Genomic DNA, 57,085 nt, shown 5'->3' with positions numbered 1-57,085 from the left:
TAAGGTTTTCACCAGAGCAAACCGGCCTCATTGTGAGACCGACTTAAACCCTAATCAAAGAGGGGATAAATGAAGCAGACACACTTTGAAAAGGTTACAGGCAGGCTGAGCGGCGTTTCCCGCCGTGATTTTATGAAATTCTGTACGGTGATGGCTGCAAGTATGGGGCTGCCTCTCGAGGTTGCGCCACAGATTGCCGAAGCCATCACTTCGGCCAGAAGACCAACGGTCATCTGGTTGTCCGGCCAGGGGTGTACCGGCTGCACCGAAACGCTCCTCAGGCCTTCCCACCCCACCCTCGAAAGTCTGATTCTGGACCTCATTTCCCTTGATTATAACGAAACATTGAATGTCGGAGCCGGTCATCAGGCCGAGGACTTTATGCACCGCTCCATCGAGGAGAACCACGGCAAGTTCATTCTGGTGGTCGAAGGCGCAATTCCGTTAAAGGATGGCGGAGTCTACTGCCAGATCGCCGGCCGGCCATTTGTGGACATCGTGAAGGAAACCGCTGCCAAGGCGGCGGCGCTGGTTGCCATCGGGTCCTGTGCTTCCTGGGGTGGCATTCCTTCCTCCGGGCCGAATCCCACCGGGGCCACCGGGTTGCCCCAGGTACTGAAAGGCCATACGGTTGTTACCATTCCGGGTTGCCCCCCGAATCCGTATAACTTCCTTTCCACTGTTTTGCACTTCCTGACTTTCAAAAAGCTGCCGGCCCTCGATGAAAAAGGGCGGCCGAAATTTGCCTACGGCCGGCTGATCCATGAAAACTGTGAGCGGCGTCCCCATTTTGATGCCGGACGTTTTGCCGAGAAGTTCGGTGACGACGGACATCGTCAGGGATACTGCCTCTATAAGCTCGGCTGCAAGGGCCCCATGACCTATGCTAACTGCCCGGCGGTCCCTTTCTGCGATGTCGGCTCCGGGGCCTGGCCGGTCGGAACGGGGCATCCCTGCTTCGGCTGTACCGAACAGGGGGTCGGGTTCACCATCCCGCTTCACACCCAGGCGGAGGTCAAACAGATCACCCCTTCGGCGATTCATGCTCCAATAACTGCTGACCGAGGGTCATCAATATCAGCCGGTGCTGCAGCTCTCGCCGCCGGTGTTGCCGGAGCGGCGATTGGCGCGGCCGCTGTGGCAACCAAGAAACTTGGTGAGAAAGAATCCGACCGCGACCACTCATAACAGGAGCGAGGCCATGAAAATCAGGCGAAGAGACTTTCTGAAAGGGATCGCCTCGGGAGGTGTCCTGGCGGTGATCGGGAAGCCGGACCTGGCTCTTGCCACGGAACGGCAGTACCAGCCGGGTGCATTGGGGATCCTGTATGATGCGACATTGTGTGTCGGCTGCCAGTCCTGCATGGTTGCCTGTAAAAAGGCGAACAATATGCCCATGGAGCGGACCAGGGCTCCGGGCGTCTGGGACGATCCCGTCGACCTTTCATCATCCACGCTGAACATTATCAAGAAATATCAGCATGGCGAAGGGCAGGTTAAAGACAGTGTGGACGGGTACTCCTTTGTAAAAAGGCACTGTATGCACTGTGTGGAGCCGTCCTGTGTGTCAGCCTGCCCGGTTTCGGCGCTGACCAAGGATAAAGAGAACGGCATCGTCGGCTACAACAAGGAAAGGTGCATCGGCTGCCGCTACTGCCAGATCGCCTGCCCTTTCAATATTCCGAAATTCCAGTGGGACGATCCCACTCCGGAAATAGTCAAATGCCAGCTCTGCAGCCATCTCGTTGAGAAGGGCGGAATTTCCGCCTGCTGCGAGGCGTGCCCCACCGGGGCGTCATTGTTCGGACCGGTCGAATCCCTGATCAACGAAGCCAAAAGGCGGCAGCAGATGGTGCCGGGAAAGTACTATGATTTCCCGATTTCCGATCTTTCCGGGAGAACCTCCCCTGAATTCAAGTCCCGGATGGCGGCCAAGTACGTGCCGGAAATCTACGGCGAGTATGAAGTCGGGGGAACCCAGGTTCTCCATATGGCCGGGGTGCCTTTTAACAAACTTGGTTTTCCCGACCTGCCCCACGAGTCTTACGCAAGCATCTCGGATGGAATCCAGTATGCCATCTACAAAGGGATGGTCTACCCGATTGTTGTCCTAGGCGGGCTGATTTATATGGTCAACAAACGTGAAGGCGGAGATAAAGAGGAATAGTCCGGCAGGGTTCCTGCAGGGCTTTAATCTGAGGAGTACTGATCATGAGTGAAGCAAAACCAATTGGCGGAAAGGTCTGGTCTTTACCGGTGCTGTTTTTTCTTGCGGTTGTGGTCCTGGCTTTATTCTTTCTGGCCCAGCGATTTTTTTACGGGCTCGGAGCCGTTACCAACATGAATGACGGCTATCCCTGGGGGATCTGGATTGCCTACGATGTGGTGATCGGCACCGCTTTTGCCTGTGGTGGGTACTGTATGGCACTGTTGGTCTATATCTTTAACAAGGGCGAATACCATCCTTTAGTCCGACCGGCGCTGATGGCCAGCATGTTCGGCTACACCCTGGCCGGGGTTTCGGTCATCTTTGATATCGGCAGATACTGGCAGGCATACAACATCATGATCCCTGCCTATATGAACTTCAAATCGGTCCTGCTGGAGGTGGCCTTGTGTATCGGCACCTACGTTCTTGTGCTGTGGATCGAGTTTGCCCCGACCTTTCTGGAAAAGCTCAAGGCGGACCGGCTAGCCGCGAAACTGAACAAGGTGATCTTTGTTTTCATCGCGCTGGGGGTGTTGTTGCCGACCATGCACCAGTCATCCCTCGGCACCATGATGCTTGCCGCCGGGTACAAACTTTCTCCCTTCTGGTGGACGAGTTTTCTGCCGCTTCTTTTTCTGCTTTCAGCCCTGATCATGGGCTATGCGGTCGTGATTTTTGAATCGACCGTGGCGGCCCTGGCATTTAACCGGCCACTGGAAACCAGAATTCTCGGCAAATTGTCCGAAGTGATGGTCTGGATTCTCGGTTTTGTGCTGGTTGTCCGTTTTCAGGATCTGAATGCCAGAGACTTGTTACCTATGGTTTTTGGTGGAGGATTCAAGGCCAATATGCTGGTGCTTGAAAACCTGTGCCTTCTCGCCGCAATGATGACCCTGATTTATCCGGCCAACCGGAAGAACCCGAAGCTTCTCTTTCTCTCGGCAATTGCGATCATGCTGGGCGGCGGTCTTTACCGGATGAATACCTACCTGGTCGGCTTTGATCCCGGAAACGGCTTCACCTATTTCCCGTCGGTACCCGAGATGGTTATTACCTTTGCCATTATCTCGGTTGAAATAGTTGCCTATGTCTGGTTTGTGAAGCGTCTGCCGGTGCTCCATGAGATAAAACAGGCCTGAGAATGCAGGTTCAAGATAAGGAGAAATAAAGATGGCTAAAAGAATTGTTATTGATCCGATCACCAGGATTGAAGGTCATTTACGGATAGAGTGCGAAGTGGACAAGGGCAAGATCGTGAACGCCTGGTCGGCCGGGACCATGTGGCGGGGAATCGAGAAGATTCTTGAGGGGAGGGACCCTCGCGAGGCCTGGATCTTCACCCAGAGAATTTGCGGGGTCTGCACCACTGTTCATGCCATCACCTCGGTGCGGGCCGTTGAGAATGCCCTCAAACTTGAAGTGCCGATGAACGCCCAGTACATCAGGAACATGATCATTGCCGCCCATGGCATTTTTGATCATATCGTTCATTTTTATCACCTGTCGGCCTTGGACTGGGTGGATATTGTGTCGGCCACCAAGGCTGATGCCAAGGCCACCGCCAAACTTGCCCAGAGTCTTTCCCCCTGGCCGCACAACAGTCATGGCAACATCAAGGGTATTCAGGACAAGCTGAAATCATTTATTGCCACCGGGCAGCTCGGGGTTTTCGGCAGCGGTTACTGGGGGCACCCGGCAATGAAGCTCTCTCCGGAAGTGAACCTTCTGGCCGCCACCCATTATTTCCAGGCGCTGGATTATCAGCGGCGGATCAACAAGGTTGTTGCCATTCTCGGCAGCAAGAGCCCTCATATCCAGAATCTGGCGGTGGGCGGGGTGTCCAATCCGATCAATCCCGACAGCCAGTCGACCCTGACTCTGGAACGTCTTTTCTATATCAAGGAGCTCATTGATGAGATCGGCGCCTTTATCAACGATGTCTATATGGTTGATGTGAGTGCGGTTGGTGCATTTTATGCGGATTGGACCCAGTACGGCGCAGGCGTCACCAATTATCTGAGTGTGCCCGACATGCCGCAGGACACCACCGGGACCCTCTTTGATCTGCCCGGCGGTTATATCCCGAATGGTGATGTGGGTAAATTTGAGAACATCGACAGCTTCGGCGCCGATCTGTTCAAAAACAATGTGAAAGAATCGGTCAAGCACTCCTGGTATGAAGGTGAATGGGACAGGCATCCCTGGGAAGAGGAAACGGTTCCCAAGTATGCCGAGCGCCAGGATGACGGCAAGTATTCCTGGGTCAAATCTCCGACCTTCAAGGGGAAACCGGCCCAGGTTGGCCCGCTGGCCAATGTTCTGGCGATGTTTGCCGCCGGGCATGGACCCACCAAGAAACACGCGACCAGGGTTCTTGATCTGGTCAGCCAGCTTGCGGGGACCAAAGTAGGACTGGGGGCCCTCCATTCAACCATCGGCCGCCACGCGGCAAGGGCCATCAGGTGTGCGGTGCTGAACGATGTTCTGCAGAAACAGTGGCAGGGGCTGGTCGATAATATCGGTGCCGGAGATTACACAACTTTCAACGAGCCGGTCTTCCCCAAAGGGGAAATCAGAGGTGTTGGTTTTCATGAGGCGCCGCGCGGTGTTCTGTCTCACTGGGTGGTCATTGAAGACGGCAGGATCAAAAACTACCAGTGTGTTGTCCCCTCGACCTGGAATGCAGGGCCGAGAAATCAGAATGACGAGCTTGGTCCCTACGAGGCCTCTCTGATCGGGAACCCGGTGGCGGATCCGGAAAAGCCCCTGGAGGTTTTGCGGACAATCCACTCCTTTGATCCTTGTCTCGCCTGCGCCATCCATATGCTCGATTCCGACCGGAATGAAATCGTCAAGGTCAGAACGGTCATTTGAGAGAAGATCGGTTGAACAGCGGAGAATCCGGAGAGGAGAAAACCTTAAATATCCTCGTGCTTGGAGTGGGAAATGTCCTGCTGTCCGATGAAGGAGTCGGCCCCCGGGTGGTTGAGGGGTTGAGCAACGGATATCAGGCTCCTCACGGGGTGGAGTTGGTTGATGGCGGCACCATGGGTTTTGACCTGCTTCCCTATCTGGATGAACGAACCCATCTGCTGGTCGTCGATGCAGTAAATACAGGGAAAGAGCCGGGCCATACAGTCAGGATCAAGCTGGATGACCCGGCTTCTTTTTTCAGAACCATGGTCTCTCCCCATCAGCTCGGGCTGGGTGAGGTGCTTGGGGTTGCCGCCATGACCGGCAATCTGCCCCCGTCGATTGTTGTGATCGGTATTGAGCCCGCCAGCCTGGAAACCAGTATTGATCTTTCGCCGGTAGTTGAAAAGAAACTGCCGGTTCTGATCAAGATGGTGGTTGATGAATTGAAATCTCTCGGTATCATTCTAAAGCCGACTTCCGATGCATGAAATGTCTCTCGCTCTAAATATTGTCGACCTTGCGGTTGAGGCGGCAGAAAAGGAGAACGGCGGGAGATTGAGCGGGATCGAAATAGAGGTGGGGGCCCTGTCGGGGGTTATGGTCGATTCCCTTGAATTCTGTCTTGAGGCGGCGGCACGAACCACGAAGGCCGAGGGCGCCACTTTTTCGATTGTTTCCAAAGCGGCCTGCGGGAAATGCACTGATTGCGGGATTGATTTTGCAGCCACCTCATTCTACCAGCATTGTCCGGGGTGCAACGGGATCGGGGTGCAGATAACCGGAGGCCGTGACCTGAAAGTAACCGCCATTACCATTGAGGAAGAAAGTCCAGATGTGTGATTCATGTGGTTGTGACTCCAGTTCGGATCCGGTAACCATCAGCAAACCGGGATCCCATTTCCATGGTCATGGTCATCCGCACGACCATTCGCACGACCATGACCACGTTCACGTCCAGTCGAGAACCGTCCGGGTGGAACAGGATGTGCTGGCCCACAATCAGGCCATCTCCGAGAAAAACCGTGCGTATTTTGCGGAGCATGGAATCTTTGCCATGAACCTTGTCAGTTCTCCCGGTTCGGGAAAGACGACGCTGCTTGAAAAGACGATCACTGACCTGAAGCATGAAGTATTGATGTCGGTGATCGAGGGTGACCAGCAGACGGCTAGGGATGCGGACAGAATAGATGCCACCGGAGTGCCCGTCGTTCAGGTCAACACCGGCAGTGGCTGTCACCTGGACGGGACGATGATTGCCAACGCCATTGCCAAGCTTGAGCCGGAGGACCGCTCGGTTCTTTTTATCGAGAACGTCGGCAATCTGGTCTGTCCGGCCCTGTTCGATCTTGGTGAATCGGCCAAGGTCGTGATCATCAGCGTCACCGAGGGTGAGGACAAGCCCGAGAAATATCCGTATATGTTCAGGGCCGCCAGGCTCTGTCTGATCAACAAGATTGATCTTCTCCCCCATCTCGATTTTGATGTCGCCGCCTGCCGTGAGTTTGCTGCCAGGGTGAATCCCGAGCTGGAATTTATTGAGGTTTCAGCCAGGACCGGCGAGGGGATGGGGCAATGGTATGCCTGGCTTAAAAGCAGATTGCCCGTTGACGGTCATGCCGGATAACGCATCATCCTTACGCCGGGGTATTTTTAATACAGCCTGGTAAACGATTCTCTGTTCTCCGGCAGGCTTGACAACAGGATGTTCCTGAGAGTGCCCGAGCTAATCATTTGAACTTTTTCTGGTTTATTCATGATGGCGACTGTTTTCCATGACTGCTGAGATCCATCGCAACAAGATAACGGTCAAAGGGCTTGTTCAGGGGGTTGGGTTCCGGCCTTTTGTTTATAATCTTGCCGGGAGTTTAGGTCTCTCCGGTTTTATCATCAATACTTCACAGGGCGTTTTGGTCGAGGTTGAAGGGGTGTGGGCGGCTCTTGAAACTTTTGGCGAGAAACTCCAATCTGAGTTGCCTCCCCAGGCCTCGATATCTTCCTGTCAATCGCTGGAAGTTCTGCCGAAAAATGAAACCGGCTTTAGAATTCTTTTATCAGATTGTTCCGGGGATGTGGCAACCCTTGTTTCCCCTGATCTGGCAACGTGCCCGGATTGTCTGGCCGAGCTTTTTGATCCTTCTGATCGGCGGTTCCTCTACCCCTTTATAAACTGCACCAATTGCGGGCCTCGTCATACCATCATAAGCGCCATCCCTTACGACAGACCTTCGACAACCATGCGCAGTTTCACGATGTGCGGGAAGTGCCGGGAAGAGTATGACGATCCGGCCAACCGGCGTTTTCATGCCCAGCCCAATGCGTGTCCGCAGTGCGGCCCAACCGTTTATTTACTGGATCGTGACGGCGGAAAGAGAGTGGAAGGGGATGCGGCGATTTCCGCCTTCTGCAGCATACTCGATGAAGGCGGGATACTGGCGGTCAAGGGGGTGGGCGGGTTTCATCTGGCGGTGGACGCCACAAACGATACCGCCGTCAAATTGCTGCGGGAAAGGAAGGGCAGGCAAGAAAAACCCCTGGCCGTGATGTTTCCGGATTTTGCGGAGGCGGAAAAGGCGGCGGTTGTTTCCGATGAGATGGCAAAGTTTTTGCGCGTCCCGGCCGCTCCGATCATGCTGGCCAGGAAAAAGTCGGGATTTCACATCTCATCCCAGGTTTCCCCTCACACCGGGCTCCTGGGGATCATGCTGCCCTATACTCCCCTGCACCATATCATTTTCAGCCGGTTCAAACGGCCTCTGGTGATGACCAGCGGGAACCTGAGCGAGGAGCCGATCTGCATCGATAACGATGAGGCATTGGCCAGACTGGGAGGGATTGTCGATGGATTTCTGCTCCATAATCGCGATATCCTGATCAGAAGTGATGATTCGGTGCTGATGGAAGCGGCGGGTGCGGTCCGGTTTATCCGGCGCAGTCGCGGATTTGTGCCCCGGCCGATATTGCTCGCTTCAGACGGCCCGCAGGTTCTCGGGGTGGGTGGTGAACTGAAGAACACCGTCTGTTTCCTGAAAGAGGAGAATGGTTTTGTCGGGCAGCATCACGGCGACCTGCAGAATCTTGAGGCCTACGGTTTTTTCCAGGAAACCGTGACGCATCTGCAGAACATTTTTGATGCTGAACCAGAACTGGTGGTCCATGATCTCCATCCCGGATATCTCTCAACCCGCTGGGCAAAAGAAGAGCAGAGCCTGCCGACCTTGGCCGTCCAGCATCATCACGCCCATCTTGCTTCATGTCTCGCGGAAAACAGGGAGGCCGGTCCGGCGATCGGGATTATCCTGGATGGGACCGGCTATGGTCCGGACGGGGCCATCTGGGGTGGCGAAATACTGACCGGTGATTGCACAAGTTTTGCGAGGAAGTGCTGTTTCGAGCCCATGCTTCTGCCCGGCGGCGATGCGGCGATCAAGGCGCCCTGGCGAACTGCCTTGTCGTATCTGCGGGCGGCGTATGACGGGAATCTTCCCGATCTGGATTTTCTGGCCGGGGAGCCGGTTGCGCCGATTCTTGCGATGCTCGAAAAAAAAATCAATTGCCCGGTCACAACCAGTTGCGGCAGGTTTTTCGATGCTGTAGCGGCAATAAGCGGCGGCAGGAAGGTGATCGCCTATGAGGGACAGGCGGCCATAGAATTCATGGAGCAGGCTTCGGGAAAAGATGGCGCCACATATGGTTGGGCGATTGAGGAAAAAGGTGATATCTTTCACCTGTCGGTCAGGGCAATTGTAAGGCAGGTGGCTGAAGATGTTCTGGCAGGGGTCAGCCGGGCTGAAATCAGCGGTCGTTTTCACCGGACCCTTGCGGTACTGCTGGCCGAGGCGGCAGAGCTGGTGAGTTCGCTCTCCGGATTGAAGAAGGTGGTTTTGAGCGGCGGGGTGTTTAATAACCACCTGCTGCTCGAGCTGCTTGCCGCCCATCTCACCGAAAAAGGTTTTCAGGTGCTGACCCATCTGCAGCTGCCCCCGGGGGATGGTTGCATTTCGCTGGGGCAGGCGGTTATCGGCCGGCAATATCTGATTGGCGGAAGGGTTTAATCAAGCAAGAGGTTTGATCATGTGTCTCGCGGTACCCGGCAGGCTGGTGGAAATCTATGAAGAGGCAGGAATGAGAATGGGCCGGATCGACTATAACGGCACCGTGAATGTAGCCTGTCTTGAGTATGTGCCCGAGATCGAGATCGGTCAGTACACGGTGGTCCATGCGGGCTTTGCGATATCGATCATTGATGAAGAGGAGGCGGCGCGAAGTTTTGACGTCTGGCGGGAATATAAGGAGTCCGCTGCGAGTGCTGGAGTTGATCTCTTTGGGAATAAACTGGCTGATGAACCAGTGTCGAACGATGAGGGATGAGATGGATTATCGCGGGAGAATGGGGTGAAATATCTTTCCGAATATCGCGATCCTGAAACTGCCGGGAAGATGCTCTTTGAGCTGCGGCGAATCGTCACGAAGCCATGGACGATCATGGAGGTCTGCGGCGGCCAGACCCATGCCATCGTGCGGAGCGGTCTCGATCAGGTCCTTCCGGGCGAGATCAGTCTGGTTCACGGTCCCGGCTGCCCGGTGTGTGTGACGCCGCTTGAAACCATCGACCGGGCGATTGCCATCGCCCTGCATCCCGGAGTAATATTCTGCAGTTTCGGTGACATGCTGCGGGTTCCCGGGAGCCGGGCGGATCTTCTTACCGCCAGATCGCAGGGGGCTGATGTGAGGATTGTCTACTCAGCCCTGGAGGCAATCAAAATTGCCGGAGAAAATCCGGACCGCCAGGTGGTTTTCTTTGCCATCGGTTTTGAGACTACGGCGCCGGGGAACGCCATGGGTATCCTTCAGGCCGAAAAACTCGGGCTCAATAATTTCAGCGAACTGGTCTGTCATGTGCTGGTGCCTCCCGCCATCACCGCCTTGTTGCAATCTCCGGATAATCTGGTTCAGGGGTATCTCGCTGCAGGGCACGTCTGCACGGTTCAGGGGCTCTCCGAGTATGAGGAGATTGCCGAAAAGTTCGGGGTGCCGATTGTGGCCACCGGGCTTGAGCCGAATGACATTCTCGAAGGGGTCCTGATGCTGGTGAAGCTTCTTGAAGCAGGGCGGGTTGAGGTGCAAAACCAGTACACAAGGCTTGTCCGGCATGAGGGCAATGTCCATGCCCGGAAAGCAGTCGCCGAAGTTTTTACGGTCTGCAATCAGAAGTGGAGAGGGATTGGCGAAATTCCCGGCAGCGGTCTGATGATCAGAGAGAAATTTTCGAGGTATGATGCCGCCCGGAAATTCGGTGTGGGGGATATCAATGTCAGGGAGCCGGAAGAATGTATCAGCGGGCTGGTTCTGCAGGGTCTCCGAAAACCGGCAGAGTGCGCGGCATTCGGTGTGAATTGCACTCCGGAAAAACCACTTGGGGCGACCATGGTCTCCAGCGAGGGGGCGTGCTCCGCTTATTACAAGTACAAGGCGATTTGACAGGAGGAACCTTGTTGTTCCTGGTATTAAAATGATTAAGGAGATGAGTTTTGAAGGACACCGAAAATCATCAGAATTATAGAAGTTCACAGGAGATCGAAGATGCGCGGAAGAGTCCTGAGAGCAATAGCCGGCTATGCTCACAGGCCGATGACAAAGCAGGTTCGGTCTCCTGTGAACTTCTATCGGGATTCAGTTGTCCTCTGCCGTTGATGAACCATGATACGGTCCAGCTGGCCCACGGCAGCGGCGGGAAGCTGTCTGCCGAGCTCGTCGAGAAACTGTTTCTACCCCGCTTTGCCAACAGGGCCTTGAACCGGCTTGAAGATCAGGCGGTGCTCGACAATCCCGGCGGCAGGCTTGCCTTCAGTACCGACACCTTTGTCGTTGATCCGCTGTTCTTTCCCGGCGGAAATATCGGTGATCTTGCAATAAACGGTACGGTGAACGATATCTGCATGTGCGGTGCCCAGCCTATCGCCTTGAGCGCCGGGTTTATTCTCGAGGAAGGGCTTCCCTTTGATATCCTGCACCGGATTCTCCTGGCCATGGAGAAGGCTGCCGCGGAGGCCGGGGTAAAAATAGTAACCGGTGACACCAAGGTTGTCCCTAGAGGCGGGTGTGACAAGATCTTCATCAATACCTCGGGGATCGGGGTTCTGCCGGAAGATGTTGCGATGTCCGCAACAGGGATATTGCCCGGCGACCGGATTATTCTCTCGGGGACGGTAGCTGATCACGGGATGGCGGTCATGACCTGCCGCGAGGGACTGTCTTTTCAGTCGGAGATCGAAAGCGACACCGCCCCGCTGAACGGCCTGGTCGAACAGATGCTCAAGGTCAGCCGCAAGATCAGAGCGATGCGGGACCCGACCCGTGGAGGACTTGCCACCACATTAAACGAATTTGCCGCTTCATCCGGAAGGGGCATAGTCATTCAGCAGTCGCTGGTCCCGGTTCGGGGGAGTGTCCAGGGGGCCTGTGAAATACTGGGGATTGATCCCTTCAACGTTGCCAACGAAGGCAAACTGGTTGCCGTTGTTCCTCCTGAAATTGCAGGTGAAATGGTTGATGCGATGAAAAAACATCCTTTGGGAAAGGACGCAGTCATCATCGGCGAAGTGACCGCCGATCATCCGGGAGTGGTGGCTCTGAAAACGGGCCTTGGGGTGAAACAGGTCCTTGATATGCCGGTTGGGGAACAACTGCCGAGAATCTGTTGACAGTCGATGGTTTCTGTTTGAATTTATTCATAAAATTGTTGACAAATCAGCTCTTTAATGTGAGAAATATAGGAAATATTCAGTAATATTGGGTAATTAGCATATGTGGAGTTGTAGACAAGAGTGGCTGTGTGCAAAAAAAATTTAGCAATAACAGTAATTTAATCAATCAATTAATTAATATTTTAGTGCAATATTAATCATTTTGCAGAGGGGGTTGGGTTTTGAAAAAAATCTCTTTCATTATCACGGCGTTATGCTCGCTGGTTATAACATCCCTGGCCTGGGCCGGGAGTGGCGACGCCCTGTTCAAGCAGAAATGCGGCTCATGTCATGTGAGGGGCGGTGAGGCTGCCCCGGTAAACCCGGGCGACAAGGCGGGCAGGGTCTGGAAGAAGTACTTCCTGAGGGGAAGGCATCCGGTGGAACTGAGCGTTACCGATGCGGATATGGACGAAATCCTCTCTTACCTTGAAGAGCATGCGGCTGACAGCGACAAGCCGGCAATGGCGGTGATTCCCAAATGAAAAAGAATATTCAAAGACATGGAATATATTCAGGAGGCAATAAAGTGAAGAGAACTTTGATCGCAACAGCGGTGTTATTGGCCTGGACCGCCACCGCCTATGCCGGAGATTTGGTTGTCAAGGTGCCGGCCGAAGAATACGAACAGACCAAACAGCAGCTTCTGGAACTCCAGAAACGTTTTGATGCCATGGAAAAGAAGGCGGTTGCCCCTCAGGGTGAAGATGTCGGTTCTTCTCATCTCCGGAAGGTGAATCGTGATATCGATGAGATTTACGATACCCTGGACAAGGTGGAAACCAGGGCCATTCTCGACCGGATCAACCTGGGCGCCGAGATCAGGATCCGGGCTGATAATTATCAGCTGAAAGAGTATCAGCCGACCTATTACGGTTTTAATGCCGCCAATAATCAATTTGAGTGGTACGGCGGCGCGGCCTTCTCCGGTGGAATGGGTGTGTATTTTCCTGCCGCTCCTCCCAATGTTGTCTCTTATATTGCGGACGAGAGGAATGACTCCAACTGGAGCAGCCGTTTCAGGATCAATATGGGATCGGAAGTTTCCAATACGGTCCAGTTTCATGCCCGTCTTGCCCTGCAGAAAAACTGGGCGGACTCGATGGGCGCATTCAACCATGACAACAATCGGGCCCACGTCGCAAATGGAGACACGACCCTGAAGGTCGACCGGTTCTATGTTGACTGGACCCCGAAGACCTTTATCCCCATCGGTCTCAACTTCGGGCGTCTGCCGACATCCGATGGCCCGCCGAATGAATTCAAGGAAGACCGCAAACGGCAGTCAATCTATCCGTCCCTGATCTTCGACGGTGAGCCGGACGGGATCGTCGCCACTCTCGGTCTTGAGCGATATACCGGGTTGAAGAATGCCGGTCTCCGTTATTTTTATGCCATGGCCGTTCAGTACGATGCCGACCATACTTCAATGACTTATCTGGACAGTGTTGTGAATGATATGTACAAGGACAACCGGGTGCAGGCGGTGTTCTTTGAGACGGAGTTGCCTAAACTCCGCGACAGCCTCCTGGTTCTTTCTTATGTTCCGGCAGTTGACCTTCTGATGTCAAATCCGACCGGGACCAGCATGGCCAACGTGGGTGATGTTACTTTGTATGGTGCACATTTACAGCTCGTCGATATTTTTGGGATCGGGCTTGACCTCTTTGCTTCATACGGGATGAACCGGAATGAGCCGAGCGGAAGTACCATAACTCTTGCCGATCAAAGAGCAGGTGGGGCAAGTTTGGACTACGGTCTGATGACCAGCAATGTAACCGGGGGTGGGGTTTCCAGTGAAGTCACTAACGGTGAGGCCTGGTACGCTGGTTTCAGGTATGAAATTCCGGCCGCTTTCCTGAACCGGCCGAAAATCGGATTCGAGTATAATCACGGTAGCCGCTACTGGTTCAGTTACACTCCTGGCTCGTCAGAAATCTTCAACAAAATGGCTACCCGCGGCGAGGTGTTTGACGTGTATTATCTGCAACCGTTCAACAAGGAGATCTTCCTGAGGGTTGGATACACCAAGATCATTTACCATTATGCCGGTTCAGGAATGCCGATCGGCAATCCGGTCGAGTATGATGACACGACCGATCCTTTCAGCCAGATGATGTCACCAAACGCCCAGAATCCTGAGTTCTACAATTATTACCTTACACTGGATACCAGGTTCTAAGGCACTCAAGATCTTCAGGCAGCAATCCGTTTGAAAAAATCCACGTCCATCCGGGCGTGGATTTTTTTTTATGCTGTTCATGACGAATCCAGAGAAAATGGTTTAAAGTGCAAAAAATGAGTTGAGCGGGTATAATCGCGCCGGGTTTTGCGGGTGGCTTTACCAACCGAGAACAGGCTGATTGTGGAAATGGTCGAGAGGAAGGTTACAAAACAGATATCCGTTGGCGATGTCCCCATTGGCGGAAATGCGCCGGTGGTGGTGCAGTCGATGACCAATACCGACACCCGGGATATTGAGGCAACGGTTGCCCAGGTTGACCGGCTGGCAAAGGTGGGTTGCGAGATCATCCGGGTGGCGGTCCTCGATCTGGAGGCGGCCGGGGCTATCCGCGCCATCCGGGAAAAGATTACCATGCCCCTGATCGCGGATATCCATTTTGATTCCCGGCTGGCCGTTGCCGCCATGGAGAACGGCGCCCAGGGGATCCGGATCAATCCCGGGAATATCGGCGGGCACGACAAACTGGCCAGGGTCGTTGCGGCGGCAAAAGAGCATCAGGTGCCGATCAGGGTCGGGGTGAATTCCGGTTCGGTTGAGAAGGATATTCTGAAAAAATATGGTCATCCGGTTCCCGATGCCCTGGTGGAAAGTGCCCTGCGGAATATCCGCCTTCTGGAGGAGCTGGGATTTCACGAGATCAAGGTCTCGATCAAGTCCTCGGATGTGCTCACGACAATTGCTGCTTACCGGAAACTTTCACAACATACCGATTATCCCCTGCATCTCGGGGTGACCGAAGCGGGCGGACTCATTGCCGGTACGGTCAAGTCAAGCGTTGCTTTGGGCATGCTTCTTTCCGAAGGAATCGGCGACACCTTAAGGATTTCCCTGACCCGTGACCCGGTAGAGGAGATCAGGGTGGCCTATGAGTTGCTGCGGGCGCTGAAGATCAGGGAGCGCGGCCCGGAACTGATCTCCTGCCCCACCTGCGGCCGGTGCCAGGTCGATCTGTTTTCTCTGGCGGAGAAGGTCGAGGCCCATGTGCAGACCCTTGAGGTTCCGCTCAAGGTGGCGGTGATGGGTTGCGTGGTCAACGGCCCTGGCGAGGCGAAAGAGGCCGATCTCGGAGTCGCCGGCGGACATGGGGTCGGGATCATCTTCAAGAAAGGCGAGCTGTTCCGGAAAGTCCCGGAAAGTGAGCTGCTTGAGGTCTTTCTCGCCGAGATCGACAAAATGGCTGCGGAAAAAAGTGGAGAGTGAGGAGTGAAGAGTTAAAAGTGGGGAGTGGGGATGGCACGGTTGATTTTTCCACTTGGTTTTCTTCTTCTCAATAACAACACCTCAATAATGAACAGGAATCAAAATGCGCTATTCACAATTGTTGTTGCCGACACTGAAAGAGGATCCGGCCGAGGCCGAGGTCGTCAGTCATCGCCTCCTGCTCAGGGCTGGTTTTATCCGTAAACTGACTTCAGGGGTGTATTCCTACCTGCCCCTTGGGCTTGCCACGATCAGAAAGGTCGAGACGATCGTCAGGGAGGAAATGATCCGGGCGGGAGCCCAGGAGCTTCTGTTGCCCATCGTTCAACCCGCCGATCTCTGGATCGAATCCGGGCGGTGGATCAAGTATGGCCCGGAACTGCTCCGTTTTAAAGACCGGCATGACCGTGAAAGCTGTCTCGGTCCCACCCATGAGGAAGTGATCACCGATCTGGTGCGGATGAATGTCCATTCCTATCGCAATCTCCCTCTGAACCTGTTTCAGATCCAGACCAAGTTCCGCGATGAGATTCGTCCCCGTTTCGGCCTGATGCGCGGGCGGGAATTCATTATGAAAGACGGCTACAGTTTTGATCAGGACGAAGAAGGGGCGAACCTGACCTACCAGAAGATGTATGACGCCTATCATCGTATCTTTGCCCGGTGCGGTCTGTCATTCAGAGCTGTTGAAGCGGATACCGGGACCATTGGCGGCAGTTATTCCCACGAGTTCATGGTGCTCGCGGAAACCGGGGAGGACACCCTGGCGATCTGCAGTTCCGGCGGCTGCGGGTATGCCGCCAATCTTGAAAAGGCCTCCGGCAGCGCTCCGCTGAAACCAGAGCCGGAACCCGAGCTGCTTGCGATGGAAAAAGTTGAGACCCCCGGCAAGCGGAAGGTCGCGGCGGTTACCGAGTTTCTTGGCATCTCTCCTAAAGAGCTGGTGAAGACTCTGGTTTATATGGCCGATGGCAAACCGGTGGCGGTGCTGCTGCGCGGGGATCACGAGGTTCAGGAGGTGAAACTGAAAAATATGCTGGGCGCCCTTGAGGTTGAACTGGCCGATGATCAGCAGCTTTTCGATGCGACCGGTGTTCCCAGCGGGTATCTCGGGCCGGTCGGGATCAGGATTCCGATGGTTGGTGATCGGGAGATTGAGGTGATGCGGAATGTTGTGATCGGTGGCGGGGAGAAGAACTTTCATTTGCGCAACGCCAACCTCGGGCGTGATTTCACGGTGGACAAGATCGGCGACCTCCGCGAGGTGACCCCGGAAGATCGCTGCCCGGTATGCGGAAGCGAACTTGAATTTACCAAAGGGATTGAAGTCGGGCACATCTTCAAACTGGGGACAAGCTACAGCGAAGCGTTGAAAGCAACCTGCCTCAACAGTGACGGACAGGAGAAGCCTTTTGTGATGGGCTGTTACGGGATAGGGGTCAGCAGAACAGTAGCTGCCGCTATCGAACAGAATCATGATGCTGACGGGATACAATTTCCGCTGCCGATCGCGCCTTTCCAGGTTTCAGTTCTGAACCTCTTGCCACAGGACAGGAACATTACCGAAGCTGCGGAAAAGGTGTATGCCGGATTGCAGAAAGCAGGGGTCGACGTCCTCCTTGATGATCGGGACGAGAGGCCGGGGGTCAAATTCAAAGATGGAGATCTTGTCGGCATCCCTTACCGGGTCACAATCGGCAAGAGTTTCACTAATGAAGGGCTGGTCGAATTAAAAGACAGGCGCAACGGCGAAACCCTGAATCTGCCTCTGGTTGAAGCTGTCCCCCATCTGGTGAAGGTGGTTACCGACGAACTGGCGGGTCTTGCCGGATAAAGCTTAACTCAACTTTCTGAGTTATGTTAATCTCACGATCATAAAGGGATTTTGGCGATTTTTTCGTGCCTGTATCCCGCAAGAAGTCAGAAGCCAGGAGTCAGAAGCCAGGAGAAAAGCTTAAATAATCAGTCATTCTGGCTCCTGACTTCTGGATTCTGGATTCCAAATCATGGAATGAAGCCATGACTTGGGATCATTTGATGACAGCAAACCAACATCTTAAGGCAAGTCAGAAAGTAGAGAGTGTAATATGGCTGTTCCTGATACCAATAAAGCAGGAGGGCTGGAGCTTGCTGCCCCTGTTTTTGCAGAGATTCTGGTCATGGTCCGGGAGTATATTTCCGCTGCCGATCTTGTCGAGCTGCAGAAGGCCTATGAGTACGCCACTGAGATCTATTCGGGACACCACCGGATTTCCGGCCGCCCCTATCTGTATCACGCCCTGTCGGTCACGAAGATCCTGGCCCGGCTCAAGCTGGATCTTCACACTTTAATCGCCGGGATTCTGCATGGCGCAATCAAGGAGCCTGCCTCGGTTCCGGAAAAGGAGCTGGAAAAGAGGTTCGGCCCGGAAGTGCTGTCGATCGTCAAAGGGGTTACCAAGATCACCAGCGTCCATTTTGACAGCCGTCTTGCATTCCAGGCCGAGAACATTCGGCGGATGCTCCTCGCCATGTCGGATGATATCAGAATCCTGATCCTCAAACTGGCCGACCAGCTCCATGATATGCAGTCACTTGACAATGTCTCCCGGGAAAAGCAGCTGGAATACGCCCAGGAAACCATGGATCTTTACGCCCCGCTGGCGAGCCGCCTGGGGATCGACTGGCTGAAAAGGGAGCTTGAGGACCTTTCGTTTTCCTATCTCAATCCTGAAGAATATCTCGATCTGGTCAGCAGAATCACTACTTCATTGAGTGATCGTGAAGCGTATGTTGAAGAGGTCAAGGCCCTTCTCTCCAAGAAGATCAAGGAACAGGATATCGGCGATTTCAGAATTCTCGGCCGGCCGAAACATCTCTACAGTATTTACAAGAAGCTGATTGTCCAGAATATCCCTCTGGAGAAGGTCTACGACAAGGTGGCATTCCGGATCATTCTCGGTTCGGTCCGTGAATGTTATGAAGTTCTCGGCTTGCTGCATGATCTCTGGCAGCCGGTTTCCGGCCGGTTCAAGGACTTTATCAGCAGTCCCAAGTCAAACATGTATCAGTCGCTGCACACCACGGTGGTCGGGCCGCGCGGAGAGTTCATGGAGGTCCAGATCAGGACCGAGGAAATGGATGAGATCGCCAATGGGGGGATTGCCGCCCACTGGGCCTATAAGGAGGGGAAGGCTATATCCAGCAAGGATGCCAGGCTTTTCCAGTGGCTGAAACAGCTGGTCCAGTCTCTCCAGGAACTCAACGACCTCCAGGACCCGGGAGAATTTCTGGAGGCGGTCAGGGGGGAATTGCGGGAAGCGGACATCTATGCTCTGACCCCGAACGGTGAAGTGAAAGAACTGCCGATGGGCAGCACTCCCCTTGATTTTGCCTATTCGATCCACACCGAAGTCGGTGACCACTGTGCCGGCGCTCGCGTCAATGACCGGATTGTCCCCCTCAAGCACGAGCTGCAGAGCGGCGACAAGGTTGAGATCATCACCTCCTCGGCACAATGTCCGAACCGGGGATGGCTGACCCTGGTGAAAACCAGCCGTGCGCGCAGTCGGATACGACACTGGCTGAAAAAAGAGGAACAGGAGAGAAGCCTCAAGGTTGGGCGGGAAATCTGTGAGCGAGAGCTGAAGAAACGGGGCTTGAGTCTCAAGAAGGTGACCAGGAGCGGCCACCTTAAAGAGACGCTGAAGTCCTTCTCCTGCAACACTCTCGACGAGCTGGTGCGCCAGGTCGGTTCCGGCAGGATTACGGTCAAGGACATTGCCAACCGGATGCAGCCCGAGGAGATGAGAGCGGAAGATTCACCGGTTGAGCAGCAGCTGCTGGAGACTGAGAAGGGGAAGGTTCAGAAAAAGAAGAAGCATGCGGGGCGGGAGAATGCGCTGGTTATAGACGGGGTCGACAATATGTTGACCAAGATCAGCAAATGCTGTATGCCGGTGCCGGGTGATCCCATCGCAGGTTTCATCACTGCCGGCCGGGGGATCTCCGTGCACCGGGCCGATTGTCGTAATTTCCTGGTTACCGATCCCGACCGGCATGTCGATGTCAGCTGGGCGGCTGAATCCGCTGCCGGTCATCAGGTGCAGATCAGGGTTATCGCCCAGGATCAGCGTGGACTCATCGCGTCAGTCAGCAACACGATCAATATCAGCGAAGCGGATATTGTCAGCATGGAAGCCCATACCTCTGCCGACAATCTGGCGGTGGTCAATCTGGTGCTGGAGGTGGCGGGTACTGATCACCTGGCAAAGGTGCTTCAGCAGATCAGGAAAATAAGCGGGGTGCTTGAGGCGGGACGAAAATAGCCGGGAGCAGTACAATCGAAGTGTAAAGATTGCTCAATAACAAACGGGTTACCGTATGATACGGTAACCCGTTTCCGTTGCTGTGATCATCGGTGCAACCGAATCAGGCAGTGGCGGTAGCCGAGCGTTTTACAGGTTTGGTGATAGCGCCTGAGCGGATGCAACGGGTGCAGACTCTCATCTGCCGGCTGCTGCTTTCACTGGTCGCAACCTTGACGTTCTGCAGATTGGGAAGCCAGCGACGCCTGGTCTTGTTGTGGGCGTGACTGACATTGTTTCCGGTGGTGGGACCTTTGCCGCATATATCACATTTCTTGGCCATTGCTGGTAGCTCCTTAACTGATTTTAAAAACGGACATTTATAACGTGACAATCATGATAAGGCAAGTGTTTTCCGAATCAATTTTTAAAAATGGGGCTAATTAAGCAATGCAATATCTCCGGATTGTGATTCAAGGATCCGGTCATAATTGATTGACGGGAGTGATGGTAAAATGTTAAGTTTGCGGGATTGCGCCGGCGGAAAGGCTCTCCCTCCGGCTAGTGGTTATTTTAACTCTTAATCAAACACAGAGATTCATGATGAGTGAGAACAAGAATGAGGTTTGGGCTTTTTTTGCTTCAGTAAAACTGGCCCTCTTTACGTTTTTCATCCTGGCAACGACTTCCATCATCGGGACGGTTATTCCCCAGGGAAAAGAGATGGATTTCTATATCCAGAATTTCGGCGCGGGCACGGCCAAGCTCTTTCAGGTCCTGAACGTCCCGGACATGTACAATGCCTGGTGGTTTGTCTCCCTGCTGGTGGTTTTCAGCATCAATTTAATGGTCTGTACCATAGATCGCTTTCCCAATATCTGGCGCCTGGTCAAAATGGACAATCTGGCCATGGATCTTGAGCGGATTATCAAGATGCCGAAACGGCAGGCGTATTCTGCCGAGATGAGTGTGGCGGACCTGAACAGGGAGGTTATGTCGGTCATGTCTGCCACGTCGTGGAAATTTCAGTCGGCTGAAAAAGACGGCGGCACTCTGTATTCCGCCCAGAAGGCCCCTTGGAGCCGACTGGGAGTGATTGCGGTCCATGTCAGCATTCTGGTTATTTTTCTCGGCGCCATTATCGGTTCTGCTCTCGGTTATAAGGCAAGTGTGATGATCACCGAAGGCCGTTCCACAACCGCGGTATATGCTCATGACGGCAAAAGCACTCCGATCCCCCTGGATTTTGAAGTCCGTTGTGATCGTTTTGAACTGGATGTTTATGATACCGGTGCGCCCAAGGAGTTCACATCCGATCTGGTGGTGCTGAAAGACGGCAAGGAGGTCTACAGCAAGTCCATTGAGGTGAACGATCCTCTCCAGTACGGCGGACTCACTTTCTATCAGTCAAGCTATAACGCCTATGAGAACACCTACGTTGTCGAGCTTGAGAACAATGCGACAAATGTTGCCAAGAAGTTCATAATCGGGCCTGGGCGGGAGGTCAAGTGGCCGGAAGAGGGAGTCGCTTTCGGAATCACGAACCGAATGGGCCCTGGTTTCATGGGCCGGTTCCGGCATAAGATCTGGTTCAATGATGCCAATGGCAGCCCTGCCCAGTTCTGGATGGACGAGGGAACGCCCGTGGTGGTTGAGAGAACCGGAGCAAGCTATAATATGAAGATCCGTCAGCTTTATGCGACAGGACTTCAGGTTACCAAAGACCCGGGAGTGTGGTATGTATACATCGGCTGTGCGATGATGCTTCTCGGTCTTTATGTAGCTTTTTTTCTTTCCCATCGAAAGATTTGGCTTTATATTTCCGAAGAGGGAGCAAAGGCCAGACTTCACATAAGCGGCACCAGCAACAAGAATAAACTGGGATTTGACAATGATTTTGCTGCGCTGACCGATCTTCTTGAAAACAACGAAAGCTTAAAACTTACGAAGGAATAAACATGAACAGTTCTCAGCTTCTGGGTTCAACAACCTTTATTTTTCTGCTCGCGTCCTTTCTCTACATTGGCATATTCGTTTTCCGTGCCAGGAAACTCGGATTAATAGCCTCACTGGCAAGCCTGATTGGTTTTCTGGTTCTTACCGCCGGAATCGGTTTGCGCTGGGCAGAATCTTACAAGATAGGCATTGGGCATGCCCCGCTGTCGAATATGTATGAGTCGCTGGTGTTTTTTGCCTGGTCGATTATCATTTTCTATCTGTTTCTTGAGTACAAGTTCAAGAACCGGCTTTTGGGTGCGTTTGCCGTGCCGTTTGCATTTTTAAGCATGGCACTTGCCGGGCTGACTGATCCGAACATCAAGCCGCTGATCCCGGCCTTGCAGAGTAATTGGCTGATTGCCCACGTCATGACCTGTTTTGTCGGTTATGCGGCATTTGCCGTGGCTTGTGGACTTGGGATCATGTACCTGATCAAGGACACCAACGTCGAAAAGGGCAAAGAGAAGAATCCTGACAGCCTTCTGGCTACTCTGCCGGCGTTGACTGTGATTGATGATATCACCCATAAAACCATTGTCTTCGGTTTTCTCTGGCTTTCTGCAGGAATTATCACCGGGGCGATCTGGGCGAACTCCGCCTGGGGAACCTACTGGAGCTGGGACCCTAAAGAGACCTGGTCGTTGATCACCTGGTTTTTGTATGCCGCTGCACTTCATGCCAGATTCACCAGAGGCTGGGGTGGCAAGAGGATAGCCTGGCTGGCGATCATCGGTTTTGTTTCTGTGGTATTCACCTACTACGGGGTCAACTACCTTCTTTCCGGTCTGCACAGCTATGGGGGATCCTGATTTCTCTGATGGAAATTCGCTGGAATCCAGCTTGATTTTTTTTCTTGTGTGCATTCAAGGGCTCCGATCTTTTCGGGGCCTTTTTTTTGGGTATTGAGTCCTTTTCATGCTTGACATCAAACAGGGGACGGAATATATAATCACATTTCGTAAATGAGACATGATTCATTTATCATTCATTTTTATGAACAGAAAAAGGAGACATGATGGCTAAGAAAATCGTAATTTTTGTAGCGGCTTTTGCAATGGCTTTGACCTTTGCAGTTGGTGCCAGTGTGGCAGGAAATGCTGGTCCTGAGACAGTAAAGATCGACACCCCGAAGAAAGGTGGAACTTCAGTAAACTTCGACCACAAAAAGCATCAGGGGATGGCAGAGTGTGCTGCATGTCATCACACCAAGAATGCCGATGGTTCCAAGGGTGCTTATGAAGCCGGTAAGGAAGCAAAATGTGCATCCTGTCATGACGGCTCACTGAAAGATGACGTTGCCGATGCCAAAAAGGCAGCCCACAAGAACTGCAAGGGTTGTCACAAGGATGGTGTTGACGGTAAAACCGGTCCGACCAAATGTGACGGTTGCCACACAAAATAATGTGAGCATTCAGATCTGGTATGAAACGGCCGCCCCTCATCGGGGCGGCCGTTTTTTTTGTGCGTTGTTTGTCTCGATCGTTGTAGTATACTTTTTTCATTTATCCGTGAATATATCTCCCGTTTGTTTTCAGCTTTTTCAGCACACTGATATTTTCACCCTTCGGGTATAAGTTTCGTACGAGCAGACGAGCTGCTCAACTCAGCTTTAACTGAAGCCTGCTGATGCGGAGATTGTTAATTTCCAATGCTCCGGACCAGAGCTTCAACAGAACCGTGTCAAAAAAAACCGCGAACAGGAAAGCCGGAGCATCCGGCAATCAGAACACCATTCAGGACAAATGCCGGCAGTGGAACCATATCCACATCTCGCTCTTTTGTCTTGGTGCAGCTTTGCTCCTGACTGTGCTGCTGGGATCGCTGCTTTACCTTGTCACATCACTCAAGATCCCTGATATTTCCTCGATCACGGATTACCGACCGCCGCTTACTTCTGTTTTTTATGACGACCGGGGGAGGGTGATCGCTGAATTTTCAAGAGAGAACCGGTTTGAAATTCCGTTGTCGGCAATGTCTGAGCTGTTGCCGAAGGCATTTGTCGCAGCGGAAGACGGCAGATTTTATCATCATGAGGGGGTCGACGGCTGGTCGATCCTGCGGGCGCTTATTCACAACATCAGGTCCGGCAACAAGGCACAGGGGGGGAGCACTATAACCCAGCAGGTGGCGCGCTCGCTTCTCCTGTCGCCTGAAAAAACCTATACCAGAAAAATCCGTGAGGCTATTCTCGCCTACCGGATAGATAATTATCTGCCGAAGGAGGATATCCTCTACCTGTATCTGAACCAGATATATCTCGGCGAAGGCGCCTACGGCGTCGAGGCTGCGGCGCGGACCTATTTCGGCAAGAGCGCTTCGGAGCTCAATCTTTCTGAAATGAGCCTGCTTGCCGGCCTGCCCCAGGCGCCGAGTCGCTACAATCCGTTCAAGCATTTTAAACTGGCCAAAGGCAGACAACGATATGTTCTGAACCGCATGGCCGCTGACGGGTACATTACCCCCGAGCAGGCCAGGCGGGCCTACAAAAGTGTGCTGCTTTGGGAAAACCGGGAAGCGGGAAACATGGTCGAGAAATACTTTGTAGATCAGGCCGCCAAGTATGTGGAAAGCAGGTACGGTATAGAGGCTCTGGAGGGTGGTGGACTCAAAGTTTACACAACGTTAAGCAAGCCGATGCAGTCTGCGGCTGCGCTCGCGATCAACAAAGGGGTCAGGGCCTGGCGAAGGCGTAATGGTGGTGTTGCCGGCGCGCTTGAACCTCAGGCGGCAATGGTTGTGATGGCGCCAGACAGCAGCAGAGTATTGGCGCTCATCGGCGGAACTGACTATGAAGGCAGCCAGTATAACCGTGCCGTACAATCCCGCAGACAACCTGGATCGGCATTTAAGCCGCTTATCTATGCGGCGGCGCTTGAAAGCGGGGTGACACCGGCCGATATCCTTCTGGATGAGCCTCTTCAGCTGCAGGGGTCAACTGCGGGGGAATTCTGGGAGCCGGAAAATTTCAGCGGCGAGTTTTATGGTCCGACCACCGTGCGGACCGGACTGATCAATTCACGGAATATTGTCACCATCAAACTCCTGCAGGAGATCGGCGTTGAACCGGTACGTCGACTTGCCGCCCAAATGGGAGTCACTTCGCCGCTTTCCGGGAACCTTTCACTGGCGCTCGGAACCTCAGGGGTGTCTCTCCTTGAATTGACAACAGCCTATACTGTTTTTGCCGGCGGCGGCGTTTATCGCCCGCCTGTTTTTGTTGACAGAATCGTTGACCGTGAAGGTCGTCTTCTGGAAAACCCGGGAAGGGTCGGAGGGGGGAAGCGGGTTCTTTCAGCGCCTTCTGCATATCAGATGACCCATCTGCTGAAAGGGGTGATTGAGGAAGGAACCGGGCGCAGGGCACGAGGGTTGCCCATGGAGGCGGCCGGAAAAACCGGTACCAGTGACAGCAATATGGATGCCTGGTTTATCGGTTATACGCCTGGTCTGGCGGCCGGGGTCTGGTTCGGATTCGATCAGCATATGCCCTTGGGCGGCAACGAAACCGGCGGCGTGGTCGCCGCACCGGTCTGGCTTGATTTCATGAAAAAGGGGATTCGGCTGCAAGCGCAACAGAAAGAAGATTTTGTAGTCCCGGCAGGTATAAAAATGCTCCCCATGGACCCGACCACCGGTGAGATTCGAACGGGGCTGGATGAGGGAGTGATGATGGTACCCTTTCGTGAAGGGTTGTTGCCGGAAGGGCGTGGGCGGCTGATTGGGGCTGTTGCCGGTGAGGGAGATACGGTCATCGGGCAGAAAATTCCGGAAGTACCCGAACCGGACTCTGAACCCTGAGTCAGAACGAAGGGAGCTGAAGGAGAAGGAATGTTATCTCCTGAACATCCAAGGCGATTGTCTACACCCCTCAGGAGGGGGTGTGAGTTCCCGGAAGGGTTTGCCCGTCGTGGACCGGTCTTGCGCTTTTCGCGACCTGAGGCAGGGAGCTTCAATCAAAAACCGGCGCATCTTTGGCACGGAGTTTTAACAAGAGAAGTGTCTCGGCGGAAACCGGAAAAAAAAAGCCTGCCGGGTGGCAGGCTTTGGTAAACATGCATCGCGAAACGCATTCCCCGAAGCTCGAGGTAATCGACTGCAAGGAGACTCCGAGTCTCACTCCGTTTGCTTATCTGTCGCGGGGAGCTTCAATTGATGCTCCTTATGATCGCCGTTTCTGCGGGAGATTGTCGAGATTGTCTCGGCCGTGGTAGATAACGGTGAATGTGCTGGCAAGGAGGTCGGACAGCGCTTTTTCCTTTTCGTCGTCGATGGGGGCTATCCTGATCCCCACCCGTTTCATGCCGGCCGGGGCATCTTCGAAAGAAGTGAGGATGCTTATGATCCTCGCGTTGTTTTCCTTCAGAATGGTCGTTGCTTTGGTTACTGAACCTGGAGCATCCGGCAGATCCATAACGTACTGGATCGCATCTTTCTTGATGCCGGTCATGTGAATGAAGCCTCTCAGGACATCGGTCTCGCTCAATAGACCGATCAGGTGACCGGAGTCATCCACGACCGGCAGGCCGGAGATCCTGGAGTTAAGCATGACCACGGCGGCTTTTTCGAGGGTGTCCTTCCCGGAGAGGGTAAGGGGGCTGCTGGTCATGACATCCTTGATCTTCATTTCGGACAAAAGATAGTATAATTCATGAATGTCAAGAGATGTCGTTTTGGAAGGAGAGGCGTCCTTGACGTCGCGATCGGTGATGATCCCGATAAGTTTGCCATGGGAAACCACCGGCAGTCGGCGAATATTGTTCTCTTTCATGATCCGGGTGGCCCGCATCAGGGAAGTGTTTTCGTCAACGGTCATGACGTCTTTGGCCATCCAGTCCTGAATAAGCATCTTAAAACCCTCCTGAGGTGTGAAGTGCAGTTTGCATCTGTGGCAGTCTTTAATCGAATTTATTTTAACAAAAACTTATATAATATTCCTGCTTTTCTGGCAAGGAGATGTCAGCAGATTAAGGAAATCATTTTCAGAGCGGAGTCAGCCCGGAATTGGGTTTTGGCTTGCCAACTGCCGGAGTCGATGGTAGGAGGTACGACCATTGCCCCCGGGCAATTCGGCGCAATTATTCTAAAAGTATTGGGTGGGTGTGTAAGGTTCCATGCAGAGAAAAATTATAAATTCTCGACCAATTCCCGAGCGTCTTCTTGATGACCTGTTGGGCCTTCTGGCGGAATGTGATGATTTCGTTTTTCTTGAAACCGTCAGGGTGAGCGAGGACAATCAACACTCCTTCCTCTTTCTTGATCCGGTGGAGAAGTTGATCTGCCGGGCCGAAGATGACCCAATTGCCTATCTGGATAAAGTTCAGGCCAAGATGGCGCAGGGGTTTTATGTCGTCGGTTGGCTGGCCTATGAGTTCGGCTATAAACTGGAACCGGTCCTCTCCATTCTGATGCAACCCGAAGACGGGATTGTAGCCGAACTTGGCGTCTATCGTTTCCCCCACGTTTTTGATCACGCCAGCGGCCGGTTTACCGGCAATGTCCCAGGGCTGCAGGATTCCGCAGAGAAAAGCTCTCCGAAGGAGCCGGTAATCGAGGGTGTTTCCTTCAGCCAGGAGAAAGAGGACTATCTGCAGAATATTGCCCGGATTAAATCCTTCATTGAAACGGGCGATACCTATCAGGTCAATTATACCCTGAAGCTTTTGTTCGAATATTCGGGGGCAGACGCTTCCCTTTACCGGGCGTTGAGGCGGAACCAGAGTGTTTCTTACGGAGCGTTCATCCGTAGCGGCAACCGGCGGATCATGTCTTTTTCCCCGGAACTTTTTTTTAGAAAAAAAGGCAATATCTGTCAGGTGAGGCCGATGAAGGGCACCATGCGCCGGGCGCCGGATCCGGAGACCGATCTGCTGATCGGCGGTTCTCTGGCCCATGATGTCAAGAATCGCAGTGAGAATGTGATGATCGTTGATCTTTTGCGTAACGACCTGGGTCGCCTCTGTCGGATGGGGACGGTGGACGTTTTGTCTCTGTTCGATGTCGAGACCTACGAGACTCTCCATCAGATGACATCCTCGGTGAGAGGGGAGCTGCGTCCCGAGGTCGGACTGGCGGATCTGTTCAGGGCAATCTTCCCCTGTGGTTCGGTCACCGGTGCGCCCAAGATCAGGACGATGGAAATCATCAGGGAGCTGGAGGCTGACAGCCGGGGGGTATACACAGGCGGAATCGGGTTTTTTACCCCTGGAGGGGATGCGGTTTTTAATGTCCCGATCCGAACGGTGGTCCTTGACGGGATGAAAGGCGAAATGGGGATCGGTTCAGGAATTGTTTATGATTCAGATCCGGAGCGGGAATGGGAAGAGTGTTCTCTGAAGGGACGCTTTCTTGTTGAGCCGGAGCCGGATTTCCAGCTGATTGAGACCATCCTCTGTGATCTGGAAAAGGGTTTCTGGCTGATCGGGGAGCACCTGGAGAGGTTGTTTGCCTCCGCTTCGTATTGGGGGATTCCCTGTGACCCGGTCAGGGTGAGAGATGAGCTCCTGCAAACGGCGGTCAGTTTGTCCGGGGATGCTGCAACCGGTAAGGAACGTTTCCGGAGGGTCCGGCTGCTGCTTCATAAGGACGGGAGGGTGGAGATCTCATCGGCACCGTGTTCACCGCCCCGGGGGTATCCGGATCCGGAACCGGCGGAAGAGCCCGGTGCGGGCCGACTGCCAAAGGTGGTTCTGGCAAAAGAGAGAACCAGCTCACACAACCCATTCCTCTATCACAAGACCACTCGCCGTGAACTCTATGACCAATGCTATAAAATGGCCGGGGAAAAAGGATATTTCGAAGCCCTGTTTGTGAATGAAAGAGACGAGGTGACCGAAGGGTGTATCACCAATCTCTTTGTCCGGAGGGGGCAGGAACTCATCACTCCGCCGGTGAACTGCGGTCTGTTGAACGGGGTTCTCCGGCGGGCGCTGCTGACCGGCAAAGTGGCAACCCCGGACAACCTGCCGATACGTGAAGCAGTCATCGGGGTCAGCGAACTCGTAGCCGCCGATGAAATCTACCTGGGAAATTCAGTCAGGGGATTGGTGAAAGTGCAATTGGTTGCGGGGCCTCTCTGAGGGATTGCGGCATCCCGATCCTCGTTCAATCTGGGCCATTGAACATGTACCGCGAAACGCATTCCCCGCAGCTCGAGGGAAGCGACGGCAAGGAGACTTTCGAGTCGTACTCCGTTTGCGTATCTGCCGCGGGGAGCTTCAATGAAGGCCGAGTGCTGTCGGATCCACCTGCTCAGCCCTTACCTGATCAGAGTCCTGATGATATCCCCCTTGCCGACCACCCCGACCACTTTCCCTTTCTTGACCACCGGCAGGGTGTGGATCTTCTTATCGGACATGATGGTGGCGATTTCCTCAACAGGGGTGTCCTCGGAGACAGAGATTATTTCACCGCTGCAGATATCAATGACTCTGGTCCCGGTCATCTTTTTCATTTCCTTGTCCATTTTCGCCGGGCTCTCAAGGAAGATGACCGAGTCGAGGATCGTAAGAACTGTCGGGATATGCAGTTTCTTGGTCTGGTCGATGAGGTCGCTTTCAGTCACCACGCCGAGCAGTTTGCCGTTCCCGTCGATCACCGGGACGCCGCTGATCCTTTTTTCCCAGAGCAGGTTGGCGAGCTTGCCGACTGCCAGGTCCGGGGTAACACTGATGACTTCTTTGGTCATGATATCTTTTGCGGTCAGCATTCTGGTCTCCTTGAATTATATCAATAAAGGGTATGGTCTGGTTCAACAGCTTGCCAGTTCGGTGAGGACGGCCGGCAGTTCATCGGCGAGTTCGGTCGGCAGGAGGCCGGTCAGGATGTTGTCGTTCGCTGCGAGATGATCCGCGGCCATGCCGTGGATATAGATCCCCAGGCATGCGGCATCCCAGGGGGCGAGTCCCTGGGCCAGAAAACTGCCGATAACCCCGGCCAGAACGTCACCGGAGCCGCCGGCAGCGAGCAACTGGTTGCCGTTGGAGTTGATGGCCGCGTGTCCGTCCGGCGCGGCGATAATGGTTCCCGGGCCTTTCAGCACCAGATAGACCTGATTGGATACGGCAAAATCTATGGCAAACGAAAGCCGGTTAGCCTGGATATTCAGGGTGCTCTTCCCGGAGAGACGGGCCATTTCGCCGGGGTGGGGGGTGAGGATTCTCGGCGCCGGCGGGTTGGCGAGTAAAGAGCGGTCTATTGCCAACAGGTTCAGGGCGTCGGCGTCAACCACCAGTGGCAGCTCCGATTCGCGGTAAAGAGAAGTCACGAGCCTGCCGGTTGCCTTGTCCTGTCCCAGTCCGGGGCCGATGACCATGGCCTGTTTGTCTGCCGTGTTTTTGCAGATCCTCTGCAGGTCTTTGTCACTGGCAAACCCATCGGTAGAACCCGGGAGCGGAAGGGTCATCGCTTCGGCAAGGGCTGATTCAAAAATATTGTTCAAGTCCATCGGGGCGGCCATGGTCACAAGGCCCACGCCGGAACGGAGGGCTCCCCGGGCACATAAGAGCGCGGCCCCGGTTTTGCCACGCGAACCGGCAAGGATCAGCAGGTGGCCGAAAGTTCCTTTATGGGCTCTTGCGGGGCGGGCGGGGATCAACGGCGAAATGGTCCGGTCTTCCAGGGCCTCGATCATCAGGTCTGCTTCCGCGACCGCGGCCGGAGGTATCCCGATATCAACTATTCCGAGACGACCGGTATATAAGGGCCCGTCTCCGGTCAACTGTCCGGGTTTGGCAAGGCCGTAGGTGACCGTCATATCGGCAACCACGCAGGGGCCAAGGGGAATGCCGGTATCGCTGTTCAGGCCGGTGGGCATGTCGATGCTGATCACCGGGCACTCGGCGGTGTTGATCAGGTCTACCGCTCCGGCGAAATGGCCGGTGATTTCACGCTTCAGGCCGGTGCCGAAGATGGCATCAATGACCAGGTCGGAATCAGGAATACAGTTGCCGACGGTGGTGAGCCTCTCCATGTCGGTTATCGGGTAGACCAGAATGTCGAGTTTCTGCACGATTTTCAGATTGACGGCGGCATCACCCGTAACCTTTTTCGGGTCACAGAGAAGAAAGACGATCGGGGTGCCTCCGTGCTGGAGAACATGGCGGGCGATCACCAGACCATCTCCGCCGTTGTTGCCCGGGCCGGCCAGAATCATTATCGTGCGTCCGGCCAATTCGCCGAAACTCTCCATAATCGCCTGAACTGTTCCAACCCCGGCATTTTCCATCAGCACAATCCCCGGGATCGCATATGTTTTGATGGCGGCCCGGTCCAGCTTCTGTATCTCTTTGGCAAAGGCAAGTTTCATGGCATGCGTCCCTTTTTGGTTTATTCCCCGCTGTTCATTCTATTGCAGAAAGGGGATGCAGTCAATCTGGTTCAGGGGCCACCAGGGAATTGAGGGGAACAGCCGGAGAGATCGATATTTTGCGGAACGTCCTTGTTGGAGCAATGGCAGAGCGGGCGTATCCGTTGGATGGCAGGAAAGCCTGTATCCGGTCAGATGATAATCCCGGTATCTTTAAGATGGGTGATGATGATCTTGATGCACTCGTTGACCGTCTGCCTGTCGGTATGCAGTTCAATATCCGGGTTCTCCGGAATTTCATAGGGGGCGGAGACGCCGGTATAGTTCTTGATTTTTCCTTCGCGAGCCATTTTGTAGAAACCTTTGACGTCTCTTTCCTCGCAAACTTCAACGGGGCAGTTGCAGTAAATTTCAAGCATGTTTTCCGGGCCGATGATCTTTCTGACCATTTTCCGGTCTTCTTCAAGGGGGGAAATGAAAGCGGTCAGACTGAGAACTCCGGCATCGATAAAAAGATTGACCATCTCCGCTATCCGCCGCAGATTCTCATGGCGGTCCTCCCTGCTGAAGCCAAGATCCCCGCAGAGACCGTGGCGGACATTGTCCCCATCGAACACATAGGTCCGGCAACCCATCATATGCAGCCTTTCCTCCAGGGCATGAGCCAGGGTGGACTTGCCGGAACCGGACAAGCCGGTAAACCACAGGTTCACGCTTTTATGGCCGTTCAGGGTTTCCCGCCGGGAACGAATAACGGATGCTTTGTGTTTTACAACATTCGGAGAGGTTGCCATTTTCCGGATCTGATAATCACGTTGAGGTTAGTGGCCGGTAAAATATCCGCATCCTGGAGCTGCCGGTCTGAGGGTAACTCCGGGCGTTTGCGCTCCGGCCGAATGATTGTCCTAACTTAACATAGCGAGGTGGTAAAAACCATATTGATTTAAATGTGGGTTCAGTCTAATATGTGCCCGTTTTCAAATCCGTAAATTGCCCTCGTAGCTCAGGGGATAGAGCACAGGATTCCTAATCCTGGAGTCGCAGGTTCGATTCCTGCCGGGGGCACCATCCTTACTAAATCACTTCATGCCATCTCATGTTTACGCCTTGGCCCTGGGCGATCCTATCCCCATCTTTTCCATGGCCGGAATGGAGGTCTTTCCGATCGGTCAAGGAAATTCTCCGACATACTTCCTCATGACTTCTGAAAACTCTTCTGGTATGGGTGCGCAAATATTCGCCGGTTGTCCGGCGGTCTGGTGAAATCGTCTTTTTCAAGACCGATTAAAAAAGGCGGGATGCCGATTGGCACCCCGCCTTGGAGAGATCGCCGGTAAACCGGCGGAGAGAGAATGTTGCAAAGCTGAAAGCGGAATCCTGTTAAGGGATCCCGGGGAAATTAAAAACCGCCGACGGCGCTGAACCAGCTCTTGATCAGGGAGATCGGGCCGCCGCTGCCGATCATGGCGCTCACCAGACAGGCTGCCGCCCAGAGACCCACTACGCCGGAGGCGACGCCCATGGTGATGATGCTGCCGCGGGAAACTGAATCGACGGCTGATTTGGAAGAGGTCTGGGTTCTGGTCTGTGATTTGATTATGCTGCTCATGGCGTCTCCTTGCTTTCTGTTTGTGTTGCTGATTGTTGTCGTCTTATTTACCTGCCCAACAGGGCAGAAGTTAATTTTTTGAAAAGATCAAGCGGACCATTGCTTGACAGTGCGGCGATAAAACAGGTGATGGCCCAGAAACCGGCAAAAATTGCGGTGGCGCCGAGAACGAACAATGTGTAACGGCTCACCGGTTTCTCTTCTTGATCGATTCTGCCGGTTGATCTGAATCCAAACCTCTCTTTTGTTCTGGTGATGGCTTTGGCCTGTTGATCATTTTCGTTCATTTTGTTCCCTTTGCTTGGTTTTGCAGAAATGATAATGCCAGAAGCATGCCAATCAGAATATGTGTAATTAATTCAAGCACATATGCTTTTCCATGGTTTTTGTCTGTGCCAGTTTGACAGGGGGATTTGTCATTTTGACAAATACAAATGGACTTTCAGTGGACGGACATGATTTTTTGGTATCGTCCGGGATGTGTCAGGGGAATGGTAGCCCTTGACATAATTCCGGGTTATTTGTATCTGGTTTTATGATTTTTTTGAGCATGGGGATTTTTTCTGGGCTGCTGTTTGTTTCCAAGTGATGACATTCTGAGAGGGGGGTATGAACGGAGAGTTTGCAGTGAGCGCGAAAGTTGTGGGGTTGGCGTTGACAGTGGTGCTGTTGACGGTCGGCTGTGTCAGTAAATCGCAGCATCAGGAGCTGGTGGGCCGCTATGACAAGCTGACTGCAGAGAAGGCGGCGGCTGAACAGAGTTGCGCAGCCAATATTGCCGGCATGGTCCAGCAGCTTGCAGACCTTGATCTGAAGGCGGAAGGGTTGCAGAAGCAGAATGATGACCTCGCGGTTCGGGTCACGGCCCTGACTGAGCAGGAAGCATTGCTGCAGCAGAAAAAAGCCGAGGCCGAGGAGATGCGGGCTCTTATCGATCGTCTGCAGCTGGATCTCGAAGGTCAGCAGACCGTGATCACCCAGCTGGAAAACACGCTCCGGATTGAAGTGGTGGATAAACTGATGTTTCGATCAGGTTCAGCAAAGGTGACCGGCAGAGGCAGTAAAATACTCGCCGGGATCGTCCCGACTCTGCAGTCTGCAGCCGACAAGGATATCTTTATTGTCGGTCATACCGATGATCTGCCGCCAAGCAGGGAGCTGGCCCAGAAATATCCGTCCAACTGGGAACTTTCCGCGGCCAGGGCGGCCTCGATCGTCCACATCCTGACCTGGCAGCACAAGATCGATCCTGCCAGGATAACGATCCAGGGAGCGGCCCATTATCATCCGATAACGGTTTATGACATGAAAAACAAGGATTTCAGAAAGACCAACCGGGTGGTGGAAATTATCCTGAAGCCCAGGGTGCAATGACCTGATTGGCATAGATTGCGATTATAAGTCCGTCGGCGGAGATTCCTTTTCTACCGACGGACTTTTTTGTGGATCATCCTGCATGGCGGCTTTGATGTTGCCCACAAGATGGCCGGGCAGGGCTACGGCGAACTGAATCCCCAAAGAGACCCAGGGCTCCACCGGTACCCAGCGTAACCCCTCTCCGGCAACATAGGTCATATAGGCGGGATACAGGGTCTTGTAGGCATCCGCTTCCGTTTCAGTCATTTCCCGCTCAATGGTATAGCCGATCGCGTCCCCCGACGCTTTTCCTTCCTGGTATAGGGGCATCAGCGGCAGGATGCGCATTGCTGAATACCATCCCTTGAAGCCGCGGCTGCGACCGACGAAATCCTTGGCGTGGGCCGCTTCATGTAAAGCAACAGCGGCGTGGTCTGAGTAGAGATTGATCGTATTTGTATAGGGATTGTAATTGTCGCCTCCGAAAAGCCGGCCGGGAAATATCGTGTAAAAACTTGTTGCCAGCACCCCAAGGGTAAACCGGAAAAAACCAGGCATGTCGGAGTTGAAAACCAGTCTCTTCCACTCACCCCCCGGAGAATATTGGTTGAGTCTGACCTTCACATTTTTGAGGTCGTTGTCGGCAAGGTACGTTGAGATGGCCTCTTCGGTGGAGGTGGAGATGTGGTGGTTGTCAATATCCCAGTTTAACAAAACAAGTTTGCTTGGGATGGAGAAGAAGTAATGCCCCAGGCCATCAACAATCGCAACCGGCCGTCCCCGCTCGATCTGCGGCTCACTCTCCTGCAGCTCCAGGGTCAGAGGCCCTTCAAGACCTGCTGTGTATTGATAAGGCTTGACCGCGCAGCCCGCAACGGACAAAACGATCAGGATCCACAAGAGGAATTCGGCAGGGAAGGCTTTGGCTGTCTGCATTACAGATACCTCGAAAGGTGAAATTTTCAGGGCGGAAAGGAGAAGTCCCGTCATGTCAATCAAGCTTCGTCAGGAAAAGCATAATAATATCTGGTCTGGAATAACACAAATGATGTATATTCCCCGGTCCTTGAATAGTTGCATGCCCAATCAATCCTCCGGTTTGCCATAGGGTGAGGGCTGCAAAAAAGATTGATCGTTGACCGGAGTAGTGTTCTGATGGGATTAACGAATGTGTTTGGAGGTCTGGAATGAAAACTCTTGTCGCCTTGATCGGTCTGGTTCTTGTTCTGGAAGGTCTGCCGTATGTCGCCTTTCCTGAAGCGATGCAGAACTGGCTACGGCAACTCATCGAAGCCCGGCCGGCCACCCTGCGCTATCTCGGCATGCTGGCGGTTGCCGTGGGATTATTCCTCTGCTACATTTCCCAGCGTACCGGGGTGTTTCACTAAGGCAATTTCTTCCGAGCCAATTGTCTGCCGACTCTGCGCTTGGTTTCGGGAAGATGCGCGGAGCCGTTACCCTAAAAGTCCCGTTTCACATCTCTGCAGGTGACCTCTTGTTTGATCTTGACGACTATGACTATTATCTTCCTCCGGCGCAGATTGCCCAGAAACCTGCCGCCGAACGTGACGAGTCCCGCCTGCTGGTGATGGAACGGTCCACCGGAGACCTTCACGATCGCAGTTTTTCAGATCTTGCTGATCTTTTCAGAGCAGGGGATTTGCTGGTGGTCAATGACACCAGGGTGTTCCCGGCAAGGCTGGAAGGGAAAAAGGAGAGCGGCGGCAGAGTTGAGCTTTTTATTCTGGGATACCCGCTGCTGCTTGAGCAAACGGTAGCCGGGGCGGGGATGGTGCAGGCTGAACTTGTCGGGCTTGTCAAAAGTTCCAAACGCCCGAGGCCGGGAACCAGGCTCCTTTTTGCCGGAGATCTGTCCGGGGAGGTCCTTGAGTGTTTGGGTGATGGGAAAGTGCGGGTGGTTCTTTCCTTTTCAGGCTCCCTGGAAGACAGTCTGGCGCGTCAGGGTAGGATTCCTCTCCCTCCCTACATCCGGCGGGAATCCGGAGATGAGGGCTTTGACCGTGAAAGATACCAGACCGTATATGCGACAAAGACCGGCGCGGTGGCGGCGCCCACTGCAGGACTGCATTTTACTGATGAACTCCTTGGCCGGCTGGCGGACAAAGGCGTGCGGAAGACGGCCATCACCCTGCATGTCGGCTATGGCACCTTTGCTCCGGTGAGGGTGAGCGACATCCGTGAGCACCGGATCCATAAGGAGTTTTTGTCGGTTTCCGCCGAGGCCGCTGCGGCAGTGAATGAAACCCGGGCTGCAGGTGGCCGGGTCTGGGCGGTGGGGACAACTACCGTGCGGGCCCTGGAGAGCGTTGCCGTCCGGCCCGGGGTTGTCAGGGCCTGGGAAGGGGATTGCGGTCTGTATATTTATCCCGGATATCAATTCAAGGTAGTCGACAATCTCATCACCAACTTCCACCTGCCGAAGTCATCACTGCTTTTTCTGGTGAGCGCCCTGACCGGCAAAGAGGCGTTGATGGCCGCCTACACCCATGCGGTGGAGAAGGGCTACCGGTTCTACAGTTACGGTGATGCGATGGCCATTGTTGCCGGGAAGTGATCGGAAGATTCCTGGGTTTTCGAAAGGTTGCGCTTCCCGGGTCGATCTTTCATGGGACAATAAAAAAGCGTTCCGGGAGAGCCCGGAACGCCAGGGTGGTTGAGAATGAGATCAAGGGTCGGATCAGCTGGATTTGCAGGGCGCGGCACTGCTCTCACAGCACGGGGTGGATGAAGCTGCACCACAACCGCTGCTCTTGCATGAGCCGCCGGCAGTGCTGTAGCCATCTGCATACCATCCGCCGCCCTTGAGCTGGAAACTGCTCATCGATATCAGTTTTTTAAGGTCGCCCTTGCAAGCGGGACATACGGCCAGAGGCTCGTCGGCAATGCTTTGCCACACTTCGATGTTTTCATGACAGGATTGGCATTCATACTCATAAACAGGCATCTTGGTAACTCCGTTTCTGATTACGCGAAAAACTTTTTTGACCGGTAACGAGCAGAGGGTCATTCCGGGCAACGTGGAAATTAAACTGAACCGCAACTATAATGTTTCCAGGGCTGGAAGTCAATGTCGAAACCTTCTGGATTAATGGATGACAGGCTGATACAATCAGTGTGCAACTTGTGGAGGAGACTATCGTGCAGGAGATATTGACTGCCCAGGCAGCAGAAGGAATGGTACTCGCGCGTGATGTGATGACCCCGGATGGCCGGGTGCTCTGCGGGAAGGGTACCGCGCTCAGCGACAACCTGATTGAACGTCTGAAGAAAATGGAGATCTCCCATGTCCTGGTGGAGGGGAGACCGGTCGCCGTTGAAGGGGAAAAGAGTCTCGCGGACGAACTTCTGGATATCGACCGGCGATTCCGGAAGGTTGAAGACACCCCGCCTCTGATGTACCTGAAAAAGAAGGTGAAGGAAAAAATGATCGCATCGCGGAGAGGATAATGTCGGCAGACAACAAAGACCATTTCCGGAAAGCCCTGAGAGAGATCAAAAACCTGCCGACTCTGCCGGGCATTGTCGCCAAATTAAGTAAAATGGCCGAGGATCCTGATACCAGCACGGAGCAGATGGGCAAGGTGATCAGCAAGGATCATATCCTTGCGGCCAAACTGTTGAAGCTGGTCAATTCCGCATTCTACGGTTTTCCCCAGCGGATCAGTTCTCTTGACAGCGCCATCATTCTTCTGGGGTTCAATGTCATAAAAAGCCTGATCATCAGTGCCTCGATCTTTGAATTCATGGAAGAACAGGATATCGAATTATGGGAGCATTCCCTGGGGTGTGCGGTGGTCTGCAGCGTGCTTGCGAAAAGGCTCGGGATCAAGGACCCGGAAGAAATCAGCACCGCCGGTCTGATCCATGATATCGGCAAGGTGGCCATTAAAATGGAACTGCCGGATGAATATGAGCGGATCGGCAATATGGTGACGGCGCAGGGGATATCCCGATTTGAAGGAGAGCGGGAGCTTCTCGGCCTTGATCATGCCGAGGCCGGGGGGTGGCTCGCCCGGAGCTGGAATCTGCCGCAGAAACTGGTTGAGCCGATCAGCACCCACCACGACCCGCGAACCGCCAAAGACGAACAGACGGCGAGTGCCATTGTTCATGTCGGCGATATCATCATCAGGGGGATGGGATATGGCCATGCCGGCGATATCTGGGTCCCGCCATTGCAGCAGCGGGCTTGGCGCCTGCTGGAGCTCACCCCGCAGGACCTGGATCTGGTCATTGATGAGGTTGAGGAGAAGCTCTGGGACGTGAAGGGCTTCAGTCTTGAAATCCAGGGGAGCCTGGAGGGTGAGCTCGGGTGATTCCCAACGCGGGTTTCTCAGGATAATGCTCATGGGTGAAATGGGCCGGAGATACGGTCGATGACCAGGATTCTGGTGGCAGCCCGGGAAGGTCTGATTCCGGCAGAGTGCCTTGTTCTTTTGGAGACCAGGGGGTACCAGCCGATATTTCCGGAAAGTCTGAAGGAGACGGTCTCGGTTATCCTTGAAGATCCTCCCGATCTGCTGATTGTTGACATGGCTTTTGCCGGCGGTGGATATCGGGAAGTGATCCGGGTTGCTTCTTCCTGCCTGCAGAAAGCGAACATGCCGATCCTGCTGATCATCAATGACAAGGTGCTTCCCGCAATCAGGTGGGACGAGCTTCCGGTTGATGATATTCTGGTGGAGCCGCTGAATCCGGACGAAGTCGTCTCCCGGATTATGCTCGCTGAATCAAGAATGGCCAGGGTTTTCGACAACAACCCCCTGAGCAAGCTGCCCGGAAACACTTCGATCATCAGAATGATCCAGAAGAATCTTGATTCCGGAAGGAATTACGGGGTCTGCTATCTCGATATTGATAATTTCAAGCCCTATAACGACCGTTATGGTTTTGCCCAGGGAGACGATGTAATCCTGATGGTTGCCCGGCTGATTGTCAATGTCGTCGAAGAGATCGCCAGGGAGGACAGCTTTGTGGGCCATGTGGGGGGCGATGACTATGTGTTCATCGTGCCCCGGGAAAAGGTTGAAAAGGTCTGCGAGCGTCTGCTGGCGAATTTTTCTGTGGTCCGCAACATGTTCCTGAGTGCGGAAGATCTTGAAGCCGGTGCCTTCATCGGTACGGACCGGCTGGGGAAGGAAACCAGATTCGAGCTGCTGAGTATCTCGGTAGCAGTAGTGGTCACCGGAGAGGGCACCGAATTCAGACATTTCGGTGAGGTCGTTGCGGCGGCATCCCAGATCAAGCATTTCGTCAAGAAACAATCGGGCAGTAATTACCTGATTGACCGAAGAAACAGTTATCATCGCAATTCGACACCATAATCACCGGCAGAACATCAAGCGTTTTCCCTTCAATATTGTTTCGTCAAACCAATCTCTGCAGGACCTCCTGCTGTTGCTTTATTCCATTGCATCACGAGAATCTATCTGGAGAGGATGGAAAAGTTTCTTTCCTGAATTGAATTTTTCGAGAAAGTTGAACCGGCTTCAGATGACATGTGAAACTGTGTCGAGATAAAAATAATGATGTGAATCGTTGGTTTCATGGCGCGGGTAATAATGGAAAGATGTGGTTGCTTGCGACAGTGAAGCAGAATTGCCCTGTTTTGTTTTCTGGATTATGGAGAGTTGATGTGGGGGGTGGAATTGATCTGCACGGTTGGTATTGGAATTCGTGATTTAGTTCAGGTAAAGGTGGCGTCTGATACTCTTTCGCCAACAGCAAGAAGGTGCGACAATAAAACCTGGAATCATGAGTTTTGTTCGGTTGTCTTTCCAGGTCGTATTCGATGTGTTTTTGATCATGTGTTATATAAATATCAATTGATCGTATTGTAGTTTTTGTATGAATAGTTATATGATGGTGTAAATATTCTTGCTAATGAAATATTGATGATATATTGTCTGTTCAGGGTAAGGTAATGAATGTATTTATAAAGGAGGTTTGTAATGAGTAAATCGCTCGTCGAGATGGCTGCGGCTATTGTCCAGGCCCAGAGTTCATCAAAGGGAATGAGTACCGAGGAAGTTACAAATGCACTGCAAAGCACTTTCAAGGCTTTGCAGGACCTTCAGGCAAGTGAGACCTTGTCTTCAGAAGTGCCGGGGGGGGAAGGCGGTGCGGGAGCGCCGGTGGTTTCCGCAGAAAAATCCATTCAGAAAAATAAAATTGTCTGTCTGGAATGTGGACAGGAATTCCGGATGCTGTCTCCGAAACATCTCAAATCCCATGGCCTGACCGGGCGTGAGTACCGTTCGAAATACGGCTTCTCCCTTCGCCAGCCGTTGTGTGCAAAATCGCTTTCAGATCGCAGGAAGAAGGCCGGCAAGGCTCGCGGGCTGCCCGAAAATCTGAAGAAGGCGATCGCCAAGCGGAAGAAATCAACCGTACCGAAAGCGGCGCGCAAGAAAAAATAAGTTCTTCGTTGCAGGTTCCGGGAAGCTCCGGAAACGGCTTCATTGCTGTGCAACAAAAAAACAGGGGGGCGTGGATTTACACACCCCCCTGTTTTTATATACGGCAGAAGATGCTGTTCAATGAGCGGTAGCGAAATTAAGAGGTGAGTGGTATCATTTTCAGCTTTCCCGGAAAAGCGTGGTTTCTCCGCATCAGATAAAGCGTGACGAGGGGTCCTGCTGCAGATTTTCCGGAGGACTGGGGAGGCAGCAGGTCTTCGTGCCCCGAATCGGGAAACGGATGAATTATTACCATTGGCCCGGATTTCTGCCGACGGCATAAAGCTCCAGTTGAGCAGTTCGTCTGCTCTTACGAATCTGATCCCCGAAGGGTAAAAATAAATGATTGGCATATTTGATTCAGGCGTAGGGGGGATGACGGTCGCCAGGGCTTTGGAGAATCGATTGCCCGGGGTGCCGTACATTTACTTCGGGGATCTGGCCCGGGCGCCATATGGTCCGAAAAGTCCCGAGACGATAACCGAATACGCCCGGGAGAACACCCGATTCCTGATTGAGCAGGGCGCCAGACTGATTGTGATCGCCTGTAATTCGGCAGCGAGTGTTGCTGCCGATCTGATCAAAGCCGAGTTTCCGGTGCCGGTTTTTGAGGTGATCGGGCCGGCCGTCAAGGAGGCGGTTGCGGCTTCCAGATCCGGAAGAATAGGGGTGATCGGCACCAGGGCAACTGTCCGCAGCAACGTGTACGACCGGAAGATCGCCGCGGCTGCGCCTGAGGCCAGGGTGTTTTCAACCGCCTGTCCCCTGCTGGTGCCCCTGGTTGAAGAGGGGTGGTTCAATCGCCGTGAAACCAAGATGATCGTCCGCAGTTACCTTCATTCTTTAAAGCTGAAGAAGGTTGATACCCTGGTGCTCGGTTGCACCCATTACCCGCTGTTGCGGCAACTCATTCAACCCCGGATCGGGAAAAATGTCCGAATCATAGATTCCTCCGATGCGGTCGCAGCCGAGCTTGCGGATTTCCTCGCGGCCAACCCCTCTCTCGCCGCCAAACTGGAAACCGGGGAAAGCAGCAGATACTACGCGTCCGACATTACAGAGGCCGCCCGCGCGACCGCAAAAAGCATTTTCGGTCGCCGGATAGAAATGATCAAACTCTAGTCGAGCAGGCGAGCTGCTCAACTGGAGCTTTATGCCCCCGGGCGAAAGCGAACCTGCGAGACATCGGGACGTAGACCCGAAGGATGAAAGGACCAATGACAATGGTTAAAAAAATATGCATGATTTGTATCTTTCTTGTCCTGCCCGGTTTTTCTTCGGCCGGGGAGGAGTCTGTTGAAAAACTCACTCCTGAACAGCTGGCCGTAAAGCTGCAGGAAGCATACAGCAGAACAGTTACCTTCCAGGCGGAGTTCAATCAGATTACCACCATCAAGCTCAGTCGCCGGAAAAGAAGCGGCGAGGGAAATCTTCTGATCAGCAAGCCCGGCCTGATGCGCTGGGATTATCTGACCCCGGACAAACAGGTTCTGATCTGCGACGGCAAACTGGTAAAAATGTATTTCGCCAAGGCTGAACAGATGATGATCATCTCGGCCCACGATTACCTGCAGTCCGATGTCACCTACGACTTTTTTGCCGGCAAGGGGGATATTGTCAGGGATTTCGCCGTTGGTCCTCCCGGGGAGGATTTCTGTTGCGGAGAGCCGCCGGATCTGAAGCTGGTCCCGAAGGTCCAGCATCCGCAGGTTGATCATATCTATCTCTGGCTCACCGACGATTTCCTGATCCGCAAGATGCATGTCAACGACCATTACGGCAGCCAGACGGAGCTTGTCTTTACCGGGATCAAACTGAACGAGCATATAGATGCGTCGCGATTCCTGTTTGATCCCCCGGAGGGGACTGAAATCATTGAACAGCTGGCGCCCGAAGATCAAGGCAATGGCAATTGACAAAGCCGCATCCGTTTCGGGCGGCTGCAGTATCGCTCTCGTTTCAATGCCGTGGTCGATTTTCAACCGGCCATCCATCCAGCTCGGGGTGTTGAAGTCCTCTCTTCTGCGCAGCAATCCATCTCTTCCCGTTGACTGTTATCATCATTACCTGCAGACGGCGCAACGTCTCGGCCCGGAAACATACCACTGGCTCACGCTGAGCGGCTGGGCCGGGGAGGCACTCTATGCCCCGATTCTCTTTCCCGACATGGCTCTTCCTGCCGCAGCCCTCTTCGATCGGGAACTGAAAAGGTTTAACCGGGAAAAAGGCACTCCCGGATTTGCCGTTCTGGCGTCTCTGGTGGAGGAAGCGCTCAAGGGCTGGATCGACGCAATTTCCTGGGACCGCTATGGCCTGATAGGATTTTCGGTCTGTTTCAATCAGCTTTTACCTTCACTGGCCGCCGCCCGTTTGATAAAAGAGCGGGCTCCGTCAGTGAAAGTGGTGTTCGGCGGGTCGGCCTGCGGCGGTCAGGCCGGTCTCGATCTTCCGGTCAACTTCAGCCAGATCGATCATGTCGTCAGAGGTGAGGGAGAACTTGCGCTCGTCGAACTGGTGCGGAATTTACAAGGGGGTGACGGGGAGTCGGCAGGTACGGTAATCGACTGCCCGGCGAACATTGACTTGGAGGATTCTCCTCCACCGGATTACGGTGATTATTTCAGGGAAATTTCCCTGGTTTTCCGAAACACGCCGGTCATTCCGGTGGTTCCGGTTGAATTTTCCCGGGGCTGCTGGTGGGGGAAATGCTCTTTCTGCAATTTGAACCTCCAGTGGTGTGGCTATCGGTACAAAAGTGCGGACCGGATGTGCCGGGAGGTGGGTGCGTTTGCAGCTGAATTCGGCACTCTTGACTTTTCCTTTACCGATAATGTCCTGCCGGTTGCGGAGGCGCGAAAATTTTTCCGGCAGATCGCCCGATCGGGCAAGGATTTCGAGTTTTTTGCCGAAATAAGGGCCACCCAGACAGCGGATCTTGCCGGTTACCGGCGCGGAGGGCTGGTCGTCGTCCAGGCCGGGATCGAGGCCTTGAGCACCGGTCTTTTGGCCAGAATGAAGAAGGGCGTGACCGCCATCGAAAATCTGGCGGTGATGAAAGAGGCGCTGAAGCAGGGGGTTGCCCTGGAGGGGAACCTGATCACGGAGTTCCCGACCAGCACCGAACAGGAGGTCGCGGAAACTCTCCATTGCCTGGATTTTGCTCTGCCATTCAAACCATTGACCACGGCTTCCTTTTTTCTCGGGCTCGAGAGCCCGGTGGACCGGTCCCCCGGGGATTTCGGGATCACGGCAGCGGGGCCGCACAGAAATTATTCCCATCTTTACCCTGCGGAGATTCTCCGGCAGCAGGAAATGGTGGTCAAGGATTTTCGCGGCAGTCGGACGTACCAGCGCCGATTGTGGCGACCGGTGGTAAAACGTGTTAAAGAGTGGCAGGATTTTCAGCGGCGGCGCGGGAGTGTCGCGCACCGGTTTCCCCTTTCCTTTCGGGATGGCGGCGAGTTTGTGATCATCCGCCAGGAACAATTGCGCGGTCCGGTTCTGAATCACCGCTTAAAAGGGATGTCGCGCAGGATTTACCTTTTCTGTGAAGAGATCCGTGACCTTTCATCCCTGATCGATCATGTTCCCGGGATCGGGCGGGAGAGTCTGGAGAGATTTCTTGCCGAGATGGTGGACAAGCGGCTGATGTTCCGGGAAGGGGAGAAGGTATTGTCGCTTGCGATTGGAAATAGCAGGAAGTGCAGGGAAGAATCCCTTCCGTAATCAGCCGGTAATGTAATTTGCTCGAATCGGAGGTCTGGATGAGAATAGGAATTGCATCGGACAGTCATGACAACATCGCCAACCTGAGATACACTGTTGATTACTGCAATCATTTCAGTGTATCGGTCTTTATTCATTGCGGGGATCTCATCTCTCCTTTCATGCTCGATGAACTGGCCCGTTTCGGTGGTGCGGTTCACCTGGTGTACGGCAACAATATCGGTGATGTCCATCTGATCTCCCAGGCCTGCGGCACCCGCTTTCCCTCCATCACGCATCATGGAAATCTGGGGGCGGTTGAGGCGGGCGGGCTGAAGATCGCCTTTACCCATTATCCGGAAATGGCCCGCGGGATAGCGGCCCTGCAAAATTTTGACGTGGTATGCTGTGGCCATAATCATCGCTATAAGGTAGAAGAGAGAGGAACAACGCTCCTGATCAATCCGGGAGAATTACTTGGAAAGGACGATTCACCGGGTTTCTGCATCCTGGAAACCCTCGACCGGCAGGTTGAACGGGTGTACGTGGGCAAGGTCGCCGGTATTTGAGCGGGTTATTATTTATTGACAACAGCTTCATCAAAAAAACGAGACATGATTATGGAAAATTCCGGTAAGGAAAAGAGTTTTGCGGAGATGATGGATGCGGGGTTTTCCACCCCTGAATATTTCGAACCGGGCCAGCAGGTCGAGGCCAGGGTTGTGAGAATAACCGACAAAAATGTCTTTCTGGACGTCGGCGCGAAGAGCGAAGGCTATGCCGCCCGTGCTGAATTTGTTGACGAAAACGGCGAGACGACCGTCAAGGAAGGGGAGAAGATCAAGGTCTATTTCCTTTCCACGGTACATGGCGAAATGCAGTTCACCGTGAGCATTGGCGGCGGTTCTGCGGCCCAGGCCCATCTTGAGGAGGCCTATGCCGGCAGGATTCCGGTCAGTGGCCGGGTCGAAAAAGAGATCAAGGGGGGATTTCAGGTCAATCTTGCCGGCAAGGTCCGCGCCTTCTGCCCCTATTCGCAGATGGACCGGCGGAGAGTGGAGGATCCGGAGGCCCTGGTCGGGAAGGAGTTTTCCTTCCTGATCACCCAGTACGAGGAGAGCGGCCGGAACATCATCCTTTCCAGGCGCGAGCTTCTTGAAGAAGAGGGCCGCCGGCAGATGGACGAACTTCGGGAAACCCTTAAGGTCGGTTCCGTGGTCAGAGGGAAGATCACTTCCCTCCGGGAGTTCGGGGCCTTTGTCGATATCGGCGGGATTGAAGGACTGCTGCCGATATCCGAGATCGGCTGGGGGCGGGTCGAGGATATCAATTCCCGGCTGGAAGTCGGCCAGCAGGTCGAAGTGGCAGTCCTGAAGCTCGACTGGGACAACGAACGTTTCTCTTTCAGCCTCAAGGAAACCCTGCCGGACCCGTGGCAGAAAGCGGTCGGCAAATTCCCGGTGGGGACTTTTCACCGCGGCCGGGTTGACCGGCTGATGCCTTTCGGGGCGTTTGTCAATCTGGCAGAAGGGGTCGATGGACTGCTGCACATCTCCGGTCTGGCCGGCGGGCGCCGGATCAATCATCCCCGGGAAGTGGTGTCCGAAGGAGAGACTGTTGAGGTGCGTATTGATTCCGTCGATCAGGAGCAGCGCCGGATTTCGCTCACCCTGGCCGCGGCGGTCAAGGAGGTTGAAGAAGAGGCAAAAGAGGTGGAGGAAGTACGGGATTTCATCCGCAAAACCGACAGCCAGGCCTCAGGTTCCATGGGAACCCTTGGTGATCTGTTGAAAAAGAAGCTGAAATGAACGACAATCTTTTTCCCATGGTTCCTCCCCGGGAAAACGCGCCCTGTTGAGGCAACGAAACTCCGCCGGCGGCGGAGTTCGAACGCGCCGGGTACACGGTAAACCGCTTTGTCGGAAAGTTTATGGAAACTTCCGTCGGGCCGGTGCCGCAGGTGGGCAGCACTCTCGGCTGGGTCGACTCTCTTGGTCTCATCAGGGCGAGAATGGGGTTCTTCCGGGAGTCGTATCGGATTTCCCCGGGGCTTTACTGTGTCGGCGAACCGGATGCGAACTCTCCGGTTCTGGTGAGCGCCAATTACAAGCTTACTTTTGATACCCTGCGGGGGGCTCTTGCCGGGCAGAGCGTGTGGATTCTGGCCCTTGATACCAGAGGGGTCAATGTCTGGTGCGCGGCCGCGCATAACACCTTCGGCACCGCAGAGCTTGTCAACAGGGTTCGACTCACTCAGTTGGCGAAGCTCGTCACTCACCGGAAGCTGATTGTTCCCCAGCTCGGCGCGCCCGGTGTTTCGGCGGCGAAAGTCCTGAAAGGGTGCGGTTTTGAAGTCGTCTGGGGGCCGATCAGGGCAGCAGATATTCGCGGTTTTATCGCCGCAGGGCAGAAGGCCTCGCCGGAGATGCGCAAGGTCTCCTTTGCTCTGCCGGAAAGGATTGTTCTTTCGCCGGTGGAACTCACTCTTTCGATCAAACCCGCCCTTGTTGCTCTGGGGGTGATTTTTGTCCTGTCCGGGATCGGGCCGGATCTCTTTTCCCCGGCTGTTGCCTGGCAGCGTCTATGGCCGGCAGCGTTGTCTCTGTTGGCGGGTCTTTTAACCGGTGCGGTTCTGGTCCCCATCTTTCTGCCCTGGGTCCCGTTCAGGATGTTTTATCTGAAAGGGTTGCTGGCGGCTCTTCCTGTGGCAGCCGGGATCATTGCTCTTTTTGAGGCTGGGAATCCGGTCGAGGAGGCGGCGCTCTTTCTCCTGTGCCTTGTAGTATCTTCCTTTGCGGCCATGAACTATACCGGTGCGACACCGTATGCATCACCATCAGGAGTCGAGAAAGAAATGCGTTCCGCCATTCCGGTGCAGATTCTGATGATCCTTGGCGCGGCCGGGCTGTGGCTCACCGCGCCATTTCTGTGAACAGGGAATCTATGCAAGGTTTCAGGTATATTGAGGGAGTCGTTACCCTGCAGCTGACTGATAAGTTGTGCGTAGGCTGCGGGATGTGCGAAATCGTCTGCCCGCATACGGTGTTTGCGGTTTCCGGCGGCAAGGCGGCGCTTCTCGATCCAGACGGGTGCATGGAATGCGGCGCCTGCGCGAACAATTGCCCTACCGGGGCCCTGGCGGTGAACCCCGGTGTAGGCTGTGCCTCTTATATTATCCAGAAGTGGTGGATGAAAATTACCGGTAAAACCGGTGAGATCAAATGCTGTTGAGCGGGAGCATCAGTCCATCTTGATCAGCTCGCCGACCCCGACGATATCCTTGACAATCTTCTTCGGATTGCCGAAATAGTTCACATCGGCGACCCCGACAATACTCACATTCAGCTCTTCGGTGGCGTGGACATTGACCGTGCTGCTGCCGGCGAGATGGAGCGTAGCTTTTTCGGACTTCAGGAACTGGGCTGCCAGGTCGCCGGACCCGGAGATCTCGGCATCAAATTTTCCGGTATGGCCCGCCAGTTCGATGTCCCCGGCCCCTCCCTGTACCAGGGAGAAGCTCTGGTTATTAATCCCTGAAACCTTGATATTGTCGGAACCCGAGGAAGCCAGAGCCTGCAGGTTGGCAACCGAGATCTCAATGGTAATCTCATTTTCAGTGCAGATGGATTTCGCGGGATATATTAAAAGTCTGTTTCCCTGAGAAGACGTGGTAATCAGGGGCAGCAGGTTTTCATCGGCGGTGATTTTGACTTTCTGCTTTGCCTCACCGGCGGTGACGATTACGGTGAAGGCCCCGGAAAAATCGAGGATGTCGAACTTCGGCAGGTCCCGCTCCGTGCTTTTCATCTTGTTGTTCCCACGTTCGCACTCACTGTACACCTGTGAGGAGAAGGCAAAACAGTTCCCGGCCATCAGGCCGGCCAGCAGAAGAATAATGGCAGTCAGGAATGCGCCCGGTCTTTCGTTCTTCATTGTCATCTCCCTCGTACGATTGATGTTCAATTGGCATCATTTTTCATTGAGCTCATACTAGTAATTTTTCTGCTGTCTGACAATTTCAAAAATTACAATCCCGGCAGCGACTGATGCGTTCAGTGATTCAATCGTCCCGGACATGGGGATTTTGACCAGCTGGTCGCAGTTTTTTTTCACCAGCGGCCTGATCCCTTTGCCTTCGGAGCCGATGACCAGACAGCTCGGGCCGGTGAAGTCGGTCTCGTAGATGGTCTTGTCGGCATGGCCGTCTGCCCCGAAAATCCAGTAACCGGCGTCCTTTAAGGTCTGGAGGGAGGTTGCGAGGTTGGTCACCTGGCAGATCCTGATGTGGGACAGGGCGCCTGCCGCTACTTTGGCCACGGTCCCGGTTATGGTTGCGGAGCGGTCTTTGGGAATGAGCAATCCACCGCATCCGGCTGCGGCGGCGGAACGAATAATCGCTCCGAGATTATGCGGGTCCTGAATGGAGTCGAGGGCTACCAGAAAACCTGATGCGGGGAGATCTTCAAGGAGATCACCAAGCTCAGCAAACCGGAATTCATGCAGTCTGGCGACCACGCCCTGATGGTTCGGGTTCTCTTCGCCGGGGACGACGATTTTCGCGGTCTGGTGGATCCTGATCCGGTTTTTTGCCGCCAGTTCAGTCAGCTTGCGAATATTTTCCGATTTTCCCGGGGTCTGGATGGTGATTTCACTGACCATCTCCGGCCGGTCGCGAAGAAGCTCGGTCACCGGGTGGATTCCCCAGATCAGGGTGTGGTTTGCAGGAGGCATGGCGGCTGTTTCTCGTCGTTTATGGCAGAAAATGTCCGGAAAGATCTCTTCTGTTCCGGCTTCTCTCGGACAGGATGACGGCCCGGACCATCGTGACGGCTTCTTCCAGCGTGTCGTTGACAATGTAATGGTCGTAATTTCCGGCCTCGGCCATTTCCCGGTGGGCATTGGTGAGCCGGAGGCGGATGGTCTCTTCCGAGTCGGTGGCGCGGCCGGTCAGTCTTTTTTCCAGCTCGGCGAGGGACGGAGGGGCGATGAAAATCGACCGGGCGGAGAGGGTGCCGAGCGCTCTGACCTGTCTGGCTCCCTGGGTGTCGATGTCAAGGATCACATCCACCCCTGTGTCGAGCTGTTTCCTGACCGCCTCGATACTGGTGCCGTAAAGATTGCCATGAACTTCAGCCCATTCCAGAAAGGCGTTCCGGTCGCGGAGCCGGCAGAAGGTGTCGCGATCGACAAAATGATAGTCTTTGCCGTCGACCTCTCCCCTTCGCGGGGGCCTGGTGGTGTGGGAAACGGAAAAAGTGATGGCCGGCAAATCGGCGAGCACCCGTTTAAGAATAGTGGTCTTGCCGGCGCCTGAAGGAGCCGAGATGATAAACAGGCTGCCGCTCACGCTCTCATTCTCCTTCGGGGGCCGGGTCGTTGATGGTGGCCGGGGTGAATCGCTGGATGATGGTTTCGGGCTGGACCGAGGAGAGGATCACGTGGTTGCTGTCGAGAATGATGATGGATCTGGTCTTTCTCCCTTCGGTGACATCGATCAGCCTTTTCTGATCCCGGGCCTCCGAACGCAGTTTTTTCATCGGAGATGATTTCGGGTGGACGACCGCCACCACCCTCCCGGCGACGACGGAATTGCCAAAACCGATGTTGATTAACCGCTGGTCCATTGCAATGCTCCTTTTATTCCAGATTCTGAACCTGTTCCCGCATTTTTTCCAGTTCGTTTTTCAGCTCCACCGAAAGATGGGCGATTTCGGCGTTGGCGATCTTTGAGGCCATGGTATTGGTTTCCCGCAAAAATTCCTGGATCAGAAAATCGAGGCGGCGGCCGATCGGTTCATCGAGATCAAAAAACCCGGTGAACTGGTCAATATGGCTGCGAAGCCGGACCAGTTCCTCGGTAACGTCGAGTTTGTCCGCCATGATTGCGACTTCCTGGGCAAGACGGGCCGGATCAATCTCTAGCTTGTCCAGCAGGACCGCCAGTCGTTCCCTGAGGGTGGTTTCTTTTTCCCGGAGCAATTCCGGAACCATTTTTTCTACGGTATCGGCCGCCTTTGAGAAAGTAACAAGTCGATCGATAAGGTCTTTTCGAAGGTTTGCGCCTTCGTTCGCCCGCATGTCCTCGGCATTGGCAAGCGCCTCGCGCAGGGCCGGGCTGATGGCGGAGTCCCATATCCGGTCGAGGTCTTCGGTGGTGTCCTCGGGGACGATAAGGTCCCGGTTGGCAAGGAGGAGGGCGAGATCAACGTTTCCCTCAAGATGCAGCGCCGAAGAAATTTCATTCATGCACGTGAGATACTGTCTGGCGAGTTCGATGTCGGTTTTGAGGTGCATGGTTGCCGCGGCGGAACCGTTGCAGCTGATCGTGACTTCCACGTGCCCCCGGGAGTAGCAGGATTCAACCTCTTTTTTTATTTTCTCCTCCAGAGCACCATAATTTCTCGGAATTCTGATCTTGATGTCGCAGAATCGGTGGTTGACGGACTTGATCTCGGCAATCCAGGTCCGGTTTTCGTGGCAGCACTCGCCTCTGCCGAACGCGGTCATGCTCAAAGGTCTTTTCATGATAATGCTCCGGTAATTTCTTCGGGGGAGACGGTGGCCGTTCCCAGCTTGCCTACCACGATCCCGGCGGCCTGGTTTGCCAGAATCGACGCTTCGACAAATGTAAGCCCCGCCGCAAGGCCAAGGGCGAGGGTGGCGACCACCGTGTCGCCGGCGCCGGTGACGTCAAAGACTTCCCGGGCAACGGTGGGGATGATAAAGGGATCCCGGTCCTGTTCAAAAAGGGCCATGCCGGCCTCACCCCGGGTAATGAGAAGCGCGTGGGCCCGGGTTTTTTCGAAGATGAGGGAGGCAGCCCGGTTGAGATCCTCCTCGTTTCTGATCTCGATGCCGCTCATCAGTTCCGCTTCGTGATTGTTCGGGGTGAGAATGGTCGCGCCGGTGAATCTTTCGATATCCTTGGGTTTGGGGTCGACGATCACCGGGATAGTGGTCTGGAAAGAGAGCTTCTTCATCAGGTGGGACATCATTTCGCCATTGATCATGCCCTTGTTGTAGTCGGAAATCACCACCGCCTGAAACGAGGTCAGGTTCCGGTCGATGTATTCAAGAATCGCGGCGCTGATTTCTGAGGGAAAGGGGCCGGTCTTTTCCCGGTCGAAACGAACCACCTGCTGGTGCTGGGCGATGATCCTGGTTTTTTTGGTCGTCGGCCGGTCGGCCGACCTGATGACCCCATCGGTGGGGGAGTTGGTATTTTCCAGAAGTTCCAGAAGATGAGTGCCCATAATGTCCTTCCCGATCACCCCGCAAAGGGAGGCGTTACCCCCGAGGGCGTGTATATTGTTCAGGACGTTTGCGGCGCCGCCGAGCAGCAGGTTTTCATGGTTGACGTTGACCACTGGAACCGGGGCTTCCGGGGAGATTCTGCTCACCGAACCCCAGATAAAATGGTCGATGATGATGTCGCCGATCACCAGAATCTTCACTTTCGGGAATCTGGCAAGGGCTGCATTGAGTTTTTCGGTCGACAGGTTTTTCAAGATGATTCTTCCTTCACAGGTGGTTGTTTATGGTTTCCGCTGTTTTGTCGGCAAGCCCATCGATGTCGGCAAGGAACTTCGGGGGTGGATCAGGCACCGGGATGACCAGGTTTCTGCCGCCTTCCGGCGGGGACCAGCGCTCAAGAAATCTGGAATTCCGGTACCCGGCAAAAACCGTCACCGAGGGCGTGGATACGGCTGTGGCCAAATGCTGGCCGCTTGAATCATATCCGAGATAGCAATCGGCCCCGGCGATCAGGGCGGCCAGGGAGCCGAGGGAAGTGCAGGCTCCGATTATCCCGTGTTTGAATTCCGGGTTAAAACCGGCCATCTCCCGGTCATTGGTGCGGGCGATGGCGTACCCGGCATGAGACGCCTTGGCCAGCAGTTTTTCCGTCCTGCTTTTTTCCTCTGAACCACAGCCCATGTCAAGGATAATTATGCAATTTTCTCTGGTCAGAAGGCGGTCCAGTATTCTTTCTTCAAACGGGTCAGCGACCTGCTTTCTTTCATCACCGCCGACCCCGAAATTGGCGATCAGAATATGCTTGCACCCGTTATTTCTCAGCGTGGCGAGAAAAGAATCGGCCGCGGATATCTTCTCGCGACCGGGTGACACGGCTGGGGAAAGGTGGGGTCCTTTTCCCAGCAGCAGATCGAGCCACTGATTGGTGATTGCCGAAAGTGATCCTTTCCGGCTTCCGGATTTCATGGAACGGGAAGGGAAATGGCAGGTCCTGAACTCGGCGCTCAGCGGGACCAGTCCCAACTGGCTCAGACGGGAATCGGGGTCGAAAATCATCGCTTCATCCGGACCGAGTCCGGAGGTGATGTTCCTTACACTTTCAATCAGGCGCGGCCAGAAAAGAATACGATCCATCAGGCTCCCGTGTCTTCTGACTTCAAACAGATGATGGTTGATCCTCGGGATGGCGGAGAATATTTCGCCAAGGTGGCCGGGACCGATGAGGGTGATTTCTGCCTCTGGGAAAAATGCAAGTAGCCTGCGGGCCAGAATCGAAGTGATGACAATGTCGGCGCCGGCGGATACCCTGGAAGGAATCACAATTCGCCGGACGGTCTTTTGCAAGCGGGCGGGAATGAAGGCCGGAGGGGTTATCTTCTGCCATCTTTGCAGCAGGTCATTTCCGCTATGAAGCCCTATCTCATTGAGAAGGCGGTCCATGGTCCCGTTCGGGGAAATTCTTCTGGTAAAGCTTATCAGATGGGCCAGCGCCCGGTTGGCGTTCCGGGTCCCTGAATCAGAAAAATCGTCACAGAAGCCCTCAATGAGATTGCGGTACAGGCTGGTCACGGCAGTTTCCGAGACGGTCCGGCTGTCTGCGATCGCCAAGGTGCAAAGCAGATCAAGGAAAACCGGCTCTCCCGGTCTGTCGTAAGTGGTAGACGCGAGGTATGCCTGTGCCGCCTGATTTGCCAGGCGGCTCGGTGAAACCGGCAGAGAGCCTCCTGCGGTAAGATTTTGCAGGACCTGTCCGGCCTCCTGGATATCGAGAGAATCAGGTGTATTCAAGTTTGCGGGCCCGGGAAAATGAGTAAAAAAGTATTATAGACTCCAGGGGATGTCCGGGCAAGAGGATTCCTGATGTGCAGGCAGATGGCGGGGATTCATGATGAAAAAAAAGCCGGACGGTAAACAGCAACCGGCCGGCCTGAACATGCATAGCGAAACATATTCCCCGCAGCATGCTGCGGGGTTAGTGAGCGAATCTGATGTAAGTAACCTTCCATCCGGAGATTCCCCGTGGCTCGTCGTCGCACTCCGTTTGCTTATCTGCCGCGGGGAGCTTCAATTCGCTAGAGCCCATTCGAAGGCTGTCAGGAGATCTCCTCCAGATCAAAGCTGGGCAAAGCAGGGGATTTATTTTTCTTCAATCTGCAGCAGCGCACCATCATCGATGGTTACCATGGCGTCCAGATAGCGGTTTTTCACCCCGTCCCGTTTGAGGATGTTATGGGCCATTTCCGCTCTGGTTCCGGTGTTGCAGAACAGGATGAGCTCCTTGCTGCTGCCCATGAGGGCAACCCGCTCGGAGATGACATCAACCGGAATGTTCAAGGTGCCTTTCAGCTTGTTTTCCGCGAATTCATCCGGATTTCTGACATCAACCAGAATGACATCCGGAGACATTCCCGCCGCCGCCTTTTTGAACTCTTCGATGGAGATGGTCCCTTCTTTCGGCTTCGGCACATAGTGGATGGTTTTTCCGGTCGGGCCGGTGGCGACCTGATGGCCAAGAGCTTTCCACCCTGAGAAACTGAGCGGCAGGACTCTGATGCCGGTATATCCCCACGAAACCAGCTGTTCAGCGCCATTCTTGCTGCCGGGTCCATACAGGATGATCGGGGCGTTTTTCCGGGCCGGGAAAAGGTCCCTGCTCTTTTCGAGATCCGCCAGGGGAATGTTGACGGCGCCGTTGATGTGACCGGAGACAACCTCGGCGGCAGGGCGGAGATCGATCAGGACATGGGGAATATCCTTTTCAATGGCCATCCGCAGCCAGTCTGCGGAGACCATGCTGTATTCGCTCTTTGACCATTCCGGGAAGCCGCCGGCAAAGATCTTTACATCGGTGAACCCCAGGGCCTTTGTTCCCAGCGCGGCAGTCGGGGAGAGGCAGCCTCCGACGCCATAGTAGATAATGGGGGTTGTGCGGTCTTCGGGCAGGTTTTTCTTGAACTTGTCAAAGGCCGGGGCAGGCATCATCATCGCCCCGGGAATATGCCCCATGCTGTACACCTCCGGCGGCCGCACGTCATAGACCTTGGCATTCTGATTTTTACGGAGCTTATTGAATTCATCCTTGGTGATGAAATCCTCCTTGCTCAGCGCCTCGACCTTCATGATGTCGAAACGGATGATTTCCGTGGCGATCTTCTGCCCGTCCTTTTCGACAAAATTGATCTGGAAACCTTTATTCACATAGTTTCGGATATCGGCAAAGTCGTTGACGTATTTCACTTTCGTATCATCGGTGAATCTGACCACCTCCTTGTGGGACATGAAATCCATCTGCAGGGTTTTTGATTTCAGGGCGATGCTCTCCAGGAAGCCCATCATCACACCGGGCGCTGGTTGGTGGCAGGAGCCGCAGAGTTTGGCCATCGGCACTTTCGGTTCCTCTTCGGCGAAGGCGGTCTGGGCAATGATCAGTGTGGAGGCAAGTAGGAGTGTCAGGATCGCGGTCCTTCTCATTTTGTTCACCCGTAGATTTATTTAATGGGGGGGGTAAAAACCGGCCGGCCGTTTCTGATGCAAACGGCCGGCCGTAAGGCACATCGATTATAACGTAAAACATTTTTCAAGAAGAATAAATCTTATACATTGCCACATTCTGAAAAATGGGCGGCGCTTATTCCCCTATTTCACACTTGCCATCCTCGCAGGTGACATCGGCGACCAGAAATTTCGCATTGAGTTTTGCGCTTTTCAGGGTCTCAAAAGCCATCTCCGCTCTGGCCCCGGTTGAGCAGTGGATCAGAATGGTTTTGTCCTTCGGCAATTCGCCGATTCTCTTTTCGAGTGCGTCCAGCGGGATATTGATCGAGCCGGGGAACATTCCGCCGCCGGTTTCATCGGGCCCCCTGACGTCAAGGATCACACTGGCGCTGTCTGTTCCCGAAACCGCCTTTTCGAAATCGGCTACGCTGACTTCATCCTTGCCGAGTTTACGGACCCAGTTGATTTCTGTTGCTGCGGGGCCCGTGGCAAGCTCTTTGCCGTCTGCCTGCCAGCCGCCGAGACCATCGGTCATCAGCGCGACCGACTTGAACCCCCAGCCCTTGATGATCTTTCTCGCCTTCAGCGGATCATCGCCGTCTCCGCACAGGACAATGGGCGCCGACTTGTTGGCGGGGAAGTCTTCTTCGGCGTCAGCCAGCGCCGCCATGGGGATGTTCACTGCTCTCGGGATATGGCCTGCAGCAACTTCCGCCTCTTTTCTGAGGTCAACGAGAACGATGTTGCCCGTTTCCACGAACTTGTTGTTCACGACCAGGGGGTTGCCCGCTTTCTGCCAGCCCGGGGTTCCGACAAGCATTACTTTCACGTTTTTGAAGCCGAGTTTAACTGCCATACTGGCAGTTTGAGGACTCATGCCTCAGGTGACCCCTCCGCAGTAGAAGATGAGCTGGATGTCTTTATTGTCCATCGGCATCAGTTCCCCGCCTTTCTCCTCCATCATCTTGACCGGGATGGAATGAGCGGTCGGGATGTGTCCATTGGCATAGGCGCCGGCAGGTCTGGCATCGATAAGCATGTAATTGCCTTTCTTCGGTCCCATGGCAACAAGCTCGGCAAGTCCTTCAGGCTGGATTTCTCCTACACCCTCCGGGGCTGTGGCAAGCTTTGGTTTGATCACGGTTGCGATTCTGTCATCGCCGACCTTGTTGAATTTGACGATGGCCGCTTCACCTTTTTCGGCAAATTCCATGCCTTTGGTGGCGTCATCAAATTTCACCGTCACCGGTCCTTTCTTGGTTTCAATGGTAATGCTTTTCGCTTTCTTGGAGACGCCCAGCACCTTGCCCTTGAGGACGTTGTCCTCTTTGGCCGCGACGGCGGGTTTGGCGTCACCACCTTCCGCACTGCTTAAGGCTGGCACTCCGGTAGTGAGCATGACCGCCATGACCAGCAGCGGTATTCTCAGCAGGATTTTTTTGTTGAGCATGGATTTTCCTCCTTCTGGTGAATGTTTATGAAGTAGCCTTCGTTTTGAAATATCAATTATTGCCCGTCGTTTTCCAGCGCCCGGTCCAGACATTTCATCAATTCATCCGACTCAAATGGGGAGTGGAGAATCGAGGTGCAGCCGTTTTCTCTGAGGCTCACGATGTCCTGTTCACTGCCATAGGGGATGATGGCCATCACCGGGACCGGCCGGTAATTTCTGCGGAGCAGTGACATCACCTTCTTCCCGTCGAGACCGGACTTCTGCAGACAGGAGATGACCGCATCGATGTTTGTTCCCGCGCCGGGATTATAGCTCATGCTCTTCATGATCAAGGCGGCATCATCGCCTGCGATCACCTGATAATCAGCCTGTCTGAGCATCAGGGTGAGCACCCTCTCCAGGCCGTTATCATCAACCAGCAGCAGAATGTTCTTCTTTTTCATGACATCGTGATAAGCAATGTATGTGCCGGGTGGTGTGTTTTAGACATAACATATTGAAATTAAAGAGTATTTGTAAAAAGTGGCGGCGGATTTCGCAGCGGAGGGGTGCAAATTAATTTGCCGGTCGGGGTTCTCCCGGTTGAGGCGCCGGATGGCAGGGATGCGGGGCAGGTGTCACATTGTGGAATGAAAAGTATCTTGCACCTCTTTGCCTTCATTTGCGGCAGGTTGCAACCCCACATTTTAAACCTCAACTTTCTGAGTTTGGATAATCTTCCGATAATAAAAGGGTTTTGGCGATTTGTTCGAGCCTTTGTTCCACAAGAAGCCAGAAGCCAGGAGTCAGAAGCCAGGAGAAAAGCTTTAAAATCAGTCATTCTGGCTCCTGGC

Annotated in this window: 56 protein-coding genes and 1 tRNA gene; 37 read left to right on the top strand and 20 right to left on the bottom strand. The window is 54.0% G+C overall.

Annotated elements, in window-relative coordinates:
* The first annotated feature begins 69 nt into the window (after positions 1-69).
* The 16 genes from KKG35_00460 (at position 70) to KKG35_00385 (ending at position 19,620) form a co-directional block, all read left to right on the top strand.
* Positions 70-1,188, top strand: a complete 1,119-nt coding sequence (locus KKG35_00460) for a hydrogenase small subunit (protein ID MBU1736588.1) — start codon at positions 70-72, stop codon at positions 1,186-1,188.
* Positions 1,189-1,201: 13 nt separating this feature from the next.
* Positions 1,202-2,167: a hydrogenase 2 operon protein HybA gene (gene hybA / locus KKG35_00455; GenBank protein ID MBU1736587.1), complete on the top strand. Its 966-nt coding sequence runs from the start codon at positions 1,202-1,204 to the stop codon at positions 2,165-2,167.
* A 44-nt stretch (positions 2,168-2,211) separates the two neighbouring features.
* On the top strand, positions 2,212-3,348 hold the full coding sequence (gene hybB, locus KKG35_00450) for a Ni/Fe-hydrogenase cytochrome b subunit (GenBank protein ID MBU1736586.1): 1,137 nt from the start codon (positions 2,212-2,214) through the stop codon (positions 3,346-3,348).
* 31 nt (positions 3,349-3,379) lie between these two features.
* Positions 3,380-5,083, top strand: a complete 1,704-nt coding sequence (locus KKG35_00445; GenBank protein ID MBU1736585.1) for a nickel-dependent hydrogenase large subunit — start codon at positions 3,380-3,382, stop codon at positions 5,081-5,083.
* 11 nt (positions 5,084-5,094) lie between these two features.
* Positions 5,095-5,613, top strand: a complete 519-nt coding sequence (locus tag KKG35_00440; GenBank protein ID MBU1736584.1) for a HyaD/HybD family hydrogenase maturation endopeptidase — start codon at positions 5,095-5,097, stop codon at positions 5,611-5,613.
* Position 5,614: 1 nt separating this feature from the next.
* Positions 5,615-5,965 carry a hydrogenase maturation nickel metallochaperone HypA gene (locus KKG35_00435; GenBank protein MBU1736583.1) on the top strand — a complete coding sequence of 117 codons (351 nt, stop codon included), beginning with the start codon at positions 5,615-5,617 and terminating at the stop codon, positions 5,963-5,965.
* Complete coding sequence (gene hypB / locus KKG35_00430; protein MBU1736582.1) at positions 5,958-6,749, top strand: hydrogenase nickel incorporation protein HypB; 792 nt, start codon at positions 5,958-5,960, stop codon at positions 6,747-6,749. The genes KKG35_00435 and hypB overlap by 8 nt, the downstream gene beginning before the upstream one ends.
* 148 nt (positions 6,750-6,897) lie before the next feature.
* Entirely contained in the window at positions 6,898-9,177 is a 2,280-nt protein-coding gene (hypF, locus tag KKG35_00425) for a carbamoyltransferase HypF (protein ID MBU1736581.1), read from the top strand.
* A 19-nt stretch (positions 9,178-9,196) separates the two neighbouring features.
* A complete protein-coding gene (locus tag KKG35_00420) occupies positions 9,197-9,493 on the top strand; it encodes a HypC/HybG/HupF family hydrogenase formation chaperone (GenBank protein MBU1736580.1) in 297 nt (98 codons plus the stop codon).
* Positions 9,494-9,517: 24 nt separating this feature from the next.
* The gene (gene hypD / locus KKG35_00415; protein MBU1736579.1) at positions 9,518-10,603 is read left to right on the top strand and encodes a hydrogenase formation protein HypD; all 1,086 of its coding nucleotides are present in this window, start codon (positions 9,518-9,520) and stop codon (positions 10,601-10,603) included.
* Positions 10,604-10,815: 212 nt separating this feature from the next.
* Positions 10,816-11,826 (top strand): hydrogenase expression/formation protein HypE, encoded by a 1,011-nt coding sequence (hypE, locus tag KKG35_00410; protein MBU1736578.1) that lies wholly within the window; start codon positions 10,816-10,818, stop codon positions 11,824-11,826.
* 242 nt (positions 11,827-12,068) lie between these two features.
* Positions 12,069-12,353: a cytochrome c gene (locus KKG35_00405; GenBank protein ID MBU1736577.1), complete on the top strand. Its 285-nt coding sequence runs from the start codon at positions 12,069-12,071 to the stop codon at positions 12,351-12,353.
* A 44-nt stretch (positions 12,354-12,397) separates the two neighbouring features.
* Positions 12,398-14,050 carry a DUF3373 domain-containing protein gene (locus tag KKG35_00400; protein MBU1736576.1) on the top strand — a complete coding sequence of 551 codons (1,653 nt, stop codon included), beginning with the start codon at positions 12,398-12,400 and terminating at the stop codon, positions 14,048-14,050.
* A 189-nt stretch (positions 14,051-14,239) separates the two neighbouring features.
* Positions 14,240-15,313 (top strand): flavodoxin-dependent (E)-4-hydroxy-3-methylbut-2-enyl-diphosphate synthase, encoded by a 1,074-nt coding sequence (gene ispG, locus KKG35_00395; protein MBU1736575.1) that lies wholly within the window; start codon positions 14,240-14,242, stop codon positions 15,311-15,313.
* 103 nt (positions 15,314-15,416) lie between these two features.
* Positions 15,417-17,147 (top strand): proline--tRNA ligase, encoded by a 1,731-nt coding sequence (locus tag KKG35_00390; protein ID MBU1736574.1) that lies wholly within the window; start codon positions 15,417-15,419, stop codon positions 17,145-17,147.
* A gap of 253 nt (positions 17,148-17,400) precedes the next feature.
* Positions 17,401-19,620 (top strand): bifunctional (p)ppGpp synthetase/guanosine-3',5'-bis(diphosphate) 3'-pyrophosphohydrolase, encoded by a 2,220-nt coding sequence (locus tag KKG35_00385; GenBank protein MBU1736573.1) that lies wholly within the window; start codon positions 17,401-17,403, stop codon positions 19,618-19,620.
* 103 nt (positions 19,621-19,723) lie between these two features.
* Here the strand turns inward: KKG35_00385 and rpmB are convergent, their stop codons facing one another.
* The gene (gene rpmB, locus KKG35_00380; GenBank protein ID MBU1736572.1) at positions 19,724-19,942 is read right to left on the bottom strand and encodes a 50S ribosomal protein L28; all 219 of its coding nucleotides are present in this window, start codon (positions 19,940-19,942) and stop codon (positions 19,724-19,726) included.
* Between the two features lie 257 nt (positions 19,943-20,199).
* Here rpmB and KKG35_00375 point away from each other — a divergent pair, with 257 nt between their 5' ends.
* From KKG35_00375 to KKG35_00360, 4 genes are all read left to right on the top strand, one after another.
* Positions 20,200-21,555 carry a cytochrome c biogenesis protein ResB gene (locus tag KKG35_00375; GenBank protein ID MBU1736571.1) on the top strand — a complete coding sequence of 452 codons (1,356 nt, stop codon included), beginning with the start codon at positions 20,200-20,202 and terminating at the stop codon, positions 21,553-21,555.
* A 2-nt stretch (positions 21,556-21,557) separates the two neighbouring features.
* The gene (ccsB, locus tag KKG35_00370) at positions 21,558-22,406 is read left to right on the top strand and encodes a c-type cytochrome biogenesis protein CcsB (GenBank protein ID MBU1736570.1); all 849 of its coding nucleotides are present in this window, start codon (positions 21,558-21,560) and stop codon (positions 22,404-22,406) included.
* A gap of 245 nt (positions 22,407-22,651) precedes the next feature.
* Entirely contained in the window at positions 22,652-22,999 is a 348-nt protein-coding gene (locus tag KKG35_00365) for a cytochrome c family protein (protein MBU1736569.1), read from the top strand.
* Positions 23,000-23,223: 224 nt separating this feature from the next.
* Entirely contained in the window at positions 23,224-25,395 is a 2,172-nt protein-coding gene (locus tag KKG35_00360) for a PBP1A family penicillin-binding protein (GenBank protein ID MBU1736568.1), read from the top strand.
* Positions 25,396-25,756: 361 nt separating this feature from the next.
* Here KKG35_00360 and KKG35_00355 read toward each other — a convergent pair whose 3' ends face one another.
* Positions 25,757-26,443, bottom strand: a complete 687-nt coding sequence (locus tag KKG35_00355) for a CBS and ACT domain-containing protein (protein MBU1736567.1) — start codon at positions 26,441-26,443, stop codon at positions 25,757-25,759.
* 265 nt (positions 26,444-26,708) lie between these two features.
* Between KKG35_00355 and pabB the strand changes: the two genes are divergently transcribed.
* Positions 26,709-28,673, top strand: a complete 1,965-nt coding sequence (pabB, locus tag KKG35_00350; GenBank protein MBU1736566.1) for an aminodeoxychorismate synthase component I — start codon at positions 26,709-26,711, stop codon at positions 28,671-28,673.
* Positions 28,674-28,852: 179 nt separating this feature from the next.
* Here the strand turns inward: pabB and KKG35_00345 are convergent, their stop codons facing one another.
* The 3 genes from KKG35_00345 to cysC all read right to left on the bottom strand — a co-directional run bounded on the left by KKG35_00345 (position 28,853) and on the right by cysC (position 31,695).
* A complete protein-coding gene (locus KKG35_00345) occupies positions 28,853-29,302 on the bottom strand; it encodes a CBS domain-containing protein (GenBank protein ID MBU1736565.1) in 450 nt (149 codons plus the stop codon).
* Between the two features lie 42 nt (positions 29,303-29,344).
* Positions 29,345-30,901: an NAD(P)H-hydrate dehydratase gene (locus KKG35_00340; protein MBU1736564.1), complete on the bottom strand. Its 1,557-nt coding sequence runs from the start codon at positions 30,899-30,901 to the stop codon at positions 29,345-29,347.
* 191 nt (positions 30,902-31,092) lie between these two features.
* Entirely contained in the window at positions 31,093-31,695 is a 603-nt protein-coding gene (cysC, locus tag KKG35_00335; GenBank protein MBU1736563.1) for an adenylyl-sulfate kinase, read from the bottom strand.
* A gap of 198 nt (positions 31,696-31,893) precedes the next feature.
* On the opposite strand from cysC, the gene KKG35_00330 reads away from it, so the two are divergent.
* Positions 31,894-31,969, top strand: a tRNA-Arg gene (locus KKG35_00330).
* A gap of 331 nt (positions 31,970-32,300) precedes the next feature.
* On the opposite strand, the gene KKG35_00325 is transcribed toward KKG35_00330, so the two are convergent.
* Positions 32,301-32,510: a hypothetical protein gene (locus KKG35_00325; GenBank protein ID MBU1736562.1), complete on the bottom strand. Its 210-nt coding sequence runs from the start codon at positions 32,508-32,510 to the stop codon at positions 32,301-32,303.
* A gap of 47 nt (positions 32,511-32,557) precedes the next feature.
* A complete protein-coding gene (locus KKG35_00320; GenBank protein MBU1736561.1) occupies positions 32,558-32,797 on the bottom strand; it encodes a hypothetical protein in 240 nt (79 codons plus the stop codon).
* Between the two features lie 340 nt (positions 32,798-33,137).
* Between KKG35_00320 and KKG35_00315 the strand changes: the two genes are divergently transcribed.
* Positions 33,138-33,884: an OmpA family protein gene (locus KKG35_00315; GenBank protein MBU1736560.1), complete on the top strand. Its 747-nt coding sequence runs from the start codon at positions 33,138-33,140 to the stop codon at positions 33,882-33,884.
* A 21-nt stretch (positions 33,885-33,905) separates the two neighbouring features.
* Here KKG35_00315 and KKG35_00310 read toward each other — a convergent pair whose 3' ends face one another.
* Positions 33,906-34,802 carry a hypothetical protein gene (locus KKG35_00310; GenBank protein ID MBU1736559.1) on the bottom strand — a complete coding sequence of 299 codons (897 nt, stop codon included), beginning with the start codon at positions 34,800-34,802 and terminating at the stop codon, positions 33,906-33,908.
* Between the two features lie 251 nt (positions 34,803-35,053).
* Between KKG35_00310 and KKG35_00305 the strand changes: the two genes are divergently transcribed.
* Together KKG35_00305 and queA are read left to right on the top strand one after the other, a co-directional pair.
* On the top strand, positions 35,054-35,254 hold the full coding sequence (locus KKG35_00305) for a DUF2065 domain-containing protein (protein ID MBU1736558.1): 201 nt from the start codon (positions 35,054-35,056) through the stop codon (positions 35,252-35,254).
* A 53-nt stretch (positions 35,255-35,307) separates the two neighbouring features.
* Positions 35,308-36,441: a tRNA preQ1(34) S-adenosylmethionine ribosyltransferase-isomerase QueA gene (queA, locus tag KKG35_00300; protein ID MBU1736557.1), complete on the top strand. Its 1,134-nt coding sequence runs from the start codon at positions 35,308-35,310 to the stop codon at positions 36,439-36,441.
* Between the two features lie 123 nt (positions 36,442-36,564).
* On the opposite strand, the gene KKG35_00295 is transcribed toward queA, so the two are convergent.
* On the bottom strand, positions 36,565-36,831 hold the full coding sequence (locus KKG35_00295; protein MBU1736556.1) for a zinc ribbon domain-containing protein: 267 nt from the start codon (positions 36,829-36,831) through the stop codon (positions 36,565-36,567).
* Between the two features lie 194 nt (positions 36,832-37,025).
* On the opposite strand from KKG35_00295, the gene KKG35_00290 reads away from it, so the two are divergent.
* The 11 genes from KKG35_00290 (at position 37,026) to KKG35_00240 (ending at position 47,281) form a co-directional block, all read left to right on the top strand.
* A complete protein-coding gene (locus KKG35_00290; protein ID MBU1736555.1) occupies positions 37,026-37,334 on the top strand; it encodes a hypothetical protein in 309 nt (102 codons plus the stop codon).
* A complete protein-coding gene (locus tag KKG35_00285; protein ID MBU1736554.1) occupies positions 37,334-38,203 on the top strand; it encodes an HDOD domain-containing protein in 870 nt (289 codons plus the stop codon). Before KKG35_00290 ends, KKG35_00285 begins: the two co-directional genes overlap by 1 nt.
* Positions 38,204-38,263: 60 nt before the next feature.
* Positions 38,264-39,211: a diguanylate cyclase gene (locus KKG35_00280; protein ID MBU1736553.1), complete on the top strand. Its 948-nt coding sequence runs from the start codon at positions 38,264-38,266 to the stop codon at positions 39,209-39,211.
* 627 nt (positions 39,212-39,838) lie between these two features.
* A complete protein-coding gene (locus tag KKG35_00275; GenBank protein ID MBU1736552.1) occupies positions 39,839-40,306 on the top strand; it encodes a MucR family transcriptional regulator in 468 nt (155 codons plus the stop codon).
* A 381-nt stretch (positions 40,307-40,687) separates the two neighbouring features.
* A complete protein-coding gene (murI, locus tag KKG35_00270) occupies positions 40,688-41,467 on the top strand; it encodes a glutamate racemase (protein ID MBU1736551.1) in 780 nt (259 codons plus the stop codon).
* Between the two features lie 101 nt (positions 41,468-41,568).
* On the top strand, positions 41,569-42,261 hold the full coding sequence (locus tag KKG35_00265; GenBank protein ID MBU1736550.1) for an outer membrane lipoprotein carrier protein LolA: 693 nt from the start codon (positions 41,569-41,571) through the stop codon (positions 42,259-42,261).
* Positions 42,251-44,071: a RiPP maturation radical SAM C-methyltransferase gene (locus KKG35_00260; protein MBU1736549.1), complete on the top strand. Its 1,821-nt coding sequence runs from the start codon at positions 42,251-42,253 to the stop codon at positions 44,069-44,071. Before KKG35_00265 ends, KKG35_00260 begins: the two co-directional genes overlap by 11 nt.
* A gap of 38 nt (positions 44,072-44,109) precedes the next feature.
* On the top strand, positions 44,110-44,619 hold the full coding sequence (locus KKG35_00255; protein ID MBU1736548.1) for a YfcE family phosphodiesterase: 510 nt from the start codon (positions 44,110-44,112) through the stop codon (positions 44,617-44,619).
* 45 nt (positions 44,620-44,664) lie between these two features.
* The gene (gene rpsA / locus KKG35_00250; GenBank protein ID MBU1736547.1) at positions 44,665-45,858 is read left to right on the top strand and encodes a 30S ribosomal protein S1; all 1,194 of its coding nucleotides are present in this window, start codon (positions 44,665-44,667) and stop codon (positions 45,856-45,858) included.
* Positions 45,859-45,980: 122 nt separating this feature from the next.
* Positions 45,981-46,982: a hypothetical protein gene (locus KKG35_00245; GenBank protein MBU1736546.1), complete on the top strand. Its 1,002-nt coding sequence runs from the start codon at positions 45,981-45,983 to the stop codon at positions 46,980-46,982.
* Positions 46,983-46,993: 11 nt separating this feature from the next.
* Positions 46,994-47,281: a ferredoxin family protein gene (locus KKG35_00240; protein ID MBU1736545.1), complete on the top strand. Its 288-nt coding sequence runs from the start codon at positions 46,994-46,996 to the stop codon at positions 47,279-47,281.
* A 9-nt stretch (positions 47,282-47,290) separates the two neighbouring features.
* Here KKG35_00240 and KKG35_00235 read toward each other — a convergent pair whose 3' ends face one another.
* From KKG35_00235 to KKG35_00185, 11 genes are all read right to left on the bottom strand, one after another.
* The gene (locus tag KKG35_00235; protein MBU1736544.1) at positions 47,291-47,983 is read right to left on the bottom strand and encodes a DUF2807 domain-containing protein; all 693 of its coding nucleotides are present in this window, start codon (positions 47,981-47,983) and stop codon (positions 47,291-47,293) included.
* A gap of 57 nt (positions 47,984-48,040) precedes the next feature.
* Positions 48,041-48,781 (bottom strand): 23S rRNA (guanosine(2251)-2'-O)-methyltransferase RlmB, encoded by a 741-nt coding sequence (gene rlmB, locus KKG35_00230; protein ID MBU1736543.1) that lies wholly within the window; start codon positions 48,779-48,781, stop codon positions 48,041-48,043.
* Between the two features lie 19 nt (positions 48,782-48,800).
* The gene (gmk, locus tag KKG35_00225) at positions 48,801-49,397 is read right to left on the bottom strand and encodes a guanylate kinase (GenBank protein MBU1736542.1); all 597 of its coding nucleotides are present in this window, start codon (positions 49,395-49,397) and stop codon (positions 48,801-48,803) included.
* A 4-nt stretch (positions 49,398-49,401) separates the two neighbouring features.
* Entirely contained in the window at positions 49,402-49,674 is a 273-nt protein-coding gene (locus KKG35_00220; protein MBU1736541.1) for a DUF370 domain-containing protein, read from the bottom strand.
* A gap of 13 nt (positions 49,675-49,687) precedes the next feature.
* A complete protein-coding gene (locus KKG35_00215) occupies positions 49,688-50,575 on the bottom strand; it encodes a YicC family protein (GenBank protein MBU1736540.1) in 888 nt (295 codons plus the stop codon).
* Positions 50,572-51,549, bottom strand: a complete 978-nt coding sequence (gene rfaE1, locus KKG35_00210) for a D-glycero-beta-D-manno-heptose-7-phosphate kinase (protein MBU1736539.1) — start codon at positions 51,547-51,549, stop codon at positions 50,572-50,574. The genes KKG35_00215 and rfaE1 overlap by 4 nt, the downstream gene beginning before the upstream one ends.
* Before the next feature lie 22 nt (positions 51,550-51,571).
* The gene (locus KKG35_00205) at positions 51,572-53,092 is read right to left on the bottom strand and encodes a hypothetical protein (protein ID MBU1736538.1); all 1,521 of its coding nucleotides are present in this window, start codon (positions 53,090-53,092) and stop codon (positions 51,572-51,574) included.
* Between the two features lie 348 nt (positions 53,093-53,440).
* A complete protein-coding gene (locus KKG35_00200) occupies positions 53,441-54,775 on the bottom strand; it encodes a hypothetical protein (GenBank protein MBU1736537.1) in 1,335 nt (444 codons plus the stop codon).
* A gap of 157 nt (positions 54,776-54,932) precedes the next feature.
* Positions 54,933-55,676: a rhodanese gene (locus KKG35_00195; protein MBU1736536.1), complete on the bottom strand. Its 744-nt coding sequence runs from the start codon at positions 55,674-55,676 to the stop codon at positions 54,933-54,935.
* Between the two features lie 3 nt (positions 55,677-55,679).
* On the bottom strand, positions 55,680-56,249 hold the full coding sequence (locus KKG35_00190) for a rhodanese-like domain-containing protein (GenBank protein ID MBU1736535.1): 570 nt from the start codon (positions 56,247-56,249) through the stop codon (positions 55,680-55,682).
* A 56-nt stretch (positions 56,250-56,305) separates the two neighbouring features.
* Positions 56,306-56,695 carry a response regulator gene (locus tag KKG35_00185; protein MBU1736534.1) on the bottom strand — a complete coding sequence of 130 codons (390 nt, stop codon included), beginning with the start codon at positions 56,693-56,695 and terminating at the stop codon, positions 56,306-56,308.
* Positions 56,696-56,881: 186 nt separating this feature from the next.
* Here KKG35_00185 and KKG35_00180 point away from each other — a divergent pair.
* The coding region (locus tag KKG35_00180) for a hypothetical protein (protein MBU1736533.1) at positions 56,882-57,085 on the top strand (204 nt) is incomplete at its 3' end.

Source organism: Pseudomonadota bacterium (genome assembly GCA_018823285.1).
In the GTDB taxonomy this organism is placed as follows: domain Bacteria; phylum Desulfobacterota; class Desulfobulbia; order Desulfobulbales; family JAGXFP01; genus JAHJIQ01.
This window is presented reverse-complemented; position numbering and strand designations above follow the sequence as displayed.

Bases quoted from the DNA above. Each gene is read 5' to 3' on its own strand.
- hypE (MBU1736578.1), top strand. From the start codon at position 10,816: ATGAACCATGATACGGTCCAGCTGGCCCACGGCAGCGGCGGGAAGCTG.
- hybA (MBU1736587.1), top strand. From the start codon at position 1,202: ATGAAAATCAGGCGAAGAGACTTTCTGAAAGGGATCGCCTCGGGAGGT.
- KKG35_00295 (MBU1736556.1), bottom strand. From the start codon at position 36,831: ATGCCTGTTTATGAGTATGAATGCCAATCCTGTCATGAAAACATCGAA.
- KKG35_00310 (MBU1736559.1), bottom strand. From the start codon at position 34,802: ATGCAGACAGCCAAAGCCTTCCCTGCCGAATTCCTCTTGTGGATCCTG.
- KKG35_00345 (MBU1736565.1), bottom strand. From the start codon at position 29,302: ATGCTGACCGCAAAAGATATCATGACCAAAGAAGTCATCAGTGTTACC.
- murI (MBU1736551.1), top strand. From the start codon at position 40,688: ATGATTGGCATATTTGATTCAGGCGTAGGGGGGATGACGGTCGCCAGG.
- KKG35_00240 (MBU1736545.1), top strand. From the start codon at position 46,994: ATGCAAGGTTTCAGGTATATTGAGGGAGTCGTTACCCTGCAGCTGACT.
- KKG35_00235 (MBU1736544.1), bottom strand. From the start codon at position 47,983: ATGAAGAACGAAAGACCGGGCGCATTCCTGACTGCCATTATTCTTCTG.
- KKG35_00325 (MBU1736562.1), bottom strand. From the start codon at position 32,510: ATGAGCAGCATAATCAAATCACAGACCAGAACCCAGACCTCTTCCAAA.
- KKG35_00420 (MBU1736580.1), top strand. From the start codon at position 9,197: ATGTGTCTCGCGGTACCCGGCAGGCTGGTGGAAATCTATGAAGAGGCA.
- KKG35_00255 (MBU1736548.1), top strand. From the start codon at position 44,110: ATGAGAATAGGAATTGCATCGGACAGTCATGACAACATCGCCAACCTG.
- KKG35_00375 (MBU1736571.1), top strand. From the start codon at position 20,200: ATGATGAGTGAGAACAAGAATGAGGTTTGGGCTTTTTTTGCTTCAGTA.
- KKG35_00305 (MBU1736558.1), top strand. From the start codon at position 35,054: ATGAAAACTCTTGTCGCCTTGATCGGTCTGGTTCTTGTTCTGGAAGGT.
- rpmB (MBU1736572.1), bottom strand. From the start codon at position 19,942: ATGGCCAAGAAATGTGATATATGCGGCAAAGGTCCCACCACCGGAAAC.
- hypF (MBU1736581.1), top strand. From the start codon at position 6,898: ATGACTGCTGAGATCCATCGCAACAAGATAACGGTCAAAGGGCTTGTT.
- cysC (MBU1736563.1), bottom strand. From the start codon at position 31,695: ATGGCAACCTCTCCGAATGTTGTAAAACACAAAGCATCCGTTATTCGT.
- KKG35_00215 (MBU1736540.1), bottom strand. From the start codon at position 50,575: ATGAAAAGACCTTTGAGCATGACCGCGTTCGGCAGAGGCGAGTGCTGC.
- KKG35_00200 (MBU1736537.1), bottom strand. From the start codon at position 54,775: ATGAGAAGGACCGCGATCCTGACACTCCTACTTGCCTCCACACTGATC.
- KKG35_00360 (MBU1736568.1), top strand. From the start codon at position 23,224: ATGCGGAGATTGTTAATTTCCAATGCTCCGGACCAGAGCTTCAACAGA.
- ccsB (MBU1736570.1), top strand. From the start codon at position 21,558: ATGAACAGTTCTCAGCTTCTGGGTTCAACAACCTTTATTTTTCTGCTC.
- pabB (MBU1736566.1), top strand. From the start codon at position 26,709: ATGCAGAGAAAAATTATAAATTCTCGACCAATTCCCGAGCGTCTTCTT.
- KKG35_00280 (MBU1736553.1), top strand. From the start codon at position 38,264: ATGACCAGGATTCTGGTGGCAGCCCGGGAAGGTCTGATTCCGGCAGAG.
- KKG35_00220 (MBU1736541.1), bottom strand. From the start codon at position 49,674: ATGGACCAGCGGTTAATCAACATCGGTTTTGGCAATTCCGTCGTCGCC.
- KKG35_00445 (MBU1736585.1), top strand. From the start codon at position 3,380: ATGGCTAAAAGAATTGTTATTGATCCGATCACCAGGATTGAAGGTCAT.
- hypB (MBU1736582.1), top strand. From the start codon at position 5,958: ATGTGTGATTCATGTGGTTGTGACTCCAGTTCGGATCCGGTAACCATC.
- queA (MBU1736557.1), top strand. From the start codon at position 35,308: ATGCGCGGAGCCGTTACCCTAAAAGTCCCGTTTCACATCTCTGCAGGT.
- KKG35_00340 (MBU1736564.1), bottom strand. From the start codon at position 30,901: ATGAAACTTGCCTTTGCCAAAGAGATACAGAAGCTGGACCGGGCCGCC.
- KKG35_00275 (MBU1736552.1), top strand. From the start codon at position 39,839: ATGAGTAAATCGCTCGTCGAGATGGCTGCGGCTATTGTCCAGGCCCAG.
- KKG35_00390 (MBU1736574.1), top strand. From the start codon at position 15,417: ATGCGCTATTCACAATTGTTGTTGCCGACACTGAAAGAGGATCCGGCC.
- KKG35_00245 (MBU1736546.1), top strand. From the start codon at position 45,981: ATGGAAACTTCCGTCGGGCCGGTGCCGCAGGTGGGCAGCACTCTCGGC.
- KKG35_00285 (MBU1736554.1), top strand. From the start codon at position 37,334: ATGTCGGCAGACAACAAAGACCATTTCCGGAAAGCCCTGAGAGAGATC.
- ispG (MBU1736575.1), top strand. From the start codon at position 14,240: ATGGTCGAGAGGAAGGTTACAAAACAGATATCCGTTGGCGATGTCCCC.
- KKG35_00365 (MBU1736569.1), top strand. From the start codon at position 22,652: ATGGCTTTGACCTTTGCAGTTGGTGCCAGTGTGGCAGGAAATGCTGGT.
- rpsA (MBU1736547.1), top strand. From the start codon at position 44,665: ATGATTATGGAAAATTCCGGTAAGGAAAAGAGTTTTGCGGAGATGATG.
- KKG35_00195 (MBU1736536.1), bottom strand. From the start codon at position 55,676: ATGAGTCCTCAAACTGCCAGTATGGCAGTTAAACTCGGCTTCAAAAAC.
- KKG35_00260 (MBU1736549.1), top strand. From the start codon at position 42,251: ATGGCAATTGACAAAGCCGCATCCGTTTCGGGCGGCTGCAGTATCGCT.
- KKG35_00265 (MBU1736550.1), top strand. From the start codon at position 41,569: ATGGTTAAAAAAATATGCATGATTTGTATCTTTCTTGTCCTGCCCGGT.
- KKG35_00190 (MBU1736535.1), bottom strand. From the start codon at position 56,249: ATGCTCAACAAAAAAATCCTGCTGAGAATACCGCTGCTGGTCATGGCG.
- KKG35_00355 (MBU1736567.1), bottom strand. From the start codon at position 26,443: ATGCTTATTCAGGACTGGATGGCCAAAGACGTCATGACCGTTGACGAA.
- KKG35_00320 (MBU1736561.1), bottom strand. From the start codon at position 32,797: ATGAACGAAAATGATCAACAGGCCAAAGCCATCACCAGAACAAAAGAG.
- KKG35_00435 (MBU1736583.1), top strand. From the start codon at position 5,615: ATGTCTCTCGCTCTAAATATTGTCGACCTTGCGGTTGAGGCGGCAGAA.
- KKG35_00460 (MBU1736588.1), top strand. From the start codon at position 70: ATGAAGCAGACACACTTTGAAAAGGTTACAGGCAGGCTGAGCGGCGTT.
- rlmB (MBU1736543.1), bottom strand. From the start codon at position 48,781: ATGCCTCCTGCAAACCACACCCTGATCTGGGGAATCCACCCGGTGACC.
- hybB (MBU1736586.1), top strand. From the start codon at position 2,212: ATGAGTGAAGCAAAACCAATTGGCGGAAAGGTCTGGTCTTTACCGGTG.
- KKG35_00385 (MBU1736573.1), top strand. From the start codon at position 17,401: ATGGCTGTTCCTGATACCAATAAAGCAGGAGGGCTGGAGCTTGCTGCC.
- KKG35_00185 (MBU1736534.1), bottom strand. From the start codon at position 56,695: ATGAAAAAGAAGAACATTCTGCTGCTGGTTGATGATAACGGCCTGGAG.